The sequence below is a fragment of the Ruegeria arenilitoris genome, assembly GCF_013032445.1.
Classification (GTDB): Bacteria; Pseudomonadota; Alphaproteobacteria; order Rhodobacterales; family Rhodobacteraceae; genus Ruegeria; species Ruegeria arenilitoris_F.
In genome coordinates, this window is the sequence record NZ_WQCA01000010.1 from 54543 (window position 1) to 108491 (window position 53949).

Annotated in this window: 67 protein-coding genes (1 of these 67 cut by a window edge); 36 read left to right on the forward strand and 31 right to left on the reverse strand. The window is 58.4% G+C overall.

The genetic code is table 11. The features are described from left to right. Positions 1–1148 carry the 5' portion of a PLP-dependent aminotransferase family protein gene (locus tag GOW98_RS15775; RefSeq protein WP_170333776.1) on the reverse strand. 52 nt of this gene lie to the left of the window's left edge, so the window shows 1148 of its 1200 coding nt (coding positions 1–1148); its start codon is at positions 1146–1148; its stop codon lies off the left edge, out of view. Positions 1149–1295: 147 nt separating this feature from the next. Between GOW98_RS15775 and GOW98_RS15780 the strand changes: the two genes are divergently transcribed. Together GOW98_RS15780 and GOW98_RS15785 are read left to right on the forward strand one after the other, a co-directional pair. Continuing rightward, the gene (locus GOW98_RS15780; RefSeq protein ID WP_170333778.1) at positions 1296–2066 is read left to right on the forward strand and encodes an FCD domain-containing protein; all 771 of its coding nucleotides are present in this window, start codon (positions 1296–1298) and stop codon (positions 2064–2066) included. Continuing rightward, positions 2066–2554 (forward strand): metal-dependent hydrolase, encoded by a 489-nt coding sequence (locus GOW98_RS15785; protein ID WP_170333780.1) that lies wholly within the window; start codon positions 2066–2068, stop codon positions 2552–2554. The genes GOW98_RS15780 and GOW98_RS15785 overlap by 1 nt, the downstream gene beginning before the upstream one ends. A gap of 116 nt (positions 2555–2670) precedes the next feature. Here GOW98_RS15785 and GOW98_RS15790 read toward each other — a convergent pair whose 3' ends face one another. The 5 genes from GOW98_RS15790 to GOW98_RS15810 all read right to left on the reverse strand — a co-directional run bounded on the left by GOW98_RS15790 (position 2671) and on the right by GOW98_RS15810 (position 5242). Then, the gene (locus tag GOW98_RS15790) at positions 2671–3231 is read right to left on the reverse strand and encodes a F0F1 ATP synthase subunit B (protein ID WP_170333783.1); all 561 of its coding nucleotides are present in this window, start codon (positions 3229–3231) and stop codon (positions 2671–2673) included. A gap of 5 nt (positions 3232–3236) precedes the next feature. Continuing rightward, positions 3237–3788, reverse strand: a complete 552-nt coding sequence (locus GOW98_RS15795) for a F0F1 ATP synthase subunit B' (protein ID WP_170333785.1) — start codon at positions 3786–3788, stop codon at positions 3237–3239. An 86-nt stretch (positions 3789–3874) separates the two neighbouring features. Continuing rightward, complete coding sequence (locus GOW98_RS15800; protein WP_005981269.1) at positions 3875–4099, reverse strand: F0F1 ATP synthase subunit C; 225 nt, start codon at positions 4097–4099, stop codon at positions 3875–3877. Positions 4100–4147: 48 nt separating this feature from the next. Continuing rightward, the gene (locus GOW98_RS15805; RefSeq protein WP_170333787.1) at positions 4148–4906 is read right to left on the reverse strand and encodes a F0F1 ATP synthase subunit A; all 759 of its coding nucleotides are present in this window, start codon (positions 4904–4906) and stop codon (positions 4148–4150) included. A 3-nt stretch (positions 4907–4909) separates the two neighbouring features. Beyond that, on the reverse strand, positions 4910–5242 hold the full coding sequence (locus GOW98_RS15810; protein ID WP_170333789.1) for an AtpZ/AtpI family protein: 333 nt from the start codon (positions 5240–5242) through the stop codon (positions 4910–4912). 231 nt (positions 5243–5473) lie between these two features. On the opposite strand from GOW98_RS15810, the gene GOW98_RS15815 reads away from it, so the two are divergent. Next, positions 5474–5806: an ArsR/SmtB family transcription factor gene (locus GOW98_RS15815; protein ID WP_170333791.1), complete on the forward strand. Its 333-nt coding sequence runs from the start codon at positions 5474–5476 to the stop codon at positions 5804–5806. Positions 5807–5815: 9 nt separating this feature from the next. Here the strand turns inward: GOW98_RS15815 and GOW98_RS15820 are convergent, their stop codons facing one another. The 3 genes from GOW98_RS15820 to GOW98_RS15830 form a co-directional block, all read right to left on the reverse strand. Then, the gene (locus GOW98_RS15820; protein ID WP_170333793.1) at positions 5816–6229 is read right to left on the reverse strand and encodes a universal stress protein; all 414 of its coding nucleotides are present in this window, start codon (positions 6227–6229) and stop codon (positions 5816–5818) included. Positions 6230–6347: 118 nt separating this feature from the next. Next, the gene (locus tag GOW98_RS15825) at positions 6348–7229 is read right to left on the reverse strand and encodes a DMT family transporter (RefSeq protein ID WP_217359596.1); all 882 of its coding nucleotides are present in this window, start codon (positions 7227–7229) and stop codon (positions 6348–6350) included. Between the two features lie 26 nt (positions 7230–7255). Next, the gene (locus GOW98_RS15830; protein WP_170333797.1) at positions 7256–8134 is read right to left on the reverse strand and encodes a LysR family transcriptional regulator; all 879 of its coding nucleotides are present in this window, start codon (positions 8132–8134) and stop codon (positions 7256–7258) included. Positions 8135–8253: 119 nt separating this feature from the next. On the opposite strand from GOW98_RS15830, the gene GOW98_RS15835 reads away from it, so the two are divergent. Further along, positions 8254–8835, forward strand: coding sequence for an FMN-dependent NADH-azoreductase (locus tag GOW98_RS15835; RefSeq protein ID WP_170333799.1), 582 nt, complete (start codon positions 8254–8256; stop codon positions 8833–8835). A gap of 76 nt (positions 8836–8911) precedes the next feature. On the opposite strand, the gene GOW98_RS15840 is transcribed toward GOW98_RS15835, so the two are convergent. Further along, a complete protein-coding gene (locus GOW98_RS15840) occupies positions 8912–9442 on the reverse strand; it encodes a prolyl-tRNA synthetase associated domain-containing protein (RefSeq protein ID WP_170333801.1) in 531 nt (176 codons plus the stop codon). A gap of 88 nt (positions 9443–9530) precedes the next feature. Here GOW98_RS15840 and GOW98_RS15845 point away from each other — a divergent pair, with 88 nt between their 5' ends. From GOW98_RS15845 to trmD, 10 genes are all read left to right on the forward strand, one after another. Then, positions 9531–10049, forward strand: a complete 519-nt coding sequence (locus GOW98_RS15845; protein ID WP_170333802.1) for a hypothetical protein — start codon at positions 9531–9533, stop codon at positions 10047–10049. Positions 10050–10211: 162 nt separating this feature from the next. After that, positions 10212–11717 carry a signal recognition particle protein gene (gene ffh, locus GOW98_RS15850; RefSeq protein WP_170333804.1) on the forward strand — a complete coding sequence of 502 codons (1506 nt, stop codon included), beginning with the start codon at positions 10212–10214 and terminating at the stop codon, positions 11715–11717. Beyond that, positions 11718–12272, forward strand: coding sequence for a GNAT family N-acetyltransferase (locus GOW98_RS15855; protein ID WP_170333806.1), 555 nt, complete (start codon positions 11718–11720; stop codon positions 12270–12272). It begins immediately after the preceding gene. Beyond that, positions 12269–12565, forward strand: coding sequence for a chorismate mutase (locus GOW98_RS15860; RefSeq protein ID WP_170333807.1), 297 nt, complete (start codon positions 12269–12271; stop codon positions 12563–12565). The genes GOW98_RS15855 and GOW98_RS15860 overlap by 4 nt, the downstream gene beginning before the upstream one ends. Positions 12566–12635: 70 nt before the next feature. Further along, positions 12636–13025 carry a 30S ribosomal protein S16 gene (rpsP, locus tag GOW98_RS15865; protein ID WP_170333809.1) on the forward strand — a complete coding sequence of 130 codons (390 nt, stop codon included), beginning with the start codon at positions 12636–12638 and terminating at the stop codon, positions 13023–13025. A gap of 12 nt (positions 13026–13037) precedes the next feature. Then, positions 13038–13673 carry a 5,6-dimethylbenzimidazole synthase gene (gene bluB / locus GOW98_RS15870; protein ID WP_170333811.1) on the forward strand — a complete coding sequence of 212 codons (636 nt, stop codon included), beginning with the start codon at positions 13038–13040 and terminating at the stop codon, positions 13671–13673. Positions 13674–13677: 4 nt separating this feature from the next. Then, a complete protein-coding gene (locus GOW98_RS15875) occupies positions 13678–13824 on the forward strand; it encodes a hypothetical protein (RefSeq protein WP_170333813.1) in 147 nt (48 codons plus the stop codon). Continuing rightward, positions 13817–14320, forward strand: a complete 504-nt coding sequence (gene rimM / locus GOW98_RS15880; protein WP_170333815.1) for a ribosome maturation factor RimM — start codon at positions 13817–13819, stop codon at positions 14318–14320. Before GOW98_RS15875 ends, rimM begins: the two co-directional genes overlap by 8 nt. After that, positions 14320–15135, forward strand: coding sequence for a hypothetical protein (locus GOW98_RS15885; RefSeq protein WP_170333817.1), 816 nt, complete (start codon positions 14320–14322; stop codon positions 15133–15135). Before rimM ends, GOW98_RS15885 begins: the two co-directional genes overlap by 1 nt. Beyond that, positions 15132–15929, forward strand: coding sequence for a tRNA (guanosine(37)-N1)-methyltransferase TrmD (gene trmD / locus GOW98_RS15890; RefSeq protein ID WP_170333819.1), 798 nt, complete (start codon positions 15132–15134; stop codon positions 15927–15929). The genes GOW98_RS15885 and trmD overlap by 4 nt, the downstream gene beginning before the upstream one ends. Here the strand turns inward: trmD and GOW98_RS15895 are convergent. After that, complete coding sequence (locus GOW98_RS15895; protein WP_170333821.1) at positions 15926–16726, reverse strand: glycoside hydrolase family 25 protein; 801 nt, start codon at positions 16724–16726, stop codon at positions 15926–15928. The genes trmD and GOW98_RS15895 overlap by 4 nt on opposite strands. 379 nt (positions 16727–17105) lie before the next feature. Here GOW98_RS15895 and rplS point away from each other — a divergent pair, with 379 nt between their 5' ends. From rplS to GOW98_RS15910, 3 genes are all read left to right on the forward strand, one after another. After that, positions 17106–17489, forward strand: coding sequence for a 50S ribosomal protein L19 (gene rplS / locus GOW98_RS15900; protein ID WP_039541573.1), 384 nt, complete (start codon positions 17106–17108; stop codon positions 17487–17489). An 11-nt stretch (positions 17490–17500) separates the two neighbouring features. Continuing rightward, positions 17501–17722, forward strand: coding sequence for a 50S ribosomal protein L31 (gene rpmE / locus GOW98_RS15905; protein WP_170328370.1), 222 nt, complete (start codon positions 17501–17503; stop codon positions 17720–17722). A gap of 189 nt (positions 17723–17911) precedes the next feature. After that, positions 17912–18139, forward strand: a complete 228-nt coding sequence (locus GOW98_RS15910; RefSeq protein ID WP_170333823.1) for a hypothetical protein — start codon at positions 17912–17914, stop codon at positions 18137–18139. 22 nt (positions 18140–18161) lie between these two features. Here the strand turns inward: GOW98_RS15910 and GOW98_RS15915 are convergent, their stop codons facing one another. Beyond that, entirely contained in the window at positions 18162–19757 is a 1596-nt protein-coding gene (locus tag GOW98_RS15915) for an MFS transporter (RefSeq protein WP_170333825.1), read from the reverse strand. Positions 19758–19837: 80 nt separating this feature from the next. Continuing rightward, a complete protein-coding gene (locus tag GOW98_RS15920) occupies positions 19838–20725 on the reverse strand; it encodes an AEC family transporter (RefSeq protein ID WP_170333827.1) in 888 nt (295 codons plus the stop codon). A 207-nt stretch (positions 20726–20932) separates the two neighbouring features. On the opposite strand from GOW98_RS15920, the gene GOW98_RS15925 reads away from it, so the two are divergent. Next, positions 20933–21742, forward strand: coding sequence for a division plane positioning ATPase MipZ (locus GOW98_RS15925; protein WP_170333830.1), 810 nt, complete (start codon positions 20933–20935; stop codon positions 21740–21742). A gap of 70 nt (positions 21743–21812) precedes the next feature. Here the strand turns inward: GOW98_RS15925 and GOW98_RS15930 are convergent, their stop codons facing one another. Further along, on the reverse strand, positions 21813–22388 hold the full coding sequence (locus GOW98_RS15930) for a nuclear transport factor 2 family protein (RefSeq protein WP_170333832.1): 576 nt from the start codon (positions 22386–22388) through the stop codon (positions 21813–21815). Positions 22389–22534: 146 nt separating this feature from the next. Between GOW98_RS15930 and GOW98_RS15935 the strand changes: the two genes are divergently transcribed. Beyond that, positions 22535–23128, forward strand: coding sequence for a TetR/AcrR family transcriptional regulator (locus GOW98_RS15935; RefSeq protein ID WP_170333834.1), 594 nt, complete (start codon positions 22535–22537; stop codon positions 23126–23128). 84 nt (positions 23129–23212) lie between these two features. On the opposite strand, the gene GOW98_RS15940 is transcribed toward GOW98_RS15935, so the two are convergent. Then, complete coding sequence (locus tag GOW98_RS15940; RefSeq protein ID WP_170333836.1) at positions 23213–24463, reverse strand: adenylate/guanylate cyclase domain-containing protein; 1251 nt, start codon at positions 24461–24463, stop codon at positions 23213–23215. A 65-nt stretch (positions 24464–24528) separates the two neighbouring features. Then, the gene (locus GOW98_RS15945; protein WP_170333838.1) at positions 24529–24981 is read right to left on the reverse strand and encodes a MarR family winged helix-turn-helix transcriptional regulator; all 453 of its coding nucleotides are present in this window, start codon (positions 24979–24981) and stop codon (positions 24529–24531) included. Between the two features lie 57 nt (positions 24982–25038). Here GOW98_RS15945 and hmgA point away from each other — a divergent pair, with 57 nt between their 5' ends. The 7 genes from hmgA to GOW98_RS15980 all read left to right on the forward strand — a co-directional run bounded on the left by hmgA (position 25039) and on the right by GOW98_RS15980 (position 31332). After that, positions 25039–26394 carry a homogentisate 1,2-dioxygenase gene (gene hmgA, locus GOW98_RS15950; protein WP_170333839.1) on the forward strand — a complete coding sequence of 452 codons (1356 nt, stop codon included), beginning with the start codon at positions 25039–25041 and terminating at the stop codon, positions 26392–26394. Positions 26395–26401: 7 nt separating this feature from the next. Then, positions 26402–27025 carry a LysE family translocator gene (locus tag GOW98_RS15955; protein WP_170333841.1) on the forward strand — a complete coding sequence of 208 codons (624 nt, stop codon included), beginning with the start codon at positions 26402–26404 and terminating at the stop codon, positions 27023–27025. A 17-nt stretch (positions 27026–27042) separates the two neighbouring features. Next, a complete protein-coding gene (gene fahA, locus GOW98_RS15960; RefSeq protein WP_170333843.1) occupies positions 27043–28299 on the forward strand; it encodes a fumarylacetoacetase in 1257 nt (418 codons plus the stop codon). Positions 28300–28454: 155 nt separating this feature from the next. Next, positions 28455–30065: an FAD-dependent oxidoreductase gene (locus tag GOW98_RS15965; protein WP_170333845.1), complete on the forward strand. Its 1611-nt coding sequence runs from the start codon at positions 28455–28457 to the stop codon at positions 30063–30065. 5 nt (positions 30066–30070) lie between these two features. Beyond that, complete coding sequence (locus GOW98_RS15970; RefSeq protein WP_170333847.1) at positions 30071–30268, forward strand: DUF2783 domain-containing protein; 198 nt, start codon at positions 30071–30073, stop codon at positions 30266–30268. Positions 30269–30272: 4 nt separating this feature from the next. After that, the gene (gene maiA / locus GOW98_RS15975) at positions 30273–30905 is read left to right on the forward strand and encodes a maleylacetoacetate isomerase (protein ID WP_170333849.1); all 633 of its coding nucleotides are present in this window, start codon (positions 30273–30275) and stop codon (positions 30903–30905) included. 85 nt (positions 30906–30990) lie between these two features. Next, a complete protein-coding gene (locus tag GOW98_RS15980; RefSeq protein ID WP_170333852.1) occupies positions 30991–31332 on the forward strand; it encodes a DOPA 4,5-dioxygenase family protein in 342 nt (113 codons plus the stop codon). On the opposite strand, the gene GOW98_RS15985 is transcribed toward GOW98_RS15980, so the two are convergent. After that, on the reverse strand, positions 31329–32957 hold the full coding sequence (locus tag GOW98_RS15985) for an acyl-CoA synthetase (protein WP_170333854.1): 1629 nt from the start codon (positions 32955–32957) through the stop codon (positions 31329–31331). The genes GOW98_RS15980 and GOW98_RS15985 overlap by 4 nt on opposite strands. Before the next feature lie 222 nt (positions 32958–33179). Here GOW98_RS15985 and GOW98_RS15990 point away from each other — a divergent pair, with 222 nt between their 5' ends. From GOW98_RS15990 to gntH, 3 genes are all read left to right on the forward strand, one after another. Next, positions 33180–34571: an aminotransferase family protein gene (locus tag GOW98_RS15990; protein WP_170333856.1), complete on the forward strand. Its 1392-nt coding sequence runs from the start codon at positions 33180–33182 to the stop codon at positions 34569–34571. Positions 34572–34692: 121 nt separating this feature from the next. Then, the gene (locus tag GOW98_RS15995; protein WP_170333857.1) at positions 34693–35154 is read left to right on the forward strand and encodes a hypothetical protein; all 462 of its coding nucleotides are present in this window, start codon (positions 34693–34695) and stop codon (positions 35152–35154) included. 236 nt (positions 35155–35390) lie between these two features. After that, complete coding sequence (gntH, locus tag GOW98_RS16000; RefSeq protein ID WP_170333858.1) at positions 35391–36734, forward strand: guanitoxin biosynthesis MBL fold metallo-hydrolase GntH; 1344 nt, start codon at positions 35391–35393, stop codon at positions 36732–36734. Between the two features lie 87 nt (positions 36735–36821). Here gntH and rplT read toward each other — a convergent pair whose 3' ends face one another. The 5 genes from rplT to pyk all read right to left on the reverse strand — a co-directional run bounded on the left by rplT (position 36822) and on the right by pyk (position 41279). Further along, on the reverse strand, positions 36822–37187 hold the full coding sequence (gene rplT, locus GOW98_RS16005; RefSeq protein ID WP_008756009.1) for a 50S ribosomal protein L20: 366 nt from the start codon (positions 37185–37187) through the stop codon (positions 36822–36824). A 14-nt stretch (positions 37188–37201) separates the two neighbouring features. Next, positions 37202–37402 (reverse strand): 50S ribosomal protein L35, encoded by a 201-nt coding sequence (rpmI, locus tag GOW98_RS16010; RefSeq protein ID WP_010443552.1) that lies wholly within the window; start codon positions 37400–37402, stop codon positions 37202–37204. Positions 37403–37584: 182 nt separating this feature from the next. Further along, on the reverse strand, positions 37585–39135 hold the full coding sequence (locus GOW98_RS16015) for an alanine/glycine:cation symporter family protein (protein WP_170333860.1): 1551 nt from the start codon (positions 39133–39135) through the stop codon (positions 37585–37587). A gap of 14 nt (positions 39136–39149) precedes the next feature. Then, a complete protein-coding gene (locus GOW98_RS16020) occupies positions 39150–39587 on the reverse strand; it encodes a universal stress protein (RefSeq protein ID WP_170333862.1) in 438 nt (145 codons plus the stop codon). Positions 39588–39833: 246 nt separating this feature from the next. Next, entirely contained in the window at positions 39834–41279 is a 1446-nt protein-coding gene (gene pyk / locus GOW98_RS16025; protein ID WP_170333864.1) for a pyruvate kinase, read from the reverse strand. A 133-nt stretch (positions 41280–41412) separates the two neighbouring features. Here pyk and GOW98_RS16030 point away from each other — a divergent pair, with 133 nt between their 5' ends. The 3 genes from GOW98_RS16030 (at position 41413) to GOW98_RS16040 (ending at position 42904) form a co-directional block, all read left to right on the forward strand. Beyond that, positions 41413–42150: an N-formylglutamate amidohydrolase gene (locus GOW98_RS16030; protein ID WP_170333867.1), complete on the forward strand. Its 738-nt coding sequence runs from the start codon at positions 41413–41415 to the stop codon at positions 42148–42150. 87 nt (positions 42151–42237) lie between these two features. Continuing rightward, positions 42238–42477 (forward strand): DUF6868 family protein, encoded by a 240-nt coding sequence (locus tag GOW98_RS16035; protein ID WP_170333869.1) that lies wholly within the window; start codon positions 42238–42240, stop codon positions 42475–42477. A gap of 112 nt (positions 42478–42589) precedes the next feature. After that, positions 42590–42904, forward strand: coding sequence for a DUF1244 domain-containing protein (locus GOW98_RS16040; protein ID WP_170333871.1), 315 nt, complete (start codon positions 42590–42592; stop codon positions 42902–42904). Between the two features lie 43 nt (positions 42905–42947). Here GOW98_RS16040 and GOW98_RS16045 read toward each other — a convergent pair whose 3' ends face one another. The 3 genes from GOW98_RS16045 to dgcN form a co-directional block, all read right to left on the reverse strand. Beyond that, on the reverse strand, positions 42948–43808 hold the full coding sequence (locus GOW98_RS16045; protein ID WP_170333872.1) for a D-amino-acid transaminase: 861 nt from the start codon (positions 43806–43808) through the stop codon (positions 42948–42950). Between the two features lie 11 nt (positions 43809–43819). Continuing rightward, positions 43820–44785 carry an N-acetyl-D-Glu racemase DgcA gene (gene dgcA / locus GOW98_RS16050; RefSeq protein WP_170333874.1) on the reverse strand — a complete coding sequence of 322 codons (966 nt, stop codon included), beginning with the start codon at positions 44783–44785 and terminating at the stop codon, positions 43820–43822. 73 nt (positions 44786–44858) lie between these two features. Then, entirely contained in the window at positions 44859–45860 is a 1002-nt protein-coding gene (gene dgcN / locus GOW98_RS16055) for an N-acetyltransferase DgcN (RefSeq protein WP_170333876.1), read from the reverse strand. Positions 45861–46154: 294 nt separating this feature from the next. Between dgcN and GOW98_RS16060 the strand changes: the two genes are divergently transcribed. Continuing rightward, entirely contained in the window at positions 46155–47117 is a 963-nt protein-coding gene (locus tag GOW98_RS16060) for an L-malyl-CoA/beta-methylmalyl-CoA lyase (RefSeq protein ID WP_170333878.1), read from the forward strand. Positions 47118–47158: 41 nt separating this feature from the next. Here GOW98_RS16060 and GOW98_RS16065 read toward each other — a convergent pair whose 3' ends face one another. Both GOW98_RS16065 and GOW98_RS16070 read right to left on the reverse strand, forming a co-directional pair. Next, positions 47159–47725, reverse strand: coding sequence for a PA14 domain-containing protein (locus GOW98_RS16065; protein ID WP_254438037.1), 567 nt, complete (start codon positions 47723–47725; stop codon positions 47159–47161). Between the two features lie 107 nt (positions 47726–47832). Beyond that, entirely contained in the window at positions 47833–48285 is a 453-nt protein-coding gene (locus GOW98_RS16070) for an Lrp/AsnC family transcriptional regulator (protein ID WP_170333882.1), read from the reverse strand. A gap of 73 nt (positions 48286–48358) precedes the next feature. Here GOW98_RS16070 and GOW98_RS16075 point away from each other — a divergent pair, with 73 nt between their 5' ends. After that, a complete protein-coding gene (locus GOW98_RS16075) occupies positions 48359–48955 on the forward strand; it encodes a LysE family translocator (protein ID WP_170333884.1) in 597 nt (198 codons plus the stop codon). A 1-nt stretch (position 48956) separates the two neighbouring features. Here GOW98_RS16075 and GOW98_RS16080 read toward each other — a convergent pair whose 3' ends face one another. Beyond that, a complete protein-coding gene (locus GOW98_RS16080; protein WP_170334129.1) occupies positions 48957–49790 on the reverse strand; it encodes an AraC family transcriptional regulator in 834 nt (277 codons plus the stop codon). Positions 49791–49912: 122 nt separating this feature from the next. Here GOW98_RS16080 and GOW98_RS16085 point away from each other — a divergent pair, with 122 nt between their 5' ends. Then, a complete protein-coding gene (locus GOW98_RS16085; RefSeq protein WP_170333885.1) occupies positions 49913–50875 on the forward strand; it encodes an acetyl-CoA carboxylase carboxyltransferase subunit alpha in 963 nt (320 codons plus the stop codon). Here GOW98_RS16085 and GOW98_RS16090 read toward each other — a convergent pair. The 3 genes from GOW98_RS16090 to GOW98_RS16100 form a co-directional block, all read right to left on the reverse strand. Beyond that, positions 50872–51999, reverse strand: a complete 1128-nt coding sequence (locus GOW98_RS16090; protein WP_170333887.1) for a lytic murein transglycosylase — start codon at positions 51997–51999, stop codon at positions 50872–50874. The two genes, GOW98_RS16085 and GOW98_RS16090, sit on opposite strands and share 4 nt — an antisense overlap. 111 nt (positions 52000–52110) lie before the next feature. Then, entirely contained in the window at positions 52111–52758 is a 648-nt protein-coding gene (locus GOW98_RS16095) for a GntR family transcriptional regulator (RefSeq protein ID WP_170333889.1), read from the reverse strand. A 31-nt stretch (positions 52759–52789) separates the two neighbouring features. Then, positions 52790–53485, reverse strand: coding sequence for a M48 family metallopeptidase (locus GOW98_RS16100; RefSeq protein WP_254438038.1), 696 nt, complete (start codon positions 53483–53485; stop codon positions 52790–52792). A 100-nt stretch (positions 53486–53585) separates the two neighbouring features. On the opposite strand from GOW98_RS16100, the gene GOW98_RS16105 reads away from it, so the two are divergent. After that, positions 53586–53912, forward strand: coding sequence for a TIGR02300 family protein (locus tag GOW98_RS16105; protein WP_170333893.1), 327 nt, complete (start codon positions 53586–53588; stop codon positions 53910–53912). Positions 53913–53949 lie beyond the last annotated feature (37 nt).

The following is a 53949-nucleotide window of genomic DNA, read 5'->3' on the forward strand; positions in this document are numbered from 1 at the left end:
TCATCCGAGTTCGAGAAACTCAGCCGAATCGTGTTGGCGCCGGACCCGTCCGGAAAGAAGGCCTGACCGGGGACAAAGGCCACCTTGACCGTCTCAAGCGCCCGCGCCAGCAGGTCGGCCCCGACAGTGCCCTTCGGCAGCGTCACCCAGATGAACATGCCGCCCTCGGGCTTGGTCCACTCAACCCCGTCCGGCATGTGCTGTTGCAACGCATCCAGCATTGCGTCGCGGCGCGCGCCATAGACGCGGCCGAGCATCGGGATATGCGTGTCAAAGCTCGCCCGTGCCACATCGTTGATGGCCATCTGATTGATCGTTGCCGAATGCAGATCCGCGGCCTGTTTCATCAGCACCAGCTGCGAGATCACCGGTTTGGCCGCCACGACCCACCCGACACGCAATCCCGGAGACAAGGTCTTCGAAAAACTACCGCAATAGATCGTCCGGCAGTTTTCAATCGACCCCTTGCGCGCCAATTCCAACGCCAGAACCGGGGGGATCGCCTCTCCGTCATAACGCAGGGCTTGATAGGCACCGTCTTCGATGATGGCGCAGTTCAAGTATTCGGCCAGCTCCAGAAGGTTTTCACGCCCCCGCAGGTCCACGGTCTCTCCGGTCGGGTTGGCGAAGTCCGGCGAGAGATAGGCAAACTTCACCGCCCCCTCACCCGCTGCCGCCTTGTATTCAGCAGTGCCGCGGTTGCCGTTGATGCTGAGTCGATCAAAACGCGGCTCATAGGCGTTGAACGCCGCCAATGCGCCCAGATAGGTGGGCCAGCCAACCAGCGCGGTATCACCCGGCGACAGGTAAAGCTTGCCCAGATAGTCCAGTGCCTGTTGCGAGCCGGAGGTTATCAGGATGTTGTCCAGCCCACAGTCGATACCGATCTGACGCATGTGATCAACCAGCCATTCACGTAGCGGTACATAACCTTCGCTGACGGAATATTGCAGCGCCTGCGCCTGACTCCCTGATCCCAACGCATTCTGGAACGCCATTGCAAAGCCATCCGCCGGGAACAGCGCTGGATCTGGAATGCCACCGGCAAAAGAAATGATCCCCGGCTGATCCAGCAGTTTGAGCAATTCGCGAATCTCGGACGCCTTCATCCGGGACGCCCGCGTGGCAAACAGGTCTTTCGTCGACATGGGTCTCCTCCTTTATTCCGGGCAGACTAGGCGTCACGCCATTAATGTCAATAATTCTGACCTATTGTTGCAAAACAGGTGATCCGGTGTTCTTGAACCAACACCGAATACGTGGTCATATGATTTGACCAATTTCCGGAACGCCCCATGCCCTTTCAGAAAATCCAGCCTGAAAAGCTGTCCATCGCGGTGGTAAAACAGATCGAGATGCTGATCCTGCGTGGTATCTTGCGACCGGGTGAACGGCTTCCGGCGGAACGTGACCTGGCCGAGCGGCTGGGCGTATCGCGGCCCTCGCTGCGCGAAGCGATTTCGAACCTTCAGGATCAGGGGCTGCTGACTGCCAAAGCAGGGTCCGGCATCTATGTGGCCGAGGTTCTGGGCTCGGCCTTTTCCCCGGCGCTGATCCGGTTGTTCGGCAGCCATGAAGAGGCAGTGTTCGATTACCTTTCGTTCCGAAAAGACCTGGAAGGTCTGGCGGCTGAACGCGCTGCGCGGCTGGGATCGGACAGCGATCTAAAGGTCGTGCAGGCGATCTTCGACAAGATGCAGGCCGCCCATGGGCGCAACGCCTCCGAGGATGAGGCTCAGCTGGACGCCCAGTTCCATATGGCCATCATCGAGGCCAGCCATAATGTGGTGATGCTACACATGATGCGGTCGATGTATGAACTGCTGCAACAGGGCGTGTTCTATAACCGCCAGATCATGTTCCAGCAGCAAACCACACGCGGGGCCATTCTGGACCAGCACCGCGCCATCAACACCGCTCTACAGGCCCGCGACCCGGAAGGTGCGCGTGATGCGGTTCACAAGCATCTCAGCTTTGTCCAGCGGTGCATGGAAGACCACCAGAAAGCCCAACGCAACGAAGCCATCGCGCAGCAACGGCTGCAGCACGAGACAGGTCAGACCTGATGTTCATCGGGCATTTACCGGGGGCCTACCTTATCTTTCGGGCCGCCACGCCGAATGTCGGGAAAACGGTCTTTGCTGCGGCAATGCTTGGCGCGATCGCACCAGATCTGGACATGCTTTTGTTCTATCTGGTCGACAACCGTGCCCATCACCACCACGCTTACTTCACGCATCGACCGGCATTGTGGGCTGGTATCCTATTGCTGGGATTGATCACCGGGCTGCGCTGGCCACAGACGGGGCGCGTCATGGCGTTCTTTGAGGCCGGAGGTCTGGTCCATATGGTGCTGGATTCCATCGTGGGGGAAATCACCTGGCTTTGGCCGTTTTCTGATTTTTCCCACCCGCTCGTGACGGTCGAGGCCACGCACTCGCACTGGATACTCTCATTTCTCAACCATTGGACCTTCATGGTTGAGATCGGGATCACCGTTCTGGCTGTAATCGTGTTTTTCTCTGGCAGAAACAGGTCAGCCCGCACCGGCTAAGGCCCACTTGGGCCGATAGTCACAACCTGCGTGCCGTTGAGGCAAAACCCCTGCCCTAAAAATGGCAAACCCGGCAGAAGTCTGCCGGGTCGCTCAAAGTTTATACTTCGTTAGGCTTAGTGGAGTTTTGCGTCCACGTCAGCAATCGCCGAGTCGATCAGCTTGTTCGCCTGCGTCGCTGTCATCTGCTTGGCCAGAACCGCGTTTGCTGCAGAAACAGCTACGGTGATGGCCTGATCGCGGACTTCCTTCACAGCCGACGCTTCCGCCGATGCGATCTGATCCTGCGCAGCAGCCAGACGGCGTGCGATGGATTTCTCCAGATCGGCCTTGGCTTGTTCAGCAGCCAAAGCGGCATCGTCTTTCGCAGCAGCCACGATGGCATCTGCCTGCGTCTGCACTTCACGCTGCTTACGCTCGTACGAGGCCAGCAGGCTGCGCGCTTCTTCGTGCAGAGCGCGAGCTTCGTCCAGTTCGGACTTGATGCCAGCAGCACGGTTGTCCAGCGCGCCACCGATCAGACCGGGGACCTTGAAGTAGAACAGGACCGCGATGAAAACGATGAAGCCCAGAAGGACGACAAAGTCGGTGTTGCCAAGCGAGAAGAACGGGCCGCTTGCGGCAAATGCCGGGCTGGCTGCGCCGACGGTCAGGATAAGAGCAAGAGTGTTCCGCATGTCACTTATCCTTTCATCTGCGCGTCAACGGCACCGTCGATGGCTTTGGCATCCGCCTCGCCGCCCAGTGCAGTAACCAGTTCTGCCGCCGTGTCCTTGGCAACCACTTGAATGCTTTCCAGCGCACCGGCACGGATTTCGGCAATTGCCTTTTCCGATTCAGCCGCCTTTGCAGCGATTTCCGCGTCTGCCTTGGCAATCGCGTCATCCAGACCAGCCTGGATTTCAGCACGGGCTTCCGCTGCGATACGCTGTGCCTCAGAACGGGCATCGGCCAGCGCCTTGTTATAGGCCTCTTCGGCCTCGACCGCCTTGGCCTTTAGATCTTCGGCCGCAGCCAGGTCATTTGTAATGGTCCCCTGACGTTCAGCCAGGATTGCCGCGATGCGGGGCAGAGCCACGCGAGACAGGACCAGAAAGATGACGACCAGCGTGATGACCAGCCAGAAAATCTGGTTGGGGAACCAATCGAAGCAGAGCTGCGGCATCCCGATGGCAGAGCCATGCGAGTCGACGCACGCGCCTACTACTTCTTCGCTAATGGGTTCAGTCGCCATGATGTCCTCCGTCGGAACGTTGTCTTTACAACAGGTGGGCCGCTATGGCTTGGGCCCACCTGCGCGTAAGGATCAGGTTCCGCAGATTAGACGGCGAACATCAGCAGCAGCGAGACCAGGAATGCGAAGATGCCCAGCGCTTCTGCGAATGCGATACCGATGAAGAGGGTTGCGGTCTGCGAAGCAGCCGCTGAAGGGTTGCGCAGGGCGCCGGCCAGGAAGTTGCCTGCAACGTTGCCCACCCCGATTGCGGCTGCGCCGGAACCGATTGCTGCCAGGCCTGCGCCGATGTGTGCGAGATCGCCTTCCATGATGTATCTCCTTACGAATTGGAAGTTTCGATGTTGGGGTATCAGACCTTAGTGCGAAGGATGCAGCGCATCTTTCAGATAAACACAGGTCAGAATGGTGAATACGTAGGCCTGGATAAAGGCCACCAGGACCTCGAGGCCGTACATTGCGGTGATCGCCAGAACGGACACGGGCGAGATCACGGCGACCGCGGCGAAGCCAGCGAACACCTTGATAACCGCGTGGCCAGCCATGACGTTACCGGCAAGACGAATGGAGTGGCTAACCGGGCGCACAAAGTACGAAATCAGCTCGATGATCGCCAGGATCGGACGCAACGCCAGAGGCGCGCTGGAGACCCAGAACAAACCCAGGAACGCGGCGCCGTTCTTGACAAAACCCAGAATGGTCACGGTCAGGAACACGGCCAGCGCCAGCGGGATGGTGACCGCAAAGTGCGACGTGGTTGTGAACGAAGTCGGGATCAGGCCCAGAAAGTTCGCGCTGACGATGAACATGAACAGGGTCATGACATAGGGGAAGAACTTGACGCCGTCCTTGCCGCAGATGTCTTCCAGCATCTTGTAGATAAAGCCGTAGGTCAGTTCCGCGACCGACTGCATCCGGCTGGGTACGATCGCGCGCTTGGACGTGGGCAGAACTAGCAGAGCAGCCACAGCCAGCACCGCGAAGAACAGCCACAGGGTCACGTTGGTAACCGTGAACATTCCCACTGCACCGTCGCCGAACAACGGCTTGACGATGAACTGGTCCATCGGGTGGAATACCAGGCTGCTGCCTTCTGCTGCGGTGGTCTCAGTTGCCACGTGTCAGTCCCTCTCGTCCTTCTCGGCAGCCGTCGCCGCCGTTTGTTTCTCTTGAGCCTCTTTCGCGCTGCGGAGCATAACCTTCACGCCCGCGACAAGGCCCAGCAATGTGAACAGCACCAGAAAGATCGGGATCGTCCCGAGCAGGCTGTCCAGCCCGTATCCGATGCCAAATCCGATCCCAAGACCGGATACCATTTCGATGACCATCCTCCAGGCAAGCTCGCCGCCCGAGACGTCAGCGTCTGCGCGGGGCTTCGGCTCTTTGGCCTTTTTCGCCGCCTCGATCTTGGCCTCCAGCTGCGCCATACGCTGCTTTTGGTCGTCATCGGTCACGGGCGTTTCCCTCGTACAGTCTTGGGCATGGTGCTAAGGGGCGACGGGCGCAGAGTCAACGGCGTTGAGTGCCCGAATTGCCGCACGTTAAGGTATTGTTATTTTTGTATTTTTCTATAGAGAAGATGCGAAAATGCAGCGCCTCGCCCCTCCGGCACAGTTCAAATGCATTAAATCTGCATATTCAACCAAATGGTTGACCAAACCCGGGCACTGTGGTTCAGCGGAAGCATGTCCAATGAACTCGACACTGTATTCGCGGCCCTTGCTGACCCCACCCGCCGCGCCATTCTGGCGATGCTGCTTGAGGATGACATGGCCGTGACCGATGTGGCCGAGCCGTTTGAGATGTCGCTTGCCGCGATCTCGAAACATTTGGTCATCCTGACCAAGGCCGGGCTGATCAGTCAGGAAAAGCGAGGCCGGGTAAAATGGTGCAAGCTTGAACCCGATGCCCTACGTGCAGCGTCGGTTTGGATGCAGGGGTTCGGACAGTTCGAACCGATCAATCTGGATGCGTTTGAACGGTTTCTGGAAATTGAACTGCCCGCCGCTGAAGACTAAAGGCCTGTTTCACCGCACGACGAGGACCGAAACCTTGGCGTGCTTGGCCAGATACCCCGCATGGCTGGAAAAGATATAGTCGGTGATCCGCGGCGCGTGGGTGCCCACAACGATCAGGTCGGCGCCGATCTCCTCGGCGGTGCGTGTCAGGTCACCATCGACCTCGACCGCAACATCGACCGAGTGGATATTGCGGCTGTCCACTTGGGCACCACTGTCCGCTGCCACTTGTTCCGCGAAGGCGGTCAACATCTGATTGGTTGTCGCGTCAGTCTGCACCGGATCCCCGGGTTGCGTGCCGGTCACGCTAACAACCGTGATCCTGGCCCCCTGCCATTTGGCAATCTGCGTGGCGACCTCCTGCGCTTTTCGGACCTCCGGCGGCAAATGCAGATCGACGGGGAGCATAATGTGGTTGAACATGGTGCTTTCCTCCTTGCACCTAGGGTAATTGAGAGAAGATGTTAACGCATTGACCTGCCTCAAGCATAGGCTGACAGCCAGACCTCTTACGCGCCACCTTTGGAAAGGATGGCCATCGTCATTCAGGAAGGGGGGTCGTGGTGCGGCGCTGTTCTTCGGTTTTCAACAGCAGCACAAGCGCGATGACTGTCAGGATTGCCCCGACAACAACCAACAGCGGAGGCGGCGTCTGCCCCAACGCGATTTCCCACAGGATCACCCAGCTGGGCGTCAGGTAGGTATAGGCCATCACCTTTGCCGAGGGCAGCCGCAGCGTCGCGAACTGCACCAGAACAAAGCTGACGGCAGTGGCAAAGATCGAGACATAAAGCAGCCCCACCCAGACGATCAGTGGCAGGTTGACCCAATCGGTCGCCCGAATGTCGGACCAGCCGTAAAGCGTCAGCAGAACGCAGCCCGCGACCAGAGTGCCAAAGGTGAACACCACCGCCGGTTCGCCCCGGTTCAGCTTGCGCACCATCGGCGTATAGATCGCGTGCGCAACACAGCCCCACAAATAGATGATCTCACCACCGCCGATCTGGAACGCGGTGAAGGCCTGCCAGTCCGCGCGGAAAATAACCCAGAGCGCCCCCACGGCTCCCACGGTCAGGGCAAAGGCCATCCGGGACGTCGTGACCTGCCGCAGCAACACCCAGCCCGCCACCGCGGACATCACCGGGGTCAGCGTGAACACGGCGGCGGCACTGACCGGGGGTGCGGTCTTCAGGCCGTGGAACATCAGAACGAAGTAGGTGGCAAACAACCCGCCCAGAACCAGATAGCGCCATGGGGCCTGCGCCGCGCTGCGCGGCAGGCCGGTGGTCATCAGCGCTGCTATCCCGATCACAACTGCAGCGATTAGAAAGCGCGCCGCCGTGATCGCCTCGGGCGCGATTTGATTGGCGACCAACGAGCCCAGCGAAAAGCTGCCCGCCACCAGGGCCGAGAAGACAAGCATGGCCAAGTGACCCTGTGCCTGAGGGCTCACGCCAGCCAGCCTTTGGATTGTTCTTTCAGATAGGTCAGAAAGCTTTGAACCTTGGTCGTGCGATGCAGGTCCACATGAGTCACCAGCCACAGATTCCCGAACCATTCCGGCAGCGGGTCAATCACCTCGATCAGATTGGGGTCTCGGCTTGCCTCCCATCGGGCCATGAACCCGATCCCGGCACCGGACAGAACCGCCTCGCGGATGCAGAAGTTGTTGGTGCAGCGGAACGTGATGCTTTCAGCGGGAACAGTCACACGCAACCACCGGGAAAACGGAGCACGGCTGTTTTCGTCGTCGGTGCTGACGAAGTGGTGGTTAACAAAGTCCTCTACGCCTGTAGGCTTACCATGGCGTTTCACATAGTCCTTGCTGGCAAACAGGCCGACCTCTTGCGTGATAAAGGGCTGTACCACGTTGTCCGGCTGATCCGGTGCCGACCCTGCGCGAATAGCGACGTGTGCTTCTCCGTATTCAAGGCGGAACAGGCGGTCTCCGGTCAGGTAGCGCACGATCAGGCCTGGATGCAGGCGCTGAAACTCGCTGAGCACGGGCACCACCAGTGGCGCCAGTGAGGACAGAGACGTCACGACAAGCTCACCCGAGACGTCATCGCCGCGCCCCTTCATCCGCCCGACCAGTTGGTTGAACTGATCCTCGGTCGCTTGTGCCACGCGCAACAGGTCATCTCCGGCCTCGGTAGGGGTGTAGCCGCGCGCGTGGCGCTGGAACAGTTTGGTCCCCAACCGGGCCTCAATTGCATCGATGTGGCGGATCACCGTCGCATGGTGAACGCCCAGCACCTCGGCCGCACCGCTGACGGTGCCCATGCGGGCCACTTGATAGGCAGTTCTCACTTCGTCCCAATTGTCCACGGCGCCACCTTACTGTGCAAATTCCAACATCAACTGTTGATGTATCCGAGTTTTGTTCACGTACGCAACATCCATATTGGGGCCAGACGAGAAATCCCTATCCACAAGGACCCGGTGAAATGACCAAAACCATCCTGCATATCGACGCCTCGGCCCGCCGCGAAGGCTCTGCCACCCGTGATTTGTCCGACCGCATCGTCAAGCATCTGGGCGCCGGGCGCATCATCCGCCGCGATCTGGCCAGCCCCCTGCCCCTGCTGACCGAAGACTGGATCACTGCTAACTTCACCCCCGCCGATCAGCGTGACGAGACCCAGCGCGATCAGCTGGCGCTGTCGGATACGCTGGTGAACGAACTGCAAGAGGCCGACACCATCATCGTTGGTCTGCCTATCTACAACTTCTCGGTGCCTGCAGCGTTCAAAGCCTGGATCGATCTGGTGGCCCGCGCCGGCCTGACCTTTAGCTACACCGAAAACGGCCCAAAGGGCCTGTTGGAAGGCAAACGCGCGGTTCTGGCCATTGCGTCGGGTGGTGTCCCCGTCGGGTCCGAGGTCGATTTCGCCACCAACTATGCCAAACATGTGCTGGGCTTTATCGGCATTCACGATGTGGACGTTGTTGCCGCCGACCAGATGGCTCTGGACGCAGAAACCACGCTGGCCAAGGCGCAGAAAGCCGTTCTGAAACTGGCGGCCTGATCGCCCGTACCTTTAGAAGCCTGCGCGCCCAGCCTGCTTTTGCAACGGTTGGGCGCACTTATTCTACGGCCTTGAATCAGGGCAGCCATTTCACCTCACACCCGACCCGGTCGAAGAACGCCATCAGATCAGCGCGCGTCATCGCAACGGTGCGGTCATTGACCAGCGGGTGCATGTAGATGACATCGGCCTGCTGCGCCGCACCATCCATAAAGAACCGCACATCGTTCTGCACCCCGTTGATCATCGCCAGCGGGCTGACCGCTCCGGGCCGGATACCGAGGTTCTGCAGCAACCGGTCCGCCGAACCGAAGGACAGGTTGCCCACGCCCAACTCCGCCCCCAGCGCCTTGAGGTCGATCTCGCGGCTTTGCTCTAGCGTCACCAGATAGTTTCGCTTTTTCTTGTCGCGCAGATACAGGTTCTTCAGGCGCAGAGCATTCTCACCCGGCACCATGAACTGATCCTCGACCGACTTTGAATCCTCAACCGTGCGCAGCGGCACATGGGTGTGCAGACGATATGTCAGACCCCAATCATCCAGCTGCGCCAAGAGCGCGTCCGAGCTAAGCGGTAGTGAGTCCTGAAAAGCGGATGATGCGTCCATGAGAACCTCCTGTTTGGCGCGCTCATCGCGCAACACGCGGACGAATTCAAGCCACGACAGTGCCAGAAATCAGTGTTAGCGTGCCGCCATGAAAGTAACGCGAAACACCCCAGATCAATTGATCCTTTCCAACACGCCATGGTTCATCGGCATCACGCTGGTGCTCTTTATCCTCTGTTTTGTTGGGGCTGGTTTGTTCATGGCCAGCGAGGGTGGTGAGGGCATATTGTTCGGCATCTTCTTTGCGGTCTTCGGCGGGGGGATGGGCTTTGGCGCATTCTGCGTCTTTGTGCGCCGCGTTCAGGTCATATTGGACCGCAACAGCAATAGCATCTTGATCCGTCGCCAATCCATCTTTGGATATGACACTGTAGAACATGAGCTGTCGAACCTGTCCCATGCCGAGGTGGAAACCACCACCTCAAGCCGCGACAGGACCACGTCCAAAATGCATCGTCCCGTTTTGATTCTGGAGAAGGGAATGAGCGCTGGGCGTCACCCGATTGTCGAAGCCTATGTCAGCGGGCACGGGGCGCAGCGGCTGGTGGATGCTGTCAATGACTGGCTTCCGGCGCTCAAGGTTGACTCTGACAGTCAATCCGCCTAAAGCCCCATCCAAACATCCGGAAGAGACGATCCTTCCGGTCCCTTGAGTCGTTCAGGGATCGCCCCCCACCAGCGAGTTTCGCCCGTGGGGGCAATTGTGTATTTAACCGGTGTTTCCTACCTAGGAAGTGCCATCAGATAACCGGCTAAGGAGGCCGAAGGCATGTTTGAAAATCTATCCGAACGCCTTTCTGGCGTCTTTGACCGGCTGACCAAACAAGGTGCTCTGTCCGAAGAAGACGTCAAAACCGCCCTTCGTGAGGTCCGGGTTGCGCTGCTTGAGGCCGACGTCTCGCTGCCGGTTGCCCGTGAATTCGTCAAGAAGGTACAGGAACAAGCAACTGGTCAGGCCGTCACCAAGTCGATCACCCCGGGTCAGCAGGTCGTCAAGATCGTGCATGACGCGCTGGTCGATACCCTGCGCGGCGAGGAAGACCCCGGCAAGTTGAAGATCGACAACCCGCCCGCCCCGATCCTGATGGTCGGCCTGCAGGGTTCGGGTAAGACCACCACCACCGGTAAACTCGCCAAACGCCTGAAAGAGAAAGAGGGTAAAAAGGTCCTTATGGCCTCGCTGGACGTTTATCGCCCGGCGGCGATGGATCAGTTGGCCGTTTTGGGTACTCAGGTTGGTGTGGATACCCTGCCGATCGTTCCCGGCCAGAAACCCGTCGATATCGCCAAGCGCGCCAAGCAGCAGGCAACGCTGGGTGGCTACGACGTCTACATGCTGGATACCGCGGGCCGCCTGCATATCGACGAAGTCCTGATGGATGAGGTCGAGCAGGTTCGCAACGCAGTCGATCCGCGTGAAACCCTGCTGGTAGTCGACGGCCTGACCGGTCAGGTCGCCGTTGAGGTCGCCGAGGAGTTTGACGCCAAGGTCGGTATCTCGGGCGTGGTTCTGACCCGGATGGACGGGGACGGGCGCGGCGGTGCGGCGCTGTCGATGCGCGCGGTCACCGGCAAGCCGATCCGCTTTGTGGGTCTGGGCGAGAAGATGGACGCGCTTGAAACCTTCGAGCCGGACCGGATCGCCGGTCGTATTCTGGGCATGGGCGACATCGTTGCTCTGGTCGAAAAGGCCCAGGAAACGATGGAGATGGAACAGACCGAGCGCATGATGAAGCGCATGGTCAAAGGTCAGTTCAACATGAACGACCTGAAAATGCAGCTGGAGCAGATGATCCAGATGGGCGGCATGCAGGGCATGATGGGCATGATGCCCGGCATGAACAAAATGGCCAAGCAGATGGATCAGGCCGGTCTGGACGACAAGATACTGCGCCAGCAGATCGCCATGATCCAATCCATGACCAAACGCGAACGCGCCAACCCGCAATTGCTGCAGGCCAGCCGCAAGAAACGGATTGCAGCCGGTTCCGGGATGGAGGTCAGCGACCTCAACAAGCTTCTCAAGATGCACCGGCAGATGTCGGACATGATGAAAAAGATGGGCAAGATGGGCAAAGGCAAGATGCTGAAGCAGGCCATGAAAGGCATGTTTGGCAAAGGCGGCCCATCGCCCGAAGAAATGGCTGCAGGCATGGACCCCAAGGCGCTGGAGCAGGCGGCCAAGGCGATGGGTGGCAAGATGCCCGGTATGCCCGGCATGGGCGGTGGCATGGCTCTGCCTCCGGGCCTTAGCGGGTTTGGCAAGAAGAAGTAAATGAACGCCATCGCCCAACATATCCCCCGGCTTGAGACCGAGCGCCTGATCCTGCGCGCGCCATCCGAGGCCGATCTGGACGCGGACAGCGCCTTCTTCGCAAGCGATGCTGCGAAATATGTCGGCGGGCCTCTGCGTAGGGATGAAGTGTGGCGGGTGATTGCCCTGCATTTTGGTCATTGGGCTCTGCGTGGCTATGGATATTGGAGTGTCGATGAAAAAGACACCGGCGCCTATGTCGGTCGGATCGGCCTGTGGTTCCCCGAAGGTTGGCCGGAGCCTGAAGTGGGTTGGACTTTGATGACACATGCCACCGGCAAGGGATACGCGACCGAGGCCGCTTTGGCCGCGCGCGCCCATGCCTATGACGTGCTGGGCTGGGAAACGGCCATTTCGCTGATCGACCCGGAAAACCACGCCAGCAAGGCCGTGGCCAAACGGTTGGGCGCCGCATTTGATTACCACTACGAACACCCGAAATTCGGCACCACCGAGATCTGGAGGCATCCGGCTCCAGCTGATCTGGTGAATGGCGGCATGGAGGCCTACGCATGACCAACCCCGTGACGCGGGCTGCCGCGCTGTTGAAAGAACATCGCGAAAGCATCGACCGGCTGGACGCGATCCTTGTCTATACGCTGGGCGAGCGATTCAAGCACACGCAGGCCGTTGGCAAGCTCAAGGCTGAACACGAACTTCCCCCGTCCGATCCCTCGCGCGAGGCTGCGCAGATCGCTCGGCTAGAAGACCTGGCGAAACAGGCCGATCTGGACCCCGACTTCGCCAAGGCTTTTCTGAATTTCATCATTCAGGAAGTCATCCGACACCACCGGAAACATCAGGAATAATCATCCGTTTCCACGAATACCAAGAATAACCGGGCACTTCCCGGTCACGCCATCCAAAGGAGATACCACCATGGCAATGAAAATTCGTCTCGCCCGCGGCGGCTCGAAAAAACGTCCCTTCTACCGCATTGTGGCTGCTGACAGCCGTATGCCCCGCGACGGCCGTTTCATCGAGAAACTGGGCACCTACAACCCGCTGCTGCCGAAAGACAGCGAAGAGCGCGTGAAAATGAACATGGAGCGCGTTCAGTACTGGCTGGATCAGGGCGCACAGCCCACCGACCGTATCGCACGTATGCTGGAAGCTGCTGGCGCGAAGGACAAAGCCGAGCGTAACAACCCCAACAAGGGTACTCCGGGCAAGAAAGCTCAAGAGCGCGCGGAAGAAAAAGCTGCAAAGGCCGCTGAAGCTGCCGAAGCTGCTGCTGCACCGGCTGAAGAAGCGGCTGCAGAAGAATAAGCAGGCGGGCGCGTGCAGGATCAGACTTTCACCGACGATTTTCGCACGCAGTTCGACCTGTTGATGCGGCTCCGGCGCGACGTGCGCCGGTTCCGCACCAACGCGATAGACGAGGCAGTGCTGACACGCTGCCTCGACGCGTTTCGGCTGGCTCCCTCGGTGGGGCTAAGCGAACCCTGGCGCGTGATCCGCGTCGAGAGCAAGGCCGCACGGGCGGCGGCGCTGAAGAATTTCCAAACCGCAAATGCCAAAGCCCTGGCTGGATATTCCGGTGAGAAGGCGCAGCTTTACAGCGGTCTTAAACTGTCGGGCATGCAAGAGGCTCCGGTGCAACTGGCAGTGTTCTGCGACGATGCCACCGACAAGGGCCAAGGTCTGGGCGCGGGCACGATGCCCGAGATGCGGCGTTATTCCGTGGTTTCGGCCATCACGTTGTTCTGGCTGGCTTTGCGCGCGCAGGGGCTGGGTTTGGGCTGGGTATCCATTCTTGACCCAGACCAGATGGCCCGCGATCTGGACGTGTCCGAGAACTGGCGCCTCATCGGCTATTTTTGCGTTGGCTGGCCCGAGGAACTGTCGGATACACCCGAACTGGAACGCGTCGGATGGGAATGCCGCGACGACACTCTGCCGGTTGAGGTGCGATAGACAAATGTTCGCGCTGATACGACTTCCCATCCTGTTGATGATCGCCTTTATTGTGGGGGTGTTCTTTGAACGCTCGAACCAACGAGAGGCCTGTGCCGCGCATGGCGACTGGCAGGACGGGCTATGTGTGACGGATGGGCCAAATGAGTGATCTGATCTGCGTCGGCAGCATTGCGGGATCGTATGGCGTACGCGGTGAGGTGCGGCTGAAAAGCTATTGCGCCATTCCTGAGGATATCGAAACCTACTCCCCTCTGACCGATGAGGCGGGCAAAGAACGGTATCCGCTGCTCCTGACACGGTCCATAAAGAACGGTTTTGCGGCGCGACTGGGCGGCGTTGAAACCAAAGAGGACGCCGATGCATTGAAGGGCCTGCGCCTGTTCGCGCGTCGCGATCAGTTGCCATCACTGCCCGATGACGAGTTTTATCATACCGACCTGATCGGGCTTGAAGTCTATGACACCGGCGGAACCCTGCTGGGACGAGTCAAATCGGTACAGAACCATGGCGCAGCCGACCTGCTTGAACTGCACGGACCGGGCTTGAAAGCCACGGTTTTGCTGCCCTTCACTCTGGAAGTAGTACCGACGGTGGATCTGGACAAAGGCCGTATTGTCGCCGACCCACCTGAAGGGCTGATCTGATGCGCCGCGTCTTGCTGCATCTGGGTCTGCACAAGACGGGCACTACCGCGGCGCAATCGTTTTTGTATGAGAACAGAGAACTGATCTGGCCACACTTCGCGTTGGTTCTGCCCTATCGCACCCGCAAGTCAGGCCTGTCACGCGCGGCCACCAACCATTCCGTCTATGGGACCGTAGGAACCCTGTCCGAATTCGGTACGCAAGTGTCAGACTTTCTGGACACGCTCGAATTCGGCGACAAACGCGGCCTGATCGTCAGCGAAGAAAACTTTGCAGGCCTACGACCCAGTCGAAACATCGAACAGGGTTATGCAGCGACCCCTGAACTTGCCGCCTGTCTGGTGGATGCGGTCCGCCATCGTTTTTCCGGGCAAGAGGTCGAGATTACGGTCTACCTGTCCCTTCGGCAACGTGGCGGCTGGCTGCGCAGTCTCTGGGCGCATGATCTGGAGCGCATGCGTCAAGTCTATGATTTAGAGACCTTCCAAGACCACCTGGAACAGGTCGCGCCCCTGCAGGATACGGTGGAGCAAATCGAGAACAGGCTGCCTTCGGTCACGGTCACGACAGAGTGGCTTGAGGAATTGCAGCTGCGCCGCTATGGACCCGGCACCCCGTTTGCCGAGTATCTGAAATTGCCGCGCGACAAAGCCAAGCTTCTGGTGCCGCCGTCAAAGGTTAACAACCGCCTGCCCGAGGATGTCTTGGCCGAGTTGCTGGAACTGAACCGTTCGCGGCTGGACGAAGGTGCTCTGATTGAACAGAAGAAGGCAGTAATCGACCGCGCGAAAGGCGCGCTGATTGGCACGACATGACAGACAAGCCCAGTAAATCTCATGGTCGCAAGGCGATCCGCCCAACATTGAAGCCGCGCGAGCTGCTGACCCCCACACCCGACCTGCATGGCGTGTGGAAAGCCAAGATCATCACCCTGTTCCCGTCCGCCTTTCCGGGCGTTTTGGGAGAAAGCCTGACCGGCAAGGCGCTGCAAGAGGGTCTCTGGCAGCTGGAAACCGTCGATCTGCGCCAGTTCGGCATCGGCAAGCACCGCAACGTGGATGACACGCCTGCTGGCGGTGGCGCAGGTATGGTACTGCGCGCCGACGTGTTGGGCGAGGCGATTGAACAGACCATGGCCGGTGTGCAGGGCAACTGGCCGCTGATCTATCTCAGCCCCCGTGGCCGCCGGATGGACCAACGCATGATGCAGAACCTGGCACGTTGCGACGGCATGACCCTGCTGTGCGGCCGTTTCGAGGGCGTCGATGAACGGGTGCTGGAGCATTTCGGCGTGCAGGAGGTCTCCTTAGGTGATTTCGTCATGACCGGCGGAGAAATCGCTGCGCAGGCGCTGATCGATGCGACCGTGCGGCTGATCCCCGGCGTGCTGGGCAATCAGGCCTCGGCCGAGGAAGAGAGCTTTTCTTCTGGCCTGCTGGAGCATCCACAGTATACCCGCCCCGCCGAATGGAAGGGCCGCCCGATACCCGACATCCTTATGTCCGGGCACCACGGGCGCATTGCCAACTGGCGACACGAGATGTCGGAACAGATCACCCGCGAACGGCGACCCGATCTGTGGGAAAACTATCGGAAGGACGGGGACTAACCCCCCGCCTTCCAACGCGCCCAGGTCTCGGGGTGGCCGTTGAACGTGTTGATATCCACCTTGCCCTGTACGCCCGGCACCAGCCCAGTGCCGGTGTACTGCCAGAATCGCCAGGGGGATTTCGGATAGACTTTGTGCGGATGGCCCGCGACCGAGCGTAACCAGAACTCGGTTCCTCGCAGGCGGGCAATATCGGTGTCGTCATGAAAATCCACGGTCGTATAGACAATGGGTCGCCGCCCATAGTGACGCTCTAAAATATCCAGGAATCGTTTGGCCTCGGCACGAACTTTGGCACCATCGGGGCGCAATCGACAGGTTTTGGAATGAGGCGTCCACTCCATATCCAGCACATGCGGCAAGTCGGCCCCTTTTGGCACGTTCTGAATGAACCATCGCGCCTGTTCATGCGCCGGGCGGCAGAAGTAATAATAGTGATACGCACCCCACGGCACCCCTGCCGCCTGCGCGCCACGTCGGTGGTCATCAAACATGGGATCGAATACATCACCGCCCTCGGTGGCTTTGATGAACACGAAACTGACACCCGACGCCTTAGCCCGGCGCCAGTCAATCGGCCCCTGCCAGCGTGACACGTCCAGCCCGTGCACCGGGTAATGACCGGGATGCCGCCCGTCCCAGTCATGCGGGTCGGCATCTCCAAAGGCCGGATAGATGACCGAAGGGGACGTCGTACTCAGAAACGCTTTGGTCTCGACCTGTTGGGGCGGAGGGGTACTGCGACCGCAGGACAGGGTCGCAAGGGCCATGGCGGCCAGCATCAACGCAGTGCGCATGATCTGTTCCTGTTTTAAATTTCTGCTCGTATAATTGGAACCAGAATGCCTGATCAGCCACATAAGGCAACGGCGTATTTTGCGGATGGCGAAAACCCACCGTCCAGCTTTGAAAATATGGCGTTTTTGTCTTGATCCCTGTCCGAAAACTCCTTAAAGCAGCGCCATCCGGTGCCGCAACTTCGCGACTCCGGTGTTTTGGTTTGCAAAATGGCGCAACGCTCGGCTTTCTTCAGCCACGGCGTGTCAAGGCAGACCAGGCACAAGGAACATTCGATCTGACCTCTGGCGGGCTGTACGCAGGACCCGGTGAAGACCAAGAGCTCTCAGGCCGTGCTTAACTTCGTGGGCCAACCACGAGCAGATAGGAGAAACTGCGATGGACCTGATCGCACAGCTTGAGGCGGAACAGATTGCCGCCCTGGGGAAAGACATCCCCGATTTCAAAGCCGGTGACACCATCCGTGTCGGCTTTAAAGTGACCGAAGGCTCGCGCACCCGTGTGCAGAACTACGAAGGCGTCTGCATCGCGCGCAAAGGTGGCAGCGGCATTGCCGGTTCGTTCACCGTCCGCAAAATTTCGTTTGGCGAAGGCGTGGAGCGTGTGTTCCCGCTGCACTCGACCAACATCGACAGCATCACTGTTGTCCGCCGCGGCCGCGTCCGTCGCGCCAAACTGTACTATCTGCGCACCCGTCGCGGTAAATCCGCACGTATCGCAGAAGTTACCAACTACAAACCCAAGGCTGGCGCCGAGGCGTAAGGAGCGGAAAGATGAAAAAAGACATCCATCCCGATTACCACTTCATCGACGTCAAAATGACCGACGGCTCGATCGTGAAAATGAAATCCACCTGGGGCTCCGAAGGCGACCAGCTGGCTCTGGAAATCGACCCCTCCTCGCACCCCGCGTGGACCGGTGGTTCGTCGCGCCTGATGGACGCCGGCGGCCGCGTGTCGAAGTTCAAGAAGAAATACGAAGGTCTGGGCTTCTAAGCTTGATCTGCATGAAATGCGAAAGGCCGTCCTTCGGGGCGGCCTTTTTCTTTTACCGTGTTCAGAGGCTACACGTCATTACAAAGAAAGCCGAGGTAGATTGCGGATCGCTTATACCGATCACGTCAAGGGCTGGCGGATTCTGTTTTAGCCGGTAACATATACCCAGCCACGACGGAGACCCTGAAAATGCCCCAGTACAATGACATGATCGAGCTTTCGGTAGAGGATATGGACCTGATCGAAACGGCGTTGCGCGGCTCGGTCGCCTCGTTGTCGCAGGCCGCGATGGATGAGGGTGAGGACGGCAACACGGACCGCGAAGACACATTGCGGCGCATTCACGATCTTCTGGGCAAGCTGCACGATCAGAAGGTTTTTTATCGCCCTAAAGAAGGGGTGTATCTGGGGGGCTAAGCCTGACAAAACCACAGCGCGCTTATCGAGGCTCGCGCGTCAGGTCTGCAGCGCTATGCAGCGGCGGCACTGGTCCGCGCAGCAACATCAGCGCCAAGGCCATGCCGACCAGCGCGGCAATCGCAGCCACCAGCATGGCGCTGTCAAAGGCGTTATCCTGTAAATCCCGAAGCGCTTTGGCTAGGGCGGTTCCGGACGTCGGGTCCAGCCCCGCGATTAGCTGCTGAATCTGGCTGGGTGTACCGTGGGTCAGCGCATGAGCCAGATCCTCGCGCTGGGTCGATCCGGCAGGCAGCGCGTTGATGACCTCCGACAGGCCACGGCGTTTAGTTATGGACTCTGCAAGACCTCCAACCACAGCACCCAGTGTAGCGCCGAAATAAAGGCAGGCGTTGATCACGCCTGAGCCCTGCCCCACATGCTCTTCCGGCAACAGGCGTAGGCCAAGGCGCGGAAGCAGCGAGAAACAGATGCCCATCCCGATGCCGACAATCAGCAGTTTCCACCATATCTCGGCATACTGCGTGGTGTTCGTGGTTGTCATCAGCAAAAGGAACCCGCAGGCCATCGCTCCAAGACCAATCGCAACTGGCCATTGAAAGCTGTAGGGCGCCAAAAACCTTGGTGCGGTGACCGAGATGACAAACATGCTGAGGCTGAGCGGCATGATCGCCAATCCTGCGCCGATTGAGGAATACCCAAAGGCATCCGGCGACTGAACGAATGTGTTGAAATAGACAAAAAAGCAGAACAGCGTGAAGCCAGTAAAGAACATCCCCGCTGCAGCCATGAAATAACGCGGGTGGCGGAAATAGCGCAGTTCGATCAGCGGGTCATCGGCACGACGTGAAACGATGACCAGAACAACCGTCGCCAACGCAGCAATCGCAAGTGGAACCAGCGTGAGCGGCGTGGCCCAGCCTCCGCTTTCGCCATTACTGAGCGCAAAGGACAGTGGCCCAAGGAACAAGAGGATGGCAACAGCCCCCGGGTAATCAAACTCTGCCCCGGCAAGCCGCGTGTCAGGCACGTATTTCCGCTTGCTGACATGCAGCCCTATGGCAAAGGCCACAGCAAGTAACACCAAATCAGCCGCAAAAACCGCCCTCCAACTGACATAATGCCCAAAGGCTCCGCCGACGATTGGCCCGATACCAATGGCCAGACCAACAATCGCGCCCCACGCCCCGGTAACGCTGGCGCGTTGTTCTTCAGGCGTGGCGGCGGTCAGCAGCGACAGAGATGTTCCGAACAGCGCGGCGGCGCCTGCCCCCTGAGCACCGCGTCCAAACAACAACATGGCCCCATCCTGCGCAAACAGGACCGAGGCCGATCCGATGGCAAAAACGATCATGCCAAGGAAGAACACACCCATCTTGCCGGTGATATCCCCCATTCGACTAACGATAGTGACAAGCGAGGCGCTGGCTACCGTATAGGTCGCCATTACCCACTGCAGCCCGGACGGGGTCAGATCGAACTCGGCCTTGAGGTTGGGCAGGATGGTGGCGACAGCGGTGGTGTTGAACCCCACGACCATCATGCAGATCGCCGTCATCGCCAGCACCACACGGGCGCGGGCTTGCGGGGTCACGTCTTCCAAGGCCTTTTCACGCATCAAATTGCCCTCAAACTACAAGTGTTTAACGCAATTATTCAGCAGTTTAGCGATTTTTGCCTCTGCGCATAGTGTCTGCGTCAGATCCAGTAGGACAGCGCAACCGGCAACACCACAATCGTGCTGAGAGTCGAGACCAGAATGAACCCGGCGACATCCGGGCCGTATTCCGGTACGTGTTGGTCGATGAACAGGTAAGTCGCCACCGATGACGGCATCAGACAGCACAGGATGACAGCGCCGCGTTCAGCCCCGGTAAAACCGAACGTCCAAACCAAGGCGCTGGCGATCACAACAGCCATCGCCAGATGCAGGAGGGTTAAAACCACCGCCCGACCAAGGCTTTTGATCTGCAACGTCGCCAGAGTATGGCCTAACGTCAGCAGCATGAGCGGGATCGAGAGCCCACCGAGAATGTCAAAGGATTTAGCCACGGGCTGCGGCAGGCTGTACCCGGTGGCCATAAGGATCAAAGAGATCACCACCGCATAAATGATCGGCGATGTGGCAAGTTTCTTGGGCGAGAACTCTCCAGCCGGAATCCACATTCCGACGGTGAAGATACTGATCAGGACGACGACTACGAAGCCCATCGTATAGGCCATTCCTGCGTCGCCTAGCGCCAACAGAGTGATCGGCAGGCCAATGTTTCCGACATTGCCATGCATCAGCGGCGTAAGAAACGCCCGAACCGGTAGGCGCATCGCCTTCAGCGCAATGAACCCCAAAACCCCAAACCCGGCAATGGCCAGCGCGGCGGCCGCCATCACATCCAGAAACGTATCGACGGCGATATGGGTTGTAGACAGATGTGAGATGATCAGCGTCGGATACCCCACGCGCGAGACGATCCCGCCTATCACCTTGTTGTCGAACGGAGCTTTGATGAGGGCTAAACAGTAACCGATTCCGGCGCAAATCAACACGGGCAGGACCACGTTTAGAACGTTCAGAAACAGATGGTCCAACGGCTGCCCCTATCGGTTTTTCCTGTCCCGAACAGTGAAACAGGCCGCTATGTTTGGCAAGTCGGCAGCCTAACCCGCGTTCCTGCCTTGGTTTTCCAAATTAGAGCCTGATAACACCGATTGAGGTTCTTCCCTTCCCGCTTTCCACAACATATAGTGGCTCGCAACAACGTGTGGGCAAGCACGGCGGGACATGGGAATACAAGCATGGCACATATCATCGTAGTGGGGAACGAGAAGGGCGGCGCAGGCAAATCGACCGTGTCGATGCATGTGGCCACTGCTTTGGCTCGGCTGGGCCACAAGGTCAGCACACTGGATCTTGACCTGCGCCAACGCAGCCTCGGTCGCTATTTCGAGAACCGCGGCAACTTCATGAACGGCTCAGAAGCGCGGCTGCCCAGCCCGCGCCACCATGACTTGCCCGAGATCGATCCAAAAAATCTGAAGCCCGGTGAGAACATCTATGACCACCGCCTGTCGGCCGCCGTGGCCGAGTTGGAAAGCGACAGCGACTTTATTCTGATCGACTGCCCCGGCTCACACACCCGCCTTAGCCAGGTGGCGCACTCTCTTGCCGACACTCTGATCACGCCCCTGAATGACAGTTTCATCGACTTTGACCTGCTGGCGCGGATCGATTCAAAGGGTGAGAAAATCCTCGGACCATCGGTTTATTCCGAGATGGTCTGGAACGCGCGGCAGCTGCGGGCTCAGGCTGGGTTGAAACCCATTGACTGGGTCGTCGTGCGCAACCGCGTTGGTACGCAGCGCATGGTCAACAAGGAAAAGATGCAGCGCGCGATTGAGATGCTGTCCCAGCGCATCGGTTTCCGCGTTGCTTCGGGGTTCTCTGAGCGGGTGATCTTCCGCGAACTGTTCCCCCGCGGCCTGACCCTGCTGGACCTCAAGGATATCGGGGTGAAACAGCTGAACATCTCGAACATCGCCGCGCGGCAGGAACTGCGCGACATGATGAAAGAGCTGAACCTGCCGGGCGTCGAAATCGATTTTTAAGGGGCTTGCACGCTGATGGCTGCGTGCAACCGACAAGAATTGGACGCTGCCAGCGCGACGGAGACCAAGTTTAATTGGCAGCTAGCGAGTCAAACTCCTGAACAAGGTATGTGACGTTGACCTTGTGCACTTTCCACCCGTCAACTGTTCTGTGCACGCCAATTTCATAATCCACCCAGCGGTAGCCGCGCAGTGTGCCGCCATCGTCAGCAAAGTCGCCGGCGGGCGTGTTCTCCAGCACGATGACACCTTTGCTAAAGACGGTCGCAGTGTCCGCATCCTCAAAGAAAACGCGATCATTAGAAGTCACGTGGTGAATGACCAGTTTCTCTGCGGTTTCATAAAATCCTTTCCAGCGTGTCAGGATTTCTTCTTCTGACTTCACCACTGGTGCGCCATTCACAGGCTCACCGATGGTGGTTTCGATATCGCCATCCAAAAGATCAGCCGTGACGTCCCATTGCTGAGTGTCAACGCTGAGCGTGAGATTGGTGGCGGTGCGCTGGATTTCGAGAACATCGACAATGTTTTCTGCCGAGATCGGGGTTCCGAGCGTTTTGTTGACCAACGCAATTTCTCCTTCTGCTAGTGCCGGTGCGACCGAATGCACAAACGCTGCGGTGCAAAGAGCTGATTTCAAACCCATGACGGTTCTCCTTTTATGTGCTGGTGCTGGCGCGTCGTTTTCAGTTGCGCCGATGGACAAATGTAAACACAGCGTTTACTTATTAGATGGGACCGTTAAATGTAAACAGTTTATTTACATTTTGCGTTGATGACGAAGGAAATGACGTGAAACTAACTGATAAAAAAAGAAAAAATATTCTTGAAGCAGCAGTGCAAGAGTTTCAGGAACACGGGTTCCGAGGGGCGAAAACGACACGGATCGCCAGCAAGGCGGGTGTTTCGAGTCGCACGCTTTACAACCACTTCGACAGCAAGGAGGCTTTGTTTCAGGAAATCTCGGAAGCGATGATCAGGAAAAAGGGTGCCATTGGCCATGTCCCCTTTGATCCGGATCGTGACCTGAAAACACAGTTCGAAGAGCTGATCACCAAATATGTTGAGAAGCTGACCGAACCGGAAACCATAGCCATTACGCGGATGGTGACCGCAGAAATGCTGATCGATCCTGAACGTTCCAAAGCCTATGCCGCAGAAGTTGCAAAGTTACAGAATCCAGTAACCGGTTTGATCTCAGAAGCAATGGAGGCTGGTGCCCTTCGCGCCGCTGATGCTCAGTATGCCTCAAGGCAATTGCACAGCCTCATAAGAGAGTTCTTCTACACGCCCGAATTCATGCTTGGGGCAAAGCAAGATACAGACGGCATTATGTCGGATTGCTTAGACATGTTCCTGTCTCATTATTCGGCGAGCCACAAATAACGGCTAGGTGGTGATTTAACATTCAACAGACCGGTCGTTTCTGCAACTTGGAGCGGCGAGCATTTAGGGCTCAAAACTCGCGATCTATACACTTGGTTGCGTGTCCGCTGCCTGATACACCGTGAACAGCTCTTTTGGTTCAGTCACGCCACGCAACATGTAGCGCCCGACTGAAACCAGATCCTGGCCGCAAGGCTGCGACGCGCGCGCGACGTTGTCCGAGATCAGGATCCGCTGCCCAAGTGATCGGTGCATTCCGGCAATCCGGGCAGTCTGGTTCACCGCGGGTCCGATTACGGTAAAGTCTAAACGTGTTTCGGATCCGATATTTCCATACAGAATCTCGCCCGCGTGCAGGGCAAGGGTGAAGCTGGCCACCGGCAGGCCATCAGCCTTACGCCGGGCATTCAGTGCCTCTATCCTTTCCTGCAACACAGGGACCGCTTTCAGCGCAGCGCGTGCGTCCTCATCAATTTCACCGACGTCGAACATCGCCATCAGCCCGTCGCCCATGAATTTTAGGATGTTGCCGCGATTATCGTGCACCACTCCAACGGCCACGGCCAAGTAGTCGTTCAACATGTCGATGATTTCGTTGCCCGGCAACTCTTCGGAAAGGCTGGTAAAACCCTCAAGGTCAAAGTTCCAGATCACCGCATCAATCTGTTGCAATGAACCGCGCCGGATTTCGCCCGACAACACCCGGCGCCCCGCATCGCGGCCCAGATATACACGCATCAGGTCCTTTGAAATCCGGGCGCTGGACGCAGATTTCAATGCCAGACCCAGATGCGGCAACGCTGTGTTTATCAGCGCCAGGTCGTGGTCCTGAAAACCCTCGGGCGCATTCGACGTCCATGACATCAGAACTCCATCAACTGCTTCTTTGCTATCCCCTGTTACGCTCTGGGTCGGCACATTAAAGCTGACCCCCGTCGCGTAATAATCGGTGGCCCCGATCTGGCGCAGGTCGTTCAGCAAGGGAAACCGGCTGACTTCGTTCTGGTCGATCAGGCGCTCACGGACTTCATCCAACTCATTGGTGAAGATGGCGTAAAGGGGGCTTCGCTTCCATTGGTCGCTGGGTTCTTCGGTATACACAAAGGTCTCGGATTCACCACCTTGCCCTTCGTACCAGCTGAACCCGGTGCCTCCATAAACAGGATGCAACGCAGACTGTGCCGCGTGAAAGCGCATCAGGGGAACACCAAGCTCCAACAGCTTGTTGCAGTAGCCGTCCAGCAATTCTTCTTTGGGCGCGCCTTCAAGGCCACGAGTCACGATCCATTCAATAAGATCAGTTGATTTCGCCGTAACGGCGTTCGGGGTCGTCATGTTGTTATTATTCCAGTGTCCGCTCTGGTTGTCATCTGGGGGCCAGAGGCCTGAAATACCAGCCGTCAATCCATATGGGCCAATTGGCGGAGCATTTTACGCAAAAGCGCGACCTCATCCACGCTGAACTGGGCAACCAGATTTGAATCATACTGCTCGGCTATGCCAATCAGTTCTCGATACACAGACTGTCCGTAAGACGTCAGCGTCAGGTTTTCCACCCGACCATCAGCCTCACTTCGGCTACGTACCAGAAATCGCCGCGTCTCGAGCCTGTGGACTGCCCGGCTGATCTTGGTTTTGTGGAGATGCGCGCGCTCACCAATCTCTTTCGCGGTCATTTCGCCGTAATTACCCAAGTGGAACAGGACCCGCCACTCGGTGCGCAACATGCCGTATCGGTCTTTGTAAACCTGCTGAAACTCTAACGAGCTTTCCTCGGCTGCGCGATTCAGCAGGTAGGGCAGGAAATTCTGCAGATTAAAGTCATCTTTTTTGGTGGAATCGTCTTGTGTCATGCTTGTTAGTTACAAAATCAACTATTATCCCTCAAGCATTAAGCGGAGGAACGCAGGATGAACCATCCGACTGATCCACATGAAATGACACAAGCCAGCACGCAGGTCGGCACTCATGCGGGCTATATGCCTGGCTTTGGTAATGACTTTGAAACCGAAGCCCTGCCGGGTGCGCTGCCGCAGGGGATGAACAGCCCGCAGCGATGCAACTATGGTCTCTATGGTGAGCAGCTCAGCGGCACTGCCTTCACAGCCAACCCGCCCGAGCGGACCTGGTGCTATCGCATACGGCCATCGGTAAAACACTCGCATCGCTACGAAAAGATCGACCTGCCCTATTGGAAGTCCGCGCCTTTTGTCGACCCGGACGTGATCAGCTTAGGCCAGTACCGTTGGGATGCGGTGCCGCATTCCGATCAGGGGCTAACCTGGCTGACCGGCATGCGCACGATGACCACGGCAGGGGATGTAAACACGCAGGTCGGCATGGCCAGCCACATCTATCTGGTCACCGAGTCGATGGTGGATGACTATTTCTACTCGGCCGATTCCGAATTGCTGGTAGTGCCACAAGAGGGCCGTCTGCGCTTTGCCACCGAGCTGGGGATCATCGACCTTGAGCCAAAGGAAATCGCCATCATACCGCGTGGATTGGTCTACCGGGTCGAGGTGCTAGAGGGCCCTGCGCGCGGATTCGTCTGTGAGAACTACGGCCAGAAATTCGAACTGCCCGGCCGTGGGCCTATCGGCGCCAACTGCATGGCCAACCCGCGCGACTTTAAGGCGCCTGTCGCGGCGTTTGAGGATCGCGAGGTGCCCTCGACCGTCACCGTCAAATGGTGCGGGCAATTCCACACGACCAAGATCAATCAAAGCCCGCTGGATGTGGTGGCGTGGCACGGCAATTACGCGCCTTACAAATACGATCTGCGCACTTACTGCCCGGTCGGCGCGATCCTGTTCGACCATCCTGATCCGTCGATTTTTACCGTGCTGACCGCGCCTTCGGGGCAACCGGGCACGGCCAATATCGACTTTGTCCTGTTCCGCGAACGCTGGATGGTGGCCGAAGATACGTTCCGCCCGCCTTGGTATCACAAGAACATCATGTCCGAGCTGATGGGCAACATATACGGCCAGTACGACGCCAAACCGCAGGGATTTGTTCCCGGTGGTATGAGCCTGCACAACATGATGTTGCCGCACGGGCCGGACCGCGAGGCATTCGAAAAAGCGTCGAATGCTAACCTCGGGCCGGACAAGCTGGACAACACCATGTCCTTCATGTTCGAAACCCGTTTCCCGCAGCATCTGACGCCATTTGCGGCCAATGAGGCCCCCTTGCAGGACGATTACATTGACTGCTGGACCTCACTTGAGAAAAAGTTCGACGGAACGCCGGGCAAAAAGTGAGGCTGTGATGAGCTTTGATATCTGGATCACCTATGTCGCCACTGTTCTGCTGTTGATGAGCACACCCGGGCCGAGCCAGTTGCTGATGTTGTCCAACTCGGCAACCAACGGGTTGAAGCGCGGGATCTTCACGGCAACCGGAGATTTGACGGCAAACCTGCTGCAAATGCTGGCGGCGGGTCTTGGTCTGGCAGCAATCATCGCCGCCTCGGGCGCAGCGCTGGCTGTGATCAAATGGCTGGGCGTGGCCTATCTGTTGTTTCTTGGGGTGAAGATGATCCTCAAAGCCGACCGGAAAGCGGCACAAGCAACCCCTCGCGCCAGCCGCAAGTCGCTTTGGATGCAGGGATTCATCACCTCTGCCGCCAATCCCAAGGCGGTGGTGTTCTTTGCCGCTCTGTTCCCGCTGTTCATCGATGGCGCGCTGCCGTTCTGGCCGCAATTCGCCATCCTCTCAGTCACCTATCTGACCATCGACGGGTTGTTCCTAACAGCCTATGGCGGCAGCGCCAGTTGGCTGGCGACGCGCCTCAAGGGCTCGGCGCGGCTGTGGCTGGATCGGGCTGGCGGCGGCTTCATGATATTGGCCGCCCTTCTGTTGGGGCTGAAATCCCTGCGCGACGCGCAATAAACTGACAAGGATCACAGATGCCATTGATGAAATCCTGGGTGACCTCGGCCAATGACGCCAACCACCCGTTTCCGCTGAACAACTTGCCTTATGGTGTCTTTTCGGTCGATGGGTCCGACCCGCATTGCGGTGTGGCAATCGGCGACATGATTCTGGACGTCACCGCAGCCGAGGCTGAAGGGGTTATCGAACTGGACGACGAACCTTTGTTCGATCTGCCCTTATGGAACCCGCTGATGGAACAAGGCCCCGCTGTCTGGGCCGCGTTGCGTGAACGTTTGACGTCTCTGCTGGCCGAAGGGTCTGAAGAGCAGGACAAGGTTGAACCCCTGTTGGTTCCGCAGGACAAAGCCGAGTTGCACATGCCATTCGCTGTCAGCGAATACACCGACTTCTATGCCGGACGTCACCATGCGCAAAACGTAGGTACAATGTTTCGCGGACCGGAAAACGCTTTGCCACCAAACTGGCTGCACATTCCGATTGGATATAATGGCCGGGCGTCTTCGGTTGTGGTGTCGGGTACCGATATCCGCCGCCCTTGGGGCCAATTGAAGTCGCCGGACCAAGAGAAACCCGCATTCCTGCCCAGCCGCCGCTTTGACATCGAGCTTGAGATGGGTGCCATCGTCGGCACGCCGTCGGACGGGCCGATCACGGTGCAGGAGGCCGACGACCATATTTTCGGTTACGTTCTGCTGAACGACTGGTCCGCGCGCGATATTCAGGCTTGGGAATACCAGCCGCTCGGCCCGTTTCAGGCCAAGGCCACCGCAACATCCATCAGCCCATGGATCGTGACCAAGGCCGCACTGGAACCGTTTCGCTGCGACACACCTTCGCGCGAGGTCGAATTGCTGGACCATCTCAAGGACTGCGGCCCGATGCTGTACGACATCGACCTGTCCGTGACGATGGCGCCTGAGGGTAAGCCAGCTTCCACGATTGCCCGGACGAATTACAAGCAAATGTACTATTCTGCCGCGCAGCAACTGGCCCACCATTCCACATCGGGCTGCCCGATGAATACAGGTGACCTGCTGGGGTCCGGCACAATTTCGGGTCCGACGAAACCGGAACGCGGCTCGCTGCTGGAACTCAGCTGGGGCGGAAAGGAACCGCTGACGCTGGACACCGGCGAGACCCGCAGCTTCATTGAAGACGGCGACACCTTGACCCTAACAGGCGTGGCAAAAGGAAAGGGCTACACAATCGGTTTCGGCGATTGCATCGGTACCGTATTGCCCGCTCATACGGCACCTTACACGCAGTAAAGGCAATTCGACGGCTAAGGAATTTCCGTCGCATTTGATCCAGATCGTTTTGCGGCGGAAATTTAGATGAAACCATTGGCTCAAGTCTTCTGCACCGCAGTGCCGAAGAACGAATTCTTGCGCGAAACCAGCGCCGGACCATCGGGGGAGAGCCCATGAACAAGATTTTCGAAGTTCCACTCTATGCCTATGAACGCAGCCCGGATCAGGATGTATCTGTACCTGTTCGACACAAAGTGATCGTGATCGGCGCCGGTCCGATAGGACTGGCCACCGCCATTGATCTGGCCCAACAAGGGGTCGAGGTTGTGGTGCTGGACGACAATGACAAGGTCAGTTTCGGCAGCCGCGCGATCTGCTTTTCCCAACGCACGCTCGATATTGCTGACCGTCTGGGCGCCGGGCGTCCGATGGTGGAAAAAGGTGTTCTGTGGAACGCGGGCAAAGTGTATTTCGATGAACGTCAGGTCTACGAATTCAACCTGCAGCCCGATACAGGCTACGCAAACCCAGCCTTCATTAACCTGCAGCAATACTATTTCGAGAACGCCCTTGTAGACCGGGTACGTGAATTGCAGGCCGAGGGGGCGCCACTGGAAATCCGCGGGCGCAATAAGGTCGAGGCCATTGGCACCCACGACACGCATGTCACGCTTGAGGTGGAAACCCCCGAAGGCCCCTATAACATTGAAGCCGATTGGCTGATCGCTTGTGACGGGGCGCATTCGCCGACGCGGCGGATGCTGGGGCTGGATTTCGAAGGCCGTGTGTTCGAAGACAACTTCTTGATCGCTGATGTGGTGATGGAGGCCGATTTCCCGACCGAGCGCTGGTTCTGGTTCGACCCCCCCTTCAATCGCGGGCAATCGGCGCTGTTGCACAAACAGCCCGACAATGTCTGGCGTATCGACCTGCAATTAGGTTGGGACATCGACAAGGAACGCGAACAACAGCCCGAAAACGTGATTCCAAGGCTCAAAGCGATGCTGGGCGAGGACGTAAAGTTCGATCTGGAATGGGTGTCGATCTACACCTTCCAATGTCGGCGCATGGAACGGTTCCGTTATGGCCGCGTGTTGTTCGCCGGAGACAGCGCCCATCAAGTCAGTCCGTTTGGGGCGCGCGGCGCAAACTCCGGAATGCAGGACGCGGACAATTTGTGCTGGAAGCTGAAGCTGGTCATCGACGGCAAAGCGCCTGAGATTCTACTGGACAGCTACAACCGCGAACGGGTTCAGGCAGCCGATGAGAATATCCGCATGTCCACACGTTCGACCGATTTCATTACACCGAAATCCGATATGTCGCGGCAGTTCCGGGATGCGGTTCTGGACCTCAGCGAGCATTTTGAGTTCGCCCGACCGCTGGTGAATTCCGGCCGTTTGAGCACGCCCTGCTCTTACGAGGGGTCCTCGCTCAGTTCGGCTGATGCCTTGAACGGGCCGGACATCACCCGCCCGGGCGCGGCCTGCCCGGACGCACCTTTGGGCGATGAATTCCTTTTGTCGAAACTGGCGGGTAAATTCACCCTGCTGACCATCGACGCCGACGCCCCCGACCGGATCGAGGAAGATGGCATCGAAGCCACCCGGCTGGCTCTGTCGGTCAAGGACGATCTGACGCTGGAACTCAAACGCCGCTATCTGGGCGACGCCACCAGCGCGGTTTACCTGATCCGCCCGGATCAGCACGTGGCCGCACGACGCGACAGTTTCGAAGAAAACGCATTCCGGCAGGCGATCCGCCGGGCCACCGGTAAGGAGTAAGCAAGATGGCCGATCTGATCCTCACCCCGAACCTAGACAATGGCGATGATTTCTATGCCGGGCTGCTAGCCGCCCATGACGGGTTGGAGAAATCCGAAAGTGATGCACTGAATGCGCGGCTTGTTCTGGTGCTGGCCAACCACATCGGAAACGCGGATGTGCTTGCGCAAGCCCTGAAATCCGCGGCGCTGAAGAACGGCTGATAGTATGGCCGAAGTGATCCTTTATGACTATGCCCAGTCATCGGCCAGCTACCGGGTGCGGATCGCGCTGAACCTGGCCGGGATCACCTATCGCACTGTGCCCGTCGATCTCAGGGACAGGGCGCAGAAATCGCAAACCCATCTGTCGCGCAACCCGCAGGGGCTGGTTCCGGTGCTCGAGATTGACGGGCTACGGCTGACGCAATCATTGGCGATCATCGATTACCTAGATCAGACCCGGGGTCTGGGTTTGCTTCCAGCCGAACCCGCGCACCGTGCCAAAGTGTCGGCTTTGGCGCAGTCCATTGCCGTGGATATCCATCCGGTTTGCAACCTGTCGGTTGCCCGGCACGCCGCTGCGCTGGGTGGCGGGACCGAAGGGACGCTGGGCGACTGGATGCACCACTTTATCCGCCCCGGCCTGCTGGCGTTCGAGGCGCTGTTGGCCGAGTTTGAACAGGCCCCCTATTGTGCGGGGTCTCAACCTAGTCTGGCCGACTTGTGCCTGATCCCGCAATTGTACAACGCGCGGCGCTGGGACGTAGACCTGTCCAACCTGCCGCGCAGTCTGGCAGTCGAGTCCGCCTGCGGCGAACACCCCGCCTTCATAGCCGCCCAACCCGAGGCCGCGACCTGATCTGACGCACAGCGCCTGTGTGCCCGCGTTGGTAGATCGGGCGACCTGCCCCGTGTATCCTGCGATACAAATGCAGGAGGCCCCAATGCCCGAGATCACCGGCTATCACGCCCATATCTATTTCGACGCCGAAACGCAGGCTGTCGCACAACAGGTTTGCGAAGAAGCCGCCCGCCGTTTTCCAGTTGAGATGGGCCGGATGCACGCCAAAAACGTTGGCCCGCACCCACGTTGGAGTTGCCAATTGGCTTTTGCCCCAGACGCGTTCGATCAGGTCATCCCCTGGCTGATGCTGAACCGGCAAGACCTGACCATCTTCACCCACCCGGAAACAGGTGATCATCTGGCCGATCACCGAGACCGTGCGGTGTGGATGGGTGAGATGCTGGAGCTTGACCTGTCGATCTTTGACAAGATGGGCGCCTAGGTCAGCGCCCGCGCCTGATCCCGCAGTTTGAACTTCTGGATTTTACCGGTCGAGGTCTTGGGCAACGCCCCGAACACCACTGTCTTGGGCGCTTTGAAATGGGCCATGTTGTCCCGGCAGAAGGCAATGATATCCGCCTCGCTGGCCTGCGCATCCGGTTTGAGTTCGACAAAGGCGCAGGGCGTCTCGCCCCATTTCTCATCCGGGCGCGCGACCACGGCGGCCTCCATCACGGCGGGGTGTTTGTAGAGGATATCTTCGACCTCGACCGATGAGATATTCTCGCCACCCGAAATGATGATGTCCTTGGACCGGTCCTTCAGAGCGATATAGCCGTCCGGGTGCATCACCCCCAGATCGCCCGAGGCAAACCAGCCGCCGCGAAAGGCCTTGTCCGAGGCCTCGGCGTTTTTCAGATAGCCTTTCATGACGACATTGCCCTGCATGAAAATCTCGCCCATCGTCTCGCCATCTGCGGGCACAGGTTCCAGTGTTTCCGGATCTGCCACCATCAACCCCGATAGCGCCGTGTAGGGAACCCCCTGCCGGACCTTGAGCGCCGCGCGCTCCTCAGCCCCTTTGCTGTTCCACTCGTCCTTCCACGCGCATACGACCGAGGGGCCGTAGGTTTCGGTTAGGCCGTAGACATGGGTCACTTCGATGCCCATGCTTTCCATGTTCTCAATCACCGCAGCAGGCGGCGGGGCACCTGCGGTCATCACCTTGATCTCATGATCGAAGTCCTTGAGGTGATCAGGGGCGTTCGCCAGCATGTTCAGAACAATTGGCGCGCCACAGAAATGGGTGACCTTTTCATCGCGGAAGGCGGCATAGATCGGCTCATCCCGCACTGCCCGCAGGCAGACCGACACCCCGGCATTGGCCGCCATCGCCCAGGGGAAACACCAGCCATTGCAGTGGAACATCGGCAAGGTCCACAGGTAGACTGAATGCTTGGGCATATCCCAGTCCAGCAGGTCCGAATGCGCGTTCAGCGTCGCGCCCCGGTGGTGATACACAACTCCTTTCGGATTGCCCGTGGTGCCCGAGGTATAGTTCAACGTGATCGCATCCCATTCGTCCTCGGGTAAGGACCACACGAAGTCCGGATCGCCCTCGGCCAGCAGCGTGTCATAGGTCAGGCTGCCCAGCTTTTCACCGCCGTCAAAGCTGGGGTCTTCGATGTCGATGACCAGAACGTCATGATCGACCTGTGTCAGAGCCTCTTTCACCACGCCCGAAAACTCAGGGTCAACCAGCAGCACCTTGGTCTCAGCATGGTTCAGGATGAAGGCGATAATCGGTGCGTCCAGTCGCGTGTTGATGGTGTTCAGCACGCCACCGGTCATGGGCACGCCAAAATGGGCCTCGTACATCTCGGGGATGTTGGCGGCGATGATCGAGACCGTGTCGCCCTTGCACACACCGCGCGCCGCCAAAGCACCTGCCAGTCGGCGACAACGGGCATAAGTTTCGGCCCAGCTATAACGGCGGTCGCCGTATACCACCGAAGGATAATCGGGGTAGATCTTTGCAGTGCGTTCGATGAAACTCAGCGGGGACAAGGGCGTGTAGTTCGCACGGTTCTTGTCCAAATGACGCTCGTAGATATTGGCCGTTGCCATCTGCTGACCCTCCCAGTTCAGTTCTCGCGCGACTTGATCACAAAGTGTCGCGCCTGACAAACCCATAAAAATACGCCGAAGCCATGGACTGGCGATACGGGATAATACAATCTGGCCCTATCTACAGATGGCCATTCGCGGTGATCTGGGCCATCTAAATTTCAAGCCGGGGCGGCAGCGTTCCCGCAACTTGCACACCCAATACTTCTGAAAGGACATGTCATGGACGGCACGTTCAATGAAAACGATCTTTCCCGCGTGGTCCAGGCAGACCGCGCCCACATCTGGCACCACCTGATCCAGCATAAGCCCTTTGAAACCAATGATCCCCGCATCATTGTCGAAGGCAAGGGAATGCGCGTCTGGGACCAGAACGGCAAAGAGCATCTGGATGCAGTTTCGGGCGGTGTGTGGACCGTCAACGTGGGTTATGGCCGCGAATCGATCTGTAAGGCCGTGTACGACCAACTGATGAAGCTGTGCTATTTCGCCAACTCCGCCGGCTCGATCCCTGGTGCGATCTTCGCCGAAAAGCTGATCGAGAAGATGCCGGGCATGAGCCGCGTTTACTACACCAACTCAGGGAGTGAGGCGAACGAGAAGGCGTTCAAAATGGTTCGCCAGATCGCCCACAAGAAGTACGGCGGCAAGAAGACCAAAATCCTGTATCGCGACCGCGACTATCACGGCTCGACGCTGGCGGCGATGTCCGCAGGCGGTCAGGATGAGCGCAACGCGCAATACGGCCCCTTCGCGCCCGACTTCGTGCGCGTGCCGCATTGCATGGAGTACCGCAAGCACGAGTTGGACGGCGCACCTGTCGAGAACTTTGGCGAATGGGCCGCAGATCAGATCGAAGAGGTCATCCTGCGTGAAGGTCCCGACACCGTTGGCGCACTGTGCCTGGAGCCGGTGACCGCGGGTGGCGGCGTGATCGAAGCACCCGAAGGCTACTGGCAGCGCGTGCAGGAGATCTGCAAGAAATACGACATCCTGTTGCATATCGACGAGGTCGTCTGCGGCGTTGGCCGTACCGGCTCTTGGTTCGGCTATCAGCAATACGGCATCAAGCCGGATTTCGTGACCATGGCCAAGGGCGTCGCCTCAGGCTATGCAGCGATTGCCTGCATGGTGACCACTGAGGAAGTCTTTGAGATGTTCAAGGACGATGCGGCTGACCCGCTGAACTATTTCCGCGACATCTCGACCTTTGGCGGCTGTACCGCCGGTCCGGCTGCAGCGATCGAGAACATGCGCATCATCGAGGACGAAAACCTGCTGGGCAACTGCTCGGCCATGGGCGATCGCATGACGGCCAACCTGCAGGCGCTGATGGAAAAGCACAAAGTGATCGGCGACGTGCGCGGCAAGGGCCTGTTCCTGGGTGCCGAACTGGTTGCAGATCGCGGCAGCAAAGATCCGGTCGAAGAAAAGCTGGCGCAGGCGGTTGTGGCCGACTGCATGGCGCAGGGCGTGATCATCGGCGTCACCAACCGCTCGGTCCCCGGTCGCAACAACACGTTGTGCTTCTCGCCCGCGCTGATCGCTACGGCGGATGATATCGACCAGATCACCGATGCGGTCGATGGCGCGCTGGGTCGCGTATTCGGCTAAAATGCTGCACAATATCTAAGAAAACCGGCGCCTAATGCGCCGGTTTTTTCGTTTTCACGCTGTGTTTGCCAAATTTCTGAACTCGGGTAGCCTGTGACCATTCTATTCAGGAGATAACATCATGGCATTCAATTTCCTCCGCAGCATGGTGACGGTTCTTGTGCTTTCTATCGCGGCCACTGCCAACGCCGAAGAGGGCAGCGGCTTCCCTCAGATCGTGGGAACATGGCACGGCACCTATCTGGTGGGGTTCGCCAAATCGAACCCGAACCACGAGAAAGGTCTGTTGAAGACCGAAATGGAGCTGGAGATCAGCAAGCTCGACGGCAACCTGATCACCGCTACAAACCGCTGGCGCCGGATCGGAGACACCGATTGGATCGTCGAAGAGGCGATGGGCACGTTCAGCCTGGACGACCCCACCCGCTTTGTCCTGGCCGAGGCGGGCATTTCAGGGGAAGATGTGTCAGCGGGCATTTTCAACGGCGTCTATCTGGATGACGTGATCATGGTCACATATGCCGGCCCAGGCACTGGCGTAGCCTTTGCAGCGCAACTTGTAAAAAAGGATGATCAGAAGTAAGTCCGTCCATTTTCAGGCTTAAAGCTTCTATAAAAGACCCCTCTGCGACAGAAACGCCTGCGCTTTTGGCTATTTAAGCAGGTGTGGAGGTTTTGACCTGCGCGCGTGGAATCCCCCGTCGGCTATTCGGAGTTCCGGGCAAAGTGTGTTACATTCAAAACTAAAGATTATCGAATGGGAGTCGATGAAAACAGGTAACGGTTTTTTCGAAAAGCTGACATTTGGGGGGAGAGAAGATGAAAAGGCTAGCCACAACCACAGCAGTCGTAACTTTGATTGGGATCGGTGTTGTTGTCGGGAAATGGATAGAGCAAAGCGATACTTCTTCTGAAACCATTCTCCAAAGCGCAATTGCCTTATTAAGTCCTGGGATGGCGGTGGCGCAGGACGCGGAGCCTGAAATCTCACCCACCGCAGTTCGCGATCGCCCGCGCGACGCTTACTATCCTAACACTGAAGACCTGGCGCCAGATGAGATGCGTGTTGTTGCATGCGGCACGGGTATGCCAACTACACGTGCGGCTCAAGCCGCTGCTTGCTTTCTTGTTGAACTTGGAAATGGAGATAAGTTCTTTTTCGACATCGGATCCGGATCGTCTGAGCGGATTTCATCTCTGCAAATACCATACAATTATCTGGACAAAGTCTTTGTCGGCCATTTGCACACCGATCATTTCGGCGCCTTGCATGAGTTGTTTATCGGTGGTGCCTTGATGGGCCGAAACAGACCGTTGCGCGTTTGGGGACCCAGTGGGTCAGTTCCCGAACTTGGTACCAAAGCGGCTACTGATAGTATGAAAGACATGTTGTTGTGGGACCTCAGTGCGCGTGTCGGTGCAACTGACCCGCGCGGCTACCAGATGGACGTCACCGAATTCGACTACAAAGGTGAAAACGAGGTCATCTATGACGAGAATGGCGTTGTCGTTAGGAGCTTTCCAGCAATCCATGGGATTGATGGAGCAGTCAGCTTCTCGTTGGAATGGAACGGGCTTAAATTTGTTTACAGCTCTGACACTTATCCGAACAAATGGTTCATTGAATATGCCAAGGACGCTGATATTGCGATCCACGAGTGCTTTATCGCGGTTCCTGATATTGTAGGAAAACTGGGGTTCACACCGGAATCTGCTCTGCAAGTTGGAACGCAAATACACACAGCGCCTGAAGCGTTCGGTAAAGTGATGTCTGAAATCAAGCCACGGATTGCGGTCGCTTATCATTTCTTCAACGATTTCGACACCGCCGGAGGTGTTGAGGAGCGCATTCGTACAACCTATGACGGCCCGCTGAGCTTGGCCGAAGACTTTATGGTCTGGAACGTCACCAAAGACGATATCCGTGTACGCATGGCCGTTACCGAAGAGCATACCTGGTCGCCTCCGCTCTCAGAACCTCCGATCCCACCAGGCGAGAATGATCGGGAAACCTTCGCCCAAAACCAAGGTATTCCCGTGGAATCAGTGGGATTTTCTGATTTTATTGAGGGCGGAAAATGGGACGTGGATGATGCTTTGCGCCCAATCTACGAACAGGCCAGTGAAATGCTTGGGCGGGACTTTCCCTATCCGGGCGATTGAACCCGAAATTGATCCGGCTCCATCTGCCGCAATGAAAAAGGCCGCCCCAACGGGACGGCCTCTCATTCACTGTCTCTTTTCAGAGAATCAGGCAGCCAGAGCGGCCTGAGCTTTGGCGACGATCGCGCCGAACGCTTCCGGTTCGTGCACGGCCAGGTCGGCCAGAACTTTGCGGTCCACTTCGATACCGGCCAGGTTCAGGCCGTTGATGAAGCGGGAATATGTCAGAGCCTCGTCATGCGAACGGACTGCAGCGTTGATACGCTGAATCCACAGCGCGCGGAAGTTGCGCTTGCGGTTCTTACGGTCGCGGGTTGCATACTGGTTGGCCTTGTCGACGGCCTGACGGGCAACCTTGAAGGTGCTCTTACGGCGGCCATAGTAACCTTTGGCGGCCTTGATGACCTTCTTGTGACGGGCGTGAGTTACGGTTCCACCTTTAACGCGGGACATCTCTTAATCTCCTCTTAGCGGTCGTAGGGCATGTAGCCCTTGACGATCTTGGCGTCGGGGGCGGACAGGGTGGTGTTGCCACGGGCGTCGCGGATGAACTTTTTGGTCCGCTTGATCATGCCGTGCCGTTTGCCGGCCTGGCCAGCAAGGACCTTACCGGTCGCAGTCACCTTAAAGCGCTTTTTGGCGCTCGACTTGGTCTTCATCTTAGGCATTTCCGTCTCCTTTCAGGGTTCGGTACTAAACGCGACTCGGCATGCCATCTCGGCCGGTCACGCGATCAGAAGCGCCGTTTACGCAAGAAAGGTCATACTGGCAAGGGGGTTTGGACCAGAATCTGCGCTTTTCGCAGGCTGGTCAGGCACCGGGGCGACATTGGCCGCCCCGGTAAAAGGATTTAGTGCTCGAATTTGCGAATTTCGCCGCTTTTCAGACGCGCTGAATAGCTGGCTAGCTCTTCCCGCACCACTTTCATCAGGAAGTAGAGCGCAAAGACGTTCACAACCGCCATCGCAAAGATTGCCGCATCCGAGAAGTCGATGACCGGGCCAAGGTTGGCCGCCGCACCGATTACCACAAAGACGCAGAAAATGATCTTGAAGACCAGTTCCTTGGTGTGGCCCTCGCCGAACAGGTAGGTCCAAGCCTTAAGGCCGTAGTAGGACCAGCTGATCATGGTCGAGAAGGCAAACAGCACCACAGCGATAGCCAGAACATAGGGGAACCAGCCAAAGGCGCTGGCAAAGGCCGCCGAAGTCAAGCTGACGCCCGAGTTGCCGTCAACAGTTGCAATGCCACTACCGTCTTCGGTCAGCATGTAGAGACCGGTTTGCGGGTCGATGATCAGCTGCTGGGTGATGATGATCACCAATGCCGTCATGGTACAGATCACAACTGTATCGATGAACGGTTCAAGCAGCGACACGAACCCTTCGGTGATCGGCTCACTGGTCCGCACGGCCGAGTGCGCAATCGCCGCAGAACCAACGCCCGCTTCGTTCGAGAACGCCGCACGACGGAAACCCTGGATCAGCGCGCCAACCATACCGCCAGCAACGCCAAGACCGGTAAAGGCACCTGCGAAGATCTGGCCAAAGGCCCAACCAATCTGGTCCGCATGCATGATGATGATGACCAGTGCGGCCAGCACATACATGACGCCCATAAAGGGCACGACCTTCTCGGTCACGCGTGCGATGGACTTCAGGCCGCCCACGATCACCGCAAACACGATACCCGCGAAGACCAGACCTGTGATCCAGCCGGGATAATCTCCGGTGATGCCCGCGATCTGCTGGTGCGCCTGGTTGGCCTGGAACATATTGCCCCCGCCCAGCGCGCCAAGAATACAGAAGATCGAGAACAGAACGGCCAGAATCTTACCGCCCGGCAATCCCAATTCGCTGAACCCTTTGGACATGTAATACATCGGACCACCGGAAACGGTGCCGTCCTCGTATTCGTTGCGGTATTTCACGCCCAGCGTACATTCGGTGAATTTCGAGGCCATGCCCAGCAGACCCGCCATGATCATCCAAAACGTGGCACCCGGCCCGCCGATACCGACGGCCACCGCCACACCGGCGATATTTCCCAGACCGACCGTGCCTGAAAGCGCTGTGGCAAGGGCCTGAAAGTGGCTGACCTCACCCGCATCGTTGGGATCGGAATAGTCACCTTTGACAAGGCTGACAGCGTGTCCGAAAAAGCGGAACTGTACAAAGGCGAAATACAGCGAAAACACCGTTGCCGCGACTACCAGCCATCCCACGATCCACGGAAAGCCTGTGCCCGGAAACGGGGCGAAGATAAAGCTGACAAAAGGTCCGGTGAAATCGGCAAAGGCCTGATTGATTTTGTCGTCCAGACCCGGTGCGTCTTGCGCGAATGCGGGGTTGGCGAACAGAGCTGCAGTTGCACCAAGGCTCAGTTTTTGAAGCGTATTCATACTCATCACTCTCCTCAGTTCACGACGGTGACCGGCACGTCGGCGTGCATGACCAGATTCTGGGTCGAGCTGCCGAACAGGCGTTTCTTGAATCCGTCCGCCGAGGCGCGCCCGACGATGATCTGGGTGCCGCCGTTTTCAACCGTGATCGCATTCAGCGTTTCGGCCACGTCGCCATGGCGGACAATGCCTTGCGCCGTGAAACCGGCCGCGTTCAACGCGTCCACAGTTGGGGTGACGACCCGGGTCGTGGCCAGTGCGACCTCTTCCTCGCGCCGTTTGTGCCGCAAAGCGTTTTCTTCAGGTGTCTGGAAAGTGAAAGGGGACCATTCGATCACGTAAACCACTAGCAATTCACACGATCCGATCCGCCCGGCCAAATCCTTGGCAAAGGCGATCGCACGTTCCCCGGTTTCAGTCCCGTCCAGTCCAATGACAATTTTCGTTGTCATGACGTTCCTCCGTTATTTTTTGATTGTACCGGGGCCCGTGCCCCCGGCTGGGCAGCCGGAACCTGGAACTTTCTGAGTAGACTGCCCACGCAAACCAGTATCCGGGAAAAACACTGAAAAACAGAGGGGAAATTGCCAGACTCAACCCAGAGTCCGGCTTTTTGTTGATAATAAATAACTTTTTATGCCTAAAAAATAGGCAAAAACCCCGTGCCGCTTGGTGGCAACGGGCTTGAAAGGCAAGTGTCAGCCCGGATCGGTGTTGTAGATCAGACGCTCATCGCAGGGAGCAATACGCAGGATATTTGTGGTTCCGGGCACGTTGAACGGCACACCTGCGGTCACAACGATCTGATCGGATTCCGAGGCAAACCCACCGGCCCGGGCCGCACGGGCGGCGTTGACCACGGCGCCCTTGAACCGCTCAAGCTCGGGCGTCATCACACAGTGGCAGCCCCAGCTCAGACACAGACGCCGCGCGGTGCCGGTGGCTGGTGTCATCGCGATGATCGGCACTCCGGGGCGTTCTCGCGCCGTCAGCAGGGCCGTGGTGCCGCTTTGGGTGAAGCAGCAGATGGCCTTGATATCGGTCTTTTCCGCGATCTCACGCGCGGCGGCCACGATCCCATCTGCAATCGTAGTGCCTTTGGCAGTGCGGGAGGCCGAAATAATCTGCGTATAGGTCGGATCAGCCTCGACCTCGATGGCGACTTTGTTCATCGTCTGAACAGCCTCGATCGGGTACGAGCCTGCTGCGGATTCCGCACTCAGCATGATGGCATCGGTGCCTTCATAAATGGCGGTCGCCACGTCCGAGACCTCGGCGCGTGTGGGCATCGGGCTTTCGATCATACTCTCCAGCATCTGAGTCGCCACGATCACCGGCTTGGCCGCACCCCGGCATTTCCGCACCAGACGTTTCTGGATCGGCGGCACGGCGGACACCGGCAGTTCGACCCCAAGATCACCCCGCGCCACCATGATCCCGTCCGAGGCATCGAGAATATCGTCAAACGCTTCAACCGCTGCGGGCTTTTCGATCTTGGACAGGATCGAGGCCCGGCCATCGGCCAGCGCGCGGGCCTCGAACACGTCCTTGGCGCGCTGAACAAAGCTCAGCGCCAGCCAGTCCACACCCAGCTGACAGACAAATTCCAGATCGTCGCGGTCTTTGGCCGACAGCGCGGCCAGCGGCAGCACGACATCCGGCACGTTCACGCCCTTACGGTTCGAGATGGTGCCGCCGACTTCGACGGTGCAGGCGGCGAAGTCCTGACCGCAATCCTGAACGATCAGGCGAATCTTGCCATCATTGACCAACAGACGCGCGCCCGGCTCCAGCGCCGCAAAAATCTCAGGATGCGGAAGGCAAACCCGGCCCGCGTCGCCGGGTGCAGGATCCAGATCCAGCCGGAAAGCCGCGCCCTCTTCCAACTCTTCTGCATCATTCGCAAAGACGCCGACGCGCAATTTCGGGCCTTGGAGGTCCGCCAGAATGGCAATCGGACTGTCCAAATCCTTTTCCACCTGCCGGATGATCCGGTGCCGCTCGCGGATCTCGTCATGGCTGCCGTGACTCATGTTTAGACGGAACACATCTGCACCTGCCTCGTGCAGTGCGCGGATCATGTCGTAGTCATTGGACGCCGGTCCCAGCGTCGCCACGATTTTTACATTTCTCAGGCGTCGCATTGATGGTGCTCTCCTAACGTCATCTCTTGGTTTCGCACAAATGTTACCGCAAACATTGCTCAAGGCCGCTTATTGCGCAATTCCCTTTTCAAAGCAACTGCCCTACACCTGCGACAAACTAGATGACAGGCTTATGACGTATTCTCCGTTTTTTATCCACGGCGCTGATCGCCCGTCGCGCTGGCTGATCACATGCGACCACGCAACCAACACGGTGCCGCCCGAAATCAACGGCGGAGACCTCGGCCTGCCGCGCGAGGATATGGAGCGTCACATCGCCTATGACGTTGGCGCGTATGAGGTGTCCAAGCATCTGGGCGAAATCCTGAATGCGCCGGTGATCGCCGCCAATTTCTCGCGCCTGGTGATTGATCCGAACCGAGGCGAGGACGATCCAACCCTGCTGATGAAGCTTTATGACGGCTCGATCATTCCCGGAAACCGCCATGCCAACGCGTCCGAACGCGAACGGCGTCTGAACATGTGTTACCGCCCCTATCACGAGTCACTCGCGCAAATGGCAGCGCTGCCTCATGCGGTGATCGTGTCGATGCATTCCTTTACCCGCCAATTGCGGGGGCGCGAACCGCGCCCATGGCATGTGGGCGTGCTGCATACACAGGATGAGCGTTTCTCACGCCCGTTGATCAACCGGCTAGAGGCAGAGGGCGACATGTGCGTTGGGGTAAACGAGCCCTATACCGGCGTTCTTCCCGGGGATGCGATCGATAAACACTGCACCAGTTTCGGACGGCCTAACGCCCTGATCGAACTGCGAAATGACCTTATTGCCGATCACGCCGGACAACGTCATTGGGCCGAACGACTAGCTCAAATTCTGCAGGACGCACTGGACGACAGCGGATTGTAACGTAGGGTCATCTGAGGCCGATTCCGGCCTTCGCGATATTGTGGGCCTTCTCGCGGAACCCCATATATCAGGGGAAAGGAGACGACTATGACTCAGGAATTCCTGACGACCGTCTTCGGCTGGATGACGGTTCTGAACATTGCCCTATTGGCGCTTACCACGCTGATGATAGTTGCCCTACAGGACTGGATTGCAGGGGTTCACGGCAAGATGTTCCAAATGGAACGCACCGAGGTGAAAAGGGCCTATTTCAGGTATCTTGCCAACTACAAGATCCTGACGATCGTGTTCTGCCTGATGCCTTGGTTGGCACTTAAACTGGCTTAGCACCTACATCTAAAGCTGCGAAGGGTCTTCGGGCCCTTCCTGATTGTTGTAACATAGCCACGGGATTGTTAGGTCAGGCTCAGTACACAAGACATTCATCCGGAGCCAGACCATGGACAAGCAAACCGAAATCGAACTTCAGGCCGCCGCGTTCCGCCGGTTGCAAAAGCACCTGATGGAAGATCGCACCGACGTTCAGAACATCGACATGATGAATCTGGCCGGGTTCTGCCGCAACTGCCTGTCGCGTTGGTATCAGGAAGCGGCCAACGAAAAGGGCATCGAAATGGGCAAGGACGAAGCCCGTGAGATTTTCTATGGCATGACCATGGATGAGTGGAAGGCCAACTACCAGACCGAGGCTAGCCCCGAGAAACAGGCCGCCTTCAAGGTCGCCTTCGAAGAAAACGTGACGAAAAAGGGCTGACGCCCGGAACGAAAAAGGCCCGCCGGTTTGGCGGGCCTTTGCTTTAGATCGCGGCCTTGCGGCTTTCGTCCAGATAGATCTCACGCAGGCGTTTGGCGATCGGGCCCGGTGTGCCGTCGCCCAGTGTCACCCCGTCAATCTCAACCACCGGCATGACAAAGGCGCTGGCCGAGGTGGTGAACGCCTCATCCGCCTCTTTCGCCTCGTCGATGGTGAACAGACGCTCTTCAACTTCCATCTGCGCCTCAGCCGCCATACGCAGTACGGCCTTGCGGGTGATACCGTGCAGAATGTCGTTGGACAGCGGGCGGGTGACGATCTTGCCGTTCTTCACGAAATAGGCGTTGTTGCTGGTGCCCTCGGTGACATAGCCATCCTCGACCAACCACGCATCGTCGCAGCCCGCTTTCTTGGCCATCATCTTACCCATCGACGGGTAAAGCAGCTGCACGGTTTTGATGTCGCGACGGCCCCAACGGATATCCTCGATCGAGATGACCTTGGCGCCCTTCTTGGCCGCGGGGCTGTCGGCCAGACCCGGCTTGTTCTGGGTGAACAACACGAGGCTAGGTTTGGTGTCCGCAGACGGGAACACGAAATCCCGGTCGCCGTCTGAGCCACGGCTGACCTGCAGATAAATCAGACCCTCTTCGATGCCGTTCAGCTCCACCAGCTTGCGGTGAATCTCCAGCAGCTCTTCTTTGGTGCAGGGCTCATCTATCTCCAATTCGTCCAGCGACCGCTTGAGGCGCACCGCGTGGCCTTCGAAATCGATCAGCTTGCCGTCCAGAACGCTGGTGACTTCGTAAACGGCGTCTGCGAACAGGAAACCACGGTCAAAGATGGACACCTTGGCCTCGGTCTCGGGCAGGTATTCGCCATTTACGTAAACGGTGCGGGTCATATGTTGTCTCCTCAGCCCCAGAGGTCCGCCACGGGCGGGTGCACTCCGGCATCATCAAAAATCAGCGGGTTGGTGCGGTCTTCGGCCAACAGAAGCGGGCCGTCAAGGTCCGTTACCATCGCGCCCTGCGCCAACAGTGTCGCGGGCGCCATGGCCAGAGAACTACCGACCATACACCCAACCATGACTTTGTAGCCTTCGGCCAGCGCAGCTTCACGCAAGGCCAACGCCTCGGTCAGACCACCTGTTTTATCCAGCTTGATGTTCACAACATCGTACTTGCCCTTCAATCCGGGCAGGCTGGTGCGGTCATGGCAGGATTCGTCGGAACAAACAGGCACCGGGCGCTCCATCCCGATCAGAGCATTGTCCTCTCCAGCCGGCAGAGGCTGTTCAACCAGTTCAACGCCCAACCGCACCAGATGCGGTGCCAGATCGGCATAAACTTCGGCCGACCAGCCCTCATTTGCGTCGACAATGATCTTGGAGGCAGGCGCACCTGCGCGAACAGCCTCCAACCGGGGCATGTCGTCGGGCGTACCCAGCTTGATCTTCAACAAAGGACGATGCGCATTTGCAGCCGCCTGCGCCTGCATCTTTTCCGGCGTATCCAGTGACAGAGTATACGCAGTTATCTCCGGCCCCGGTACTGGCAGTCCGGCCAAGTCCCACGCCCGTTTTCCGGCGCGCTTGCATTCCAGATCCCACAGGGCGCAATCGACGGCGTTCCGGGCAGCACCAGCCGGCAGCAGGTCCATAAGCGACTGGCGCGTAAATTCTGCGGGCAGACCCGCAATCTCGGCCTCAACCGACTCGAGCGTTTCGTCATAGCGCGCATAAGGAACGCATTCGCCCCAACCCTGATGGGTTCCGTCTGAAAGCCGAACCGTCAACACCTTTGCCTCGGTCCGCGACCCGCGCGAAATGGTGAACACCTGCGCCAGCCGAAACACATCACGAGAGACCTCTACCTGCACGCAAACGCTCCTTCATCTTTTTCCAAATACTCCCGCCGGAGGCAAAAAGCCCGCCTCCGGCGCGTTGTTCAGATCACATCGCGGCCAGCGCGTCCACCAACTTGCCCGAGCCAAAGCGGAACGGATCGGTCGCGGGCAGGCCCATGTCGGCTTCGATCTTGGCCAGATAGGCAGATGCGTCCTCCTCGGACATGTGCTGCGTGTTGACCGAAACGCCAACAACCTGGCAATCCGGGTTGCCCACTTTGGCCAGTGCCAGCGCGGTGTCACGCAGGGTTTCGAGCGTCGGCAGCTGATAAGTCGGCAGGCCACGCATATGCTCGCGCGTCGGTTCGTGACACAGGATCAGCGCGTCAGGCTGGCCACCGTGGACCAGAGCCATGGTTACGCCCGAATAAGACACATGGAATAGCGATCCCTGCCCTTCGATCAGGTCCCAGTGGTCGTCGTCATTGTCGGGTGTCAGCCATTCGACCGAACCGGCCATGAAGTCGGCAATCACCGCGTCCAGCGGCACGCCGTCACCGGTGATCAGAATGCCGGTCTGACCCGTGGCGCGGAAGGTGGATTTCATGCCGCGCTCGCGCATTTCGGCGTCCATCGCCAGCGCCGTGTACATCTTCCCGACCGAGCAATCCGTGCCCACGGCAAGACACCGCTTGCCCTTGCGCTTGATGCCATTGGCGATCGGGTAATCAACTTCGGGCACGCGCACGTCGTGCAGTTTCTGTCCGGTCGCCTCGGCAACGGCAACCAGATCCGGTTCGTCACGCAGCAGGTTGTGCAGACCCGAGGCAAGATCAAAGCCTTCCTCCAGCGCCATGACCAGAACCTTTTTCCATTCCTGGCTGATCACACCACCGCGGTTGGCCACGCCGATAACCAGTGTTTTGGCTCCGGCTTCTTTCGCTTCGGTCAGAGTCATATCGGTCAGACCCAGATCAGCCTTGCAGCCGTCCATCCGGTATTGGCCCACGGCGTTTTCGGGACGCCAATCCTTGATGCCAACTGCCACTTTGGCCGCCAATTGGTCGGGCGCATCGCCCAAAAACAGCAGGTACGGTGTCTCGATCATTGCGGTAACTCCTTTGATTCTGGCGCAGGCTAAGGGACGTGTCTTACGAGTGTTTCGCGTTTTCCTTCGGGTTCAGTTGCTCCAGAGGGAAATTCTTGCGCCAAGTGTAAGGAAAGCGCAAAAATCTCCCAAGTTTTCACAGTGATTAATCCTTAATCACCACGCAGCCCCCAACCCACGGCAGATGCTGCACTTGCATTGCGGCAACTGCACAAAGGCGCTTGCGAAGCCTTGCGCAATTTAATACCTCATACGGCAAGAAAATCGTAATTTCCTTTCTTGCACGAGGTCCAGATGAGCTTTCGCATTCAACCCGCCGCCCCCGCGCGCCCCAACCGTTGTCAGCTGTTCGGGCCGGGATCGAACACAAAGCTGTTCCCGAAAATGGCCGCGTCGGCTGCGGATGTGATCAACCTCGACCTCGAAGACTCGGTCGCGCCGTCGGACAAGGACGTCGCGCGCGCCAACGTGATCGAGGCGCTGAACACCGTTGATTGGGGCAACAAGTACATGTCGGTGCGGATCAACGGGCTGGACACGCCCTATTGGTATCGTGACGTGGTCGACCTGATGGAACAGGCCGGCGACCGTCTGGACCAGATCATGATCCCCAAGGTCGGCTGCGCGGCGGATGTCTACGCGGTGGACGCTCTGGTCACCGCCATCGAACGCGCCAAGGGCCGCACCAAACCGGTCAGCTTTGAGGTCATCATCGAATCCGCCGCCGGTATCGCCCATGTCGAAGAGATCGCGGCCTCATCCCCCCGAATGCAGGCGATGAGCCTGGGGGCAGCAGACTTTGCAGCCTCAATGGGGATGCAAACCACCGGCATCGGCGGTACGCAGGAAAACTACTACATGCTGCGTGAAGGCGAAAAGCACTGGTCCGATCCGTGGCACTGGGCACAGGCCGCCATCGTCGCCGCCTGCCGCACCCATGGCGTACTACCAGTGGACGGTCCCTTCGGCGATTTCTCTGACGACGAGGGCTTTATCGCGCAGGCCAAACGCTCGGCCACGCTGGGTATGGTCGGCAAATGGGCGATCCACCCGAAACAGATCGCACTCGCCAATCAGGTCTTTACCCCGTCGGACGAGGCTGTTTCCGAAGCGCGTGAAATCCTCGCCGCGATGGAACAGGCCAAGGCCAATGGCGAAGGTGCTACCGTTTACAAAGGGCGTCTGGTCGATATCGCTTCGATCAAACAGGCCGAAGTGATCGTGGCTCAGGCTGAACTGATCGCCGCAAACGGTTAACACAAACCGGATCAGGGCACCGCAAGGGTGCCCTGAAATGTCTACCGGTGACCAAAAATGTCGTTGGGGACCCATTCAAGGTCCTGACCGTCCTTGCCCCATTTCATCATCAGGCAGGAGGTTCCACCTTTTTGAAAGTACAAGGTGGTGAGCTCATACCAGCCCGCTTCCGGTATTTCGACTTTGGTCACGCCATTGCCTTCGCAGCCTTGCACGCCGTCAAAAAACCCGATTGTCTGGCCGCCCAGTTTTGTTTCAGCACCATCGTTGGAATAGACTTCAAACTGATACGATCCGGGTTCATCGATCCTTATTAAACCCACTAATTCCGCTGCAACGTTGTAAGGTTGCGACGAAGTCATAACAAGATCGCCATCGTTGGTATCACGAAAGTCAAACGCAGGGACCGGATCTGCCGGTTGGCCAATCGTATCGATCAATTCTCTGGCTTGCTCCAAGCTCTTAATCTTCTTAGGAGCTTCAGCATATGTGACTTTCAATCCCGGCTTTACGATCGGTAGCGGAGCAGTCAGTTCGGCAGCGGCTGCAGAAACCCCAATCGAACTTGCGGTGACCACCATCGCATACGTCAATAAGTGCGTTTTCAACGTTAGTCTCCCCTGGTGAGTATGCTGTTTGCGGAAGCGAACCATGAGCATGTTTTGAAGTCAACTAACATAGCTGGGCATCAAGGTGCTTGATAGAGCACCACACGTCAGGTCCGCATGTCCTTCGGCGACCCCATCACCACGTAAGACGTGATCGAGGTCACATGCGGCAGAGTTCCCAGAACATCGGTATGAAAGGTCTTGTATGCAGATAGATCAGCACATTCCACACGCAGCAGGTATTCAATCGTGCCTGTGATGTTGTGGCATTCCACCACCTCTGGCGCGCGTTGAAGGGCGCGTTCGAACCCTTCCTGTGCGGCCTTGGTGTGCTCGCCCAGACCAACACCGATATAGGCAACAAACCCCACGCCCAGCGCCGCCGGGTTCAGAACTGCGCGATAGCCCGAGATCACCCCCGTACGCTCAAGCTCCTGCACTCGGCGTAGACAGGCTGAGGGCGACAGGCCAACCCGATCCGCCAGTTCAAGATTACTGATGCGGCCATCGTAGGACAGCTCACGCAATATCTGTTGGCTTATGTGATCAATCTTCGTCATTGATTGCAAAACTATCGCAATCACGCACAAAAACGCAATTTCATTTGGTCGCTACGCAGCAATTATAGCCACCATGACCCACGACATCCTTTTGGCTCTGATCGCCTTTGCCTTTGTCTCGTCCATCACACCGGGGCCGAACAACCTGATGCTGATGGCGTCGGGGGCCAATTTCGGCTTTCGACGCACCATCCCACATATGCTGGGGATCGGGTTGGGGTTCACACTCATGGTCCTGCTGGTCGGTGCCGGGCTGGTGCAATTGTTCGACAGCTATCCGGTCAGCTACACGGTACTGAAACTCGTCTCGGTCGCATACCTGCTTTATCTGGCGTGGAAAATCGCACATGCGGCCCCGACCAAGGGCGAAGCCGCCGAGGGTAAACCCATGACCTTCCTGCAGGCCGCCGCGTTTCAGTGGGTCAACCCAAAAGCCTGGGCCATGGCGCTGACGGCCACCACGGCCTACACGCCAGATCACACGTTGCAGGCCATCGTGATCGTGGCGCTGATCTTTGGCGCGGTGAACCTGCCCTCGGTCAGCACATGGACAGTGCTGGGACAGCAAATGGCGCGGGTCCTCACGAACCCGCGCCGGTTGGTGGCGTTCAACTGGACCATGGCGGCGCTGCTGGTTGCATCGCTTTACCCGGTCCTGTGGCCGAACTGAGCTATTTTAGCGGCAGGCAGATTTCCGTCAGCAACTCTTCGGGTGCGGTGTCGCGGGGATCATTCAGGTAGATTTCGTAACACGGCTGATCCGCGGGTTCCTCGCCCGAATCCGGCAGCCAATTGCCGAACAGGCTGTGATAGGCGGCCTCAAGCCCCGAATATGGGCCCTTGAAGGTCAGAACGGCTGTCTTTCCGCCGGGGATTTGCACGGCCTCCATTCCTTCGGGCGTGCCGTCACCGCGGAATTCACCCCCGGCATAACTGCGCAGATCATCAACGGGTACGGAATCAGGACTGTCGAGATAGATGCCGATCACCGGCCCGACCTGAGGCCATAGCTGCCGGGATTCGCACAAGGCCCCGAAGGCCTCAAAGCTCTTGCCGATCTCGGCATAGGCACCTTTGTGCGGCAGGCCGACAACGCGGCGGGCGGGTTCGGTTCGGGTGGTTACAGGATACATGGGATATTCTCCGGTTCTGAAATGTGGATGGGCGGGTAGAAACTGCCCGGCCTTGCGAAATGCGGCAGGGCTGCTGCCGTAGGCCTCGGAAAAGGCCCGCGCAAAAGAGTTCAGATTGGGATAGCCAACATCCGACGCGACCTGCGCCACCGGTTTGTCGGACTGAACCAACGCGATGGCCGCGCGATGCAGACGGATACGACGCACCGCCTGCGCACAGGTTTCACCGGTCAGGGCGCGAAACACCCTATGCCAGTGAAACCGGGACATTGCTGCTATATCGGCCAGCGCATCCAGCGACAGATCCCCAGCGGGGTGGTCGTGAATATAGCCCAGCACGCGCAGAATGCGGTTTTCATAGCTGGTTGGCATCGCCGTCCTTTCCTTCTCTTTGCCCATCCGTGGTCGCATATCCTGCATCCACAAATCTTGCTGAGTTGCATCCCGCGCAACCACAGGTCATATAGCAGGGAACTTCCGCGTTGAGAGGCGTCATGACCCAGTATCTGGATTTCGAAAAACCCCTGGCCGAGATCGAAGGCAAGGCCGAGGAGCTGCGCGCACTGGCCCGTGCCAACGAAGAGATGGACGTGGCCGAAGAAGCTTCTGCGCTGGACGCCAAGGCCGCCAAGCTGCTGGAAGAGCTTTATGATGATCTGACCCCCTGGCGCAAATGCCAGGTGGCGCGTCACCCGGAACGTCCCCATTGCAAGGATTACGTCGAGGCGCTGTTTACCGAATTCACCCCGCTGGCCGGGGACCGGAACTTTGCCGACGATCTGGCCGTCATTGGCGGCCTGGCCCGATTCGACGACCAGCCGGTGATGGTGATCGGCCACGAGAAGGGCTCGGACACCAAGTCGCGGATCGAACGCAACTTTGGCATGGCCCGCCCCGAAGGCTACCGCAAAGCTGTGCGCCTGATGGAGATGGCCGGGCGGTTTGGCCTGCCCGTCATTACGCTGATCGACACGGCAGGCGCCTATCCCGGTAAGGGTGCCGAAGAGCGCGGGCAATCCGAGGCCATCGCGCGCTCAACCGAGATGTGCCTGAAAATCGGTGTGCCGCTGGTGTCGGTGATCATCGGCGAAGGCGGTTCGGGCGGGGCTGTGGCTTTTGCCACAGCGAACCGTGTGGCGATGCTGGAACATTCGGTTTATTCGGTGATTTCGCCCGAGGGCTGTGCCTCGATCCTATGGAAGGATGCAGAGAAGATGCGCGAGGCCGCCGAGGCGCTGCGCCTGACTGCGCAGGACCTGTACAAGCTGGGCGTCTGCGACCGGATCATCACCGAGCCCAAGGGCGGTGCCCACCGGGATCGCGAAGCCACCGTTGAATCGGTACGTGCGACGATTGCCGCCATGCTGCAAGAGCTGGACGGCAAGGATGCGGCGGCCCTGATTCAGGACCGCCGTCAGAAATTCCTCGATATCGGCTCGAAAGGGTTGGCGGCCTAACCGCCCAACTGCCGCAACAACTCGACCGAGGGTTTGCCGGTGACGGCCAACCCATTGGCACGTTGGTAGCCGCTGATCGCAGATTCGGTGTTCTTGCCGATCACCCCGTCCGCGCCCTGCGTGTCATATCCTGCTGAGGTCAGACGACGCTGAAGCTCTTTGCGATCCTCCAGCGTCAAACCCGTCGCATCTGGCCCGAACGAGGCCTGAAACGGCGCGCCGCCCGCGATACGGTCAGACAGATGGCCGACCCCAATCGCGTAACTGTCCGAGTTATTATAGCGTTTGATTACCTGAAAATTTCGGAACACGGCAATACGCGGCCCCGGCTTTTGCGGCTGTAGCACCGCGACCGGTGTGCCCGAGACCGTACCGGCCTCGCCCCCCCAGGGCTGCCCCCGCACCCAACCGGCACGCGCCAGATAAGCGGCGGTTGAGGCTAGCGAATCCGTCGGGTCTTCGGACCAGATATCCCGCCGCCCGTCACCGGTGAAGTCCACCGCATAGGCCAGATAGGACGTGGGAATGAACTGCGTATGCCCCATCGCCCCGGCCCAGCTACCTGTCATGTTGGCGGGGCTTGTGTCGCCCTCCTGAATGATCTTCAGGGCCGCGACCAATTGCTTTTCAAAGAACGCGCCGCGCCGCCCGTCATAGGCCAATGTGGACACCGCCGAGATCACCGGCACATCCCCGCGCCGCGCACCGTATCGGCTTTCCAAGCCCCAGACGGCCACGACAACCTCTTTATCAACGCCGTATTTCGCCTCGATCTGCGACAGAGTGCCTGCGTGGCGCACCAGCATCTGCTTGCCGGTTGCAATCCGCTCGTCCGAGGCTGCGATGGCCAGATAATCCTCAAGCGAGCGTTTGAATTCGACCTGATTGCGGTCGCGTTCAATCACCTCGGGCAGATAGCCTGCCCCCTGAAAGGCAAGATTGAGGGTGGTTTGCGAAATCCCCTGCGCCGCCGCCCGGCCCTTGAAGCCTGCAACCCATGCGTCCCATCCCGCATTGGGCACCGGGCGCATCCGCGAGGCGGGCGTGTTGGTGGGCGCGCCGGTGGAACAGGCGGTCAGCAGGGCCGACCCGAGGCCCAGTGAAAATATCCGTCGATTGATCATGGCTGAAATCTGCTCTTGTTGTGATTTGGGCCAGAGTAACCCAGACCTGACCTTCAAGCCACAACGACAAAGCCGATCAGGGACAATTTCAGGCCTTCGGCGACAAGCCGCTTAGCTGACCAGCAACCGCAAACCCTGGGTCACATCCGAACGGACCGCCAGCCGCAATCCGGGCTCGTCCCCGGCCTGCAACGCCGCGATGATCAGCTTGTGGTTATGTGGCGGATCGGTCCGTCGCAAGCGCCCATACAGCGCGCGCATAGTGGGACCAAGCTGCAGCCAGACGGTTTCCGCAATCGCCAGCATCGCCGGGGCCTGCGCCCGCAGATAGAGCGTACGGTGGAACTCCAGATTGGTGCGGATATAGCCAACGGCGTCCCGCTTGGTAACCATCTCGGCCACGTTCATGTTGATGCTCTGCAACCGGTCGATCAGCGCCATATGCGCCCGCGGCAGGGCGCGGCTGGCCAGCTCAACCTCAAGCAATGCGCGCAGGGCGGCCAATTCCTCAATCCGATCATTGGTCAGCTCGGGCGTGGAAACGCGGCCCGATGAGGACAAAAACAACGCCCCTTCGGCCGCCAACCGCCGCACCGCCTCGCGCGCGGGGGTCATCGAGACACCGAATTCCTTGCCGATCCCGCGCAGGGTCAGCGCCTGCCCCGGTGCCATCTCGCCATGCATGATCCGAGAGCGTAATGCGCGATACACCCGGTCATGTGTCGCGCTGTGAGAGTCTGAGGGTCGTGTGGTCAGCATTCCCAATTTGTGATCACAAACGGGCGCAGGGTCAACTCACTGCGGCATCAAATCTGTATTGGTGCAGCTGCGCCCCGTTGTCGCGCAGCCAACGCCTCTGATCGCGGTAATCTCCGAAAACCCGTTCGACCTGCGCCCAGAACGCTGGCGAGTGGTTCATTTCAACAAGATGCGCCACCTCATGCGCGGCGACGTAGTGCAGGATCTCGGACGGTGCGAGGATCAGCCGCCATGAGAACATCAGCCCGCCGGCCGAGCTGCACGACCCCCAGCGCGACCGCGTATCACGGATGGTCAGGCTGGAATACGACCGACCCAGCATGGCCGCGTAATCGTCGCAGGCCCCAGTCAGACGATCCCGCGCCAATTCCTTTAGAAATCGAGCCAACCGCCGCGTCTCGGCGCCTGTCGGCACAGCGATCTCATCACCTTGTAGCAGAACACGGCGCCCCTTTGCCGGTACGATTCGCCGCTCCACACCTTCGATGGGGATGGTCTGGCCGAACTGAACAACGGCCGGATCGGGGCGGTCCTGCAAATGCTGGCGAATCCACTCTTCCTTTGTGTGGGCAAAACTCAGCGCCTCAGACTCGGGCACGCCCTGCGGGTAGGTCAACGTAACCCGCCCATCCAACTGGGAAATCCGCAGGCTGATCCGCCGCGCCCGCGCCGATTTGCGCAACGTCAGCGGCACCGGAGGCCTCCCGGGCAGTGCGTGATCTCCCATATGCCTGTATCTCCTGCTCAAAGGCTTTGACAGTGCCTGCTGCATGTGGCACGTGACCTGAATCATTATTACGACTCACCTGATATCAAGGGGATTTGACATGCCCAAGGAAGAATGGGGCGTAAAGCGTGTTTGCCCGACAACCGGCAAGCGGTTTTACGACCTGAACAAGGACCCGATCATCAGCCCCTACACTGGCGAGATCGTGGAGCTTGAGACCGGTAAAAGCCGGATGATCGCTGCGGATGCGGAAGACGCCGCCTCGGCTAAAGCGCGCAAAGACGCTTCGGAAGAGGATCTGGTTCTGGATGATGACGACAATGTCGATGTCGATCTGGACGACGATCTGCTGGACGATGATGACGACGACAATGATAACGTTTCGCTCGACGATATCACCGACATGTCGTCGGAAGACGAAAACTAAAACCGGCCAGAGGCGGCCCCACGCCGCCTCATGCCCA

Bases quoted from the DNA above. Each gene is read 5' to 3' on its own strand.
- GOW98_RS15780 (WP_170333778.1), top strand. From the start codon at position 1,296: ATGCCCTTTCAGAAAATCCAGCCTGAAAAGCTGTCCATCGCGGTGGTA.
- GOW98_RS15875 (WP_170333813.1), top strand. From the start codon at position 13,678: ATGTTCGCGCTGATACGACTTCCCATCCTGTTGATGATCGCCTTTATT.
- GOW98_RS15795 (WP_170333785.1), bottom strand. From the start codon at position 3,788: ATGGCGACTGAACCCATTAGCGAAGAAGTAGTAGGCGCGTGCGTCGAC.
- GOW98_RS15885 (WP_170333817.1), top strand. From the start codon at position 14,320: ATGCGCCGCGTCTTGCTGCATCTGGGTCTGCACAAGACGGGCACTACC.
- GOW98_RS16015 (WP_170333860.1), bottom strand. From the start codon at position 39,135: ATGAATACGCTTCAAAAACTGAGCCTTGGTGCAACTGCAGCTCTGTTC.
- GOW98_RS16100 (WP_254438038.1), bottom strand. From the start codon at position 53,485: ATGGGAGATCACGCACTGCCCGGGAGGCCTCCGGTGCCGCTGACGTTG.
- GOW98_RS15945 (WP_170333838.1), bottom strand. From the start codon at position 24,981: ATGACACAAGACGATTCCACCAAAAAAGATGACTTTAATCTGCAGAAT.
- GOW98_RS16090 (WP_170333887.1), bottom strand. From the start codon at position 51,999: ATGATCAATCGACGGATATTTTCACTGGGCCTCGGGTCGGCCCTGCTG.
- GOW98_RS15970 (WP_170333847.1), top strand. From the start codon at position 30,071: ATGGCCGATCTGATCCTCACCCCGAACCTAGACAATGGCGATGATTTC.
- GOW98_RS16105 (WP_170333893.1), top strand. From the start codon at position 53,586: ATGCCCAAGGAAGAATGGGGCGTAAAGCGTGTTTGCCCGACAACCGGC.
- GOW98_RS15995 (WP_170333857.1), top strand. From the start codon at position 34,693: ATGGCATTCAATTTCCTCCGCAGCATGGTGACGGTTCTTGTGCTTTCT.
- hmgA (WP_170333839.1), top strand. From the start codon at position 25,039: ATGAACCATCCGACTGATCCACATGAAATGACACAAGCCAGCACGCAG.
- rimM (WP_170333815.1), top strand. From the start codon at position 13,817: ATGAGTGATCTGATCTGCGTCGGCAGCATTGCGGGATCGTATGGCGTA.
- GOW98_RS16080 (WP_170334129.1), bottom strand. From the start codon at position 49,790: ATGCCAACCAGCTATGAAAACCGCATTCTGCGCGTGCTGGGCTATATT.
- GOW98_RS16075 (WP_170333884.1), top strand. From the start codon at position 48,359: ATGACCCACGACATCCTTTTGGCTCTGATCGCCTTTGCCTTTGTCTCG.
- GOW98_RS15845 (WP_170333802.1), top strand. From the start codon at position 9,531: ATGAAAGTAACGCGAAACACCCCAGATCAATTGATCCTTTCCAACACG.
- GOW98_RS15980 (WP_170333852.1), top strand. From the start codon at position 30,991: ATGCCCGAGATCACCGGCTATCACGCCCATATCTATTTCGACGCCGAA.
- GOW98_RS16085 (WP_170333885.1), top strand. From the start codon at position 49,913: ATGACCCAGTATCTGGATTTCGAAAAACCCCTGGCCGAGATCGAAGGC.
- GOW98_RS16060 (WP_170333878.1), top strand. From the start codon at position 46,155: ATGAGCTTTCGCATTCAACCCGCCGCCCCCGCGCGCCCCAACCGTTGT.
- GOW98_RS15820 (WP_170333793.1), bottom strand. From the start codon at position 6,229: ATGTTCAACCACATTATGCTCCCCGTCGATCTGCATTTGCCGCCGGAG.
- GOW98_RS16020 (WP_170333862.1), bottom strand. From the start codon at position 39,587: ATGACAACGAAAATTGTCATTGGACTGGACGGGACTGAAACCGGGGAA.
- dgcN (WP_170333876.1), bottom strand. From the start codon at position 45,860: ATGATCGAGACACCGTACCTGCTGTTTTTGGGCGATGCGCCCGACCAA.
- GOW98_RS16040 (WP_170333871.1), top strand. From the start codon at position 42,590: ATGGACAAGCAAACCGAAATCGAACTTCAGGCCGCCGCGTTCCGCCGG.
- rpsP (WP_170333809.1), top strand. From the start codon at position 12,636: ATGGCAATGAAAATTCGTCTCGCCCGCGGCGGCTCGAAAAAACGTCCC.
- rpmE (WP_170328370.1), top strand. From the start codon at position 17,501: ATGAAAAAAGACATCCATCCCGATTACCACTTCATCGACGTCAAAATG.
- fahA (WP_170333843.1), top strand. From the start codon at position 27,043: ATGCCATTGATGAAATCCTGGGTGACCTCGGCCAATGACGCCAACCAC.
- ffh (WP_170333804.1), top strand. From the start codon at position 10,212: ATGTTTGAAAATCTATCCGAACGCCTTTCTGGCGTCTTTGACCGGCTG.
- gntH (WP_170333858.1), top strand. From the start codon at position 35,391: ATGAAAAGGCTAGCCACAACCACAGCAGTCGTAACTTTGATTGGGATC.
- GOW98_RS16070 (WP_170333882.1), bottom strand. From the start codon at position 48,285: ATGACGAAGATTGATCACATAAGCCAACAGATATTGCGTGAGCTGTCC.
- GOW98_RS15940 (WP_170333836.1), bottom strand. From the start codon at position 24,463: ATGACGACCCCGAACGCCGTTACGGCGAAATCAACTGATCTTATTGAA.
- GOW98_RS15855 (WP_170333806.1), top strand. From the start codon at position 11,718: ATGAACGCCATCGCCCAACATATCCCCCGGCTTGAGACCGAGCGCCTG.
- rpmI (WP_010443552.1), bottom strand. From the start codon at position 37,402: ATGCCTAAGATGAAGACCAAGTCGAGCGCCAAAAAGCGCTTTAAGGTG.
- GOW98_RS15925 (WP_170333830.1), top strand. From the start codon at position 20,933: ATGGCACATATCATCGTAGTGGGGAACGAGAAGGGCGGCGCAGGCAAA.
- GOW98_RS15990 (WP_170333856.1), top strand. From the start codon at position 33,180: ATGGACGGCACGTTCAATGAAAACGATCTTTCCCGCGTGGTCCAGGCA.
- GOW98_RS15985 (WP_170333854.1), bottom strand. From the start codon at position 32,957: ATGGCAACGGCCAATATCTACGAGCGTCATTTGGACAAGAACCGTGCG.
- GOW98_RS15910 (WP_170333823.1), top strand. From the start codon at position 17,912: ATGCCCCAGTACAATGACATGATCGAGCTTTCGGTAGAGGATATGGAC.
- GOW98_RS15915 (WP_170333825.1), bottom strand. From the start codon at position 19,757: ATGCGTGAAAAGGCCTTGGAAGACGTGACCCCGCAAGCCCGCGCCCGT.
- trmD (WP_170333819.1), top strand. From the start codon at position 15,132: ATGACAGACAAGCCCAGTAAATCTCATGGTCGCAAGGCGATCCGCCCA.
- maiA (WP_170333849.1), top strand. From the start codon at position 30,273: ATGGCCGAAGTGATCCTTTATGACTATGCCCAGTCATCGGCCAGCTAC.
- GOW98_RS15785 (WP_170333780.1), top strand. From the start codon at position 2,066: ATGTTCATCGGGCATTTACCGGGGGCCTACCTTATCTTTCGGGCCGCC.
- GOW98_RS15835 (WP_170333799.1), top strand. From the start codon at position 8,254: ATGACCAAAACCATCCTGCATATCGACGCCTCGGCCCGCCGCGAAGGC.
- GOW98_RS15815 (WP_170333791.1), top strand. From the start codon at position 5,474: ATGTCCAATGAACTCGACACTGTATTCGCGGCCCTTGCTGACCCCACC.
- GOW98_RS15930 (WP_170333832.1), bottom strand. From the start codon at position 22,388: ATGGGTTTGAAATCAGCTCTTTGCACCGCAGCGTTTGTGCATTCGGTC.
- GOW98_RS15955 (WP_170333841.1), top strand. From the start codon at position 26,402: ATGAGCTTTGATATCTGGATCACCTATGTCGCCACTGTTCTGCTGTTG.
- GOW98_RS16030 (WP_170333867.1), top strand. From the start codon at position 41,413: ATGACGTATTCTCCGTTTTTTATCCACGGCGCTGATCGCCCGTCGCGC.
- rplS (WP_039541573.1), top strand. From the start codon at position 17,106: ATGGACCTGATCGCACAGCTTGAGGCGGAACAGATTGCCGCCCTGGGG.
- GOW98_RS15860 (WP_170333807.1), top strand. From the start codon at position 12,269: ATGACCAACCCCGTGACGCGGGCTGCCGCGCTGTTGAAAGAACATCGC.
- GOW98_RS15895 (WP_170333821.1), bottom strand. From the start codon at position 16,726: ATGCGCACTGCGTTGATGCTGGCCGCCATGGCCCTTGCGACCCTGTCC.
- GOW98_RS15790 (WP_170333783.1), bottom strand. From the start codon at position 3,231: ATGCGGAACACTCTTGCTCTTATCCTGACCGTCGGCGCAGCCAGCCCG.
- rplT (WP_008756009.1), bottom strand. From the start codon at position 37,187: ATGTCCCGCGTTAAAGGTGGAACCGTAACTCACGCCCGTCACAAGAAG.
- pyk (WP_170333864.1), bottom strand. From the start codon at position 41,279: ATGCGACGCCTGAGAAATGTAAAAATCGTGGCGACGCTGGGACCGGCG.
- GOW98_RS15800 (WP_005981269.1), bottom strand. From the start codon at position 4,099: ATGGAAGGCGATCTCGCACACATCGGCGCAGGCCTGGCAGCAATCGGT.
- GOW98_RS16095 (WP_170333889.1), bottom strand. From the start codon at position 52,758: ATGCTGACCACACGACCCTCAGACTCTCACAGCGCGACACATGACCGG.
- GOW98_RS15825 (WP_217359596.1), bottom strand. From the start codon at position 7,229: ATGCTTGTCTTCTCGGCCCTGGTGGCGGGCAGCTTTTCGCTGGGCTCG.
- GOW98_RS15840 (WP_170333801.1), bottom strand. From the start codon at position 9,442: ATGGACGCATCATCCGCTTTTCAGGACTCACTACCGCTTAGCTCGGAC.
- GOW98_RS15965 (WP_170333845.1), top strand. From the start codon at position 28,455: ATGAACAAGATTTTCGAAGTTCCACTCTATGCCTATGAACGCAGCCCG.
- GOW98_RS16045 (WP_170333872.1), bottom strand. From the start codon at position 43,808: ATGACCCGCACCGTTTACGTAAATGGCGAATACCTGCCCGAGACCGAG.
- GOW98_RS16035 (WP_170333869.1), top strand. From the start codon at position 42,238: ATGACTCAGGAATTCCTGACGACCGTCTTCGGCTGGATGACGGTTCTG.